The following is a 57,671-nucleotide window of genomic DNA, read 5'->3' as shown; positions in this document are numbered from 1 at the left end:
CTGATCCCGTTCGCGGCCGCCCCCTGGCAGGTCTATGGCATCGTCGCCATCCAGGTCTTTGCCTCGACGATTGCCGGCGCTTCCAGCGTCAGCCTGTTGCAGGAACTGGCCCCCGCGCCGGTCCGGGCGCGGATCATGGCGCTGCGGGCAATGACCAACGGGCCGGCGGTGGGAATGGGCGTGGCGGGTGCGGCCTTCCTGGGCGACCTGATCAATGCCGGACCGGCCAGCCTGTTCTGGGGCGGCCTGGCGATCAGCGCACCGGCCTGGGCGATCTGCATCATCTGCCTGCGGCTTGCCGAACAGCCTTTCCAGGCAACGGCGCGGGCGAATAGCGGCCAGATGCATCCGCTCGACCTGGTGGCGGGCAAGCCCGCCTGACGGCAACCAAGCGTGGATAGAAGCGATGAGCGACCAAGCCAAACCCACCCCAACGCCGGACTGGATGCAACCCGGCGCCCGCTGCACCCTGTCGATCGAACCGGCCATCACCATGCGGTCCGCCGCCTTCGACTGGGATCATGAGGTTCAGGTGGCATTGCCGGCCAGCTACCACGCCCGGCCGGACAGGCGCTATCCAGTCCTGTGGGTGACGGACGGGCCGTTCCTGCTGCACCTGACCGTGGGCCTGCTCAACACGCTGGTGGTCGGCGGACTGGCACCGGAGATGATCGTGGTCGGCGTGGGCTGCAACAGCGATGCGGGCATGGCGGAATTCGGCCGCCGGCGCGCCATCGACTTCACCCCACCCGGACGCAACATCCTGTTCGACGGCCCGGGGGGCGACTATTTCCGCGCGCTCGGCGTGCCCGAGGACGGGCAGCAGCAGAAGGCGGACCATTTCCTGGATTTCCTGGTCGATATGGTGAGGCCCGCCCTGGAGCGGACCTACCGCATGAACGGGGATCACGGGCTTCTGGGTCATTCCGGCGGTGGCATGTTCGCCAGCTATGCCCTGTTCGCCCGGCCCGGTACCTTCGGCCGCTATATCATCGGCAGCCCGTCCAGCAACGCCGTGGACCGTTCCGCCTTCCGGCTGGAGGCCGATTATGCCGCCGCCAACCGGGACCTGAAGGCCAATGTGTTTTTCGGCATGGGCGAGCGGGAGATCGGCAAGCTCAGCCTCGCCGCCTGGGGCATCGTCAGCGCACCGGTCCTGATGGCGGAGACCCTGCTGCTGCGCCAGTATCCCTCCCTCCGGCTTACCACGCGGATATTCCCCGGCAAGGACCATAGTTCCGTCATCGCGGATGTCATCGGCGAAGGCATCCGCGCGGTATGGGCCGACGCGCCGGACGGCGTGAAGGGCGGGGATGCGTGATGGACGGTATCGACACCTACCCGCCCGCAGCACAACGCCCCGAAGAAGTGTCGTTCGGCGGCGGCAACGTGCGCTATTCCGACCCATTCCGCTGGCTGGAGGAAGAGAGCGACTGCGATGTCCTGGCCTGGCAGACGGCACAGGATGAGCGAGCCCGGACCCATCTTGCCGGCCTGCCGCATTATCAGCGCTTCCTGGACAGGCTGCAGGCGGCGGAAGCATCGGATGACATGATGCTACCCCTGTTCGCCGGCGGCCATTATATCCGCCGCTTCGTCCCCGACGACCAGGACCTGGAGGTGGTGGAACTGTCCGACACACCGACCGCACCCGGCCGGCGCGTGGTCGATCTGAACCGGATGCGCACCGATGAGCCGTTGCAGATGGCGGGCTATGCCCTGTCACATGGCGGCCATCTGGCGGTCGTCGCCTATACGGCCGGCGGCCGGGAAAAGCCGATCGTGCAACTGGTCGAGGTTGCGACCGGCAAGATCCTGTCCCGGGGCCTGCCCAGCGAACGGCTGAACACCTTCACCTGGCTGCCCGACGATAGCGGCTTTTTCTATATCAGCATGGACCCGGCGGACATAAAGGCCGGGAAGATCCTCTATCGGGTGATGGTCGACCGGCCGACGCGGGCCGTGCTGGAGGATGTGAGCCCCAGCCATTTCTATGTGCGTCCGGTGGTGGCCGCCGATCGCCGCCATATCGTGCTGTTCGCCAACCATCTGGCCCCAAGGCCGGAATTCATCCTCGACACACAGGGCGACGGAGGCTGGAAGCCGTTCCTGAAGGATGTTGATGGCATCTTCCGGGGCGATATTGTCGGCGACCGCTTCTTCGCGATCACCGATGACGGGACATCCGGCGGCCGGCTGGTCGCGATCCCGCTGGCCACCCCGACGCAGCTCGACACCTGGCAGGAGGTCGTCCCGCCATCCGACGCCATCCTGGCCAATCTCCTGGTCGTGGGCGATCGCGCCGTCCTTCTCGACTTTGTCGACACCTATTCCCGCCTTCGCGTCTTCGACGGATCGGGAAAGCTGGAGGGGGAGATCGATCTGCCGGGCCGGGGACTGGTGAACCGGACGGGCAGCTTCTTTTCCTTCTTCAATGTCACCAACAGCATGGTGCGCGGGCGGGAGGGCCAGATCGACTTTCTGTTCGCCACTCCCACCACCTCGCCCATCCATTGCACGGCCAATGTGCGCACCCGCGAACTGACGCGGTTAACGGCACCGGAATGGGTGCTGGATGCGCAGGTGCTGGATTGCAGGACCGTCAGCCAGGATGGGGCGGAGATCGTCTATCACGTCGTCGCCCGGCGCGATCTCGACCTGTCGCGGCCGCAGCCGACGGTGATCACCGGCTATGGCGGCTATAATGTCGCCGTACTGCCCGGCTGGTTCGGCAGCCGGTGGGCGGCCTGGGTCGAGGCCGGCGGGGTCCTGGTGCTGGGCCATCTGCGCGGCGGGGGGGAGTTCGGCTCCCGCTGGTGGGAACAGGGCCGTCTGGCCCTCAAGCAGAATACCTTCAACGACCTGTACGCAATCGCCGAAGACCTGATCGCGCGGGCCATCACATCGCCGCGAAAGCTGGGTGTCACCGGCGGGTCGAATGGCGGGGTGATGGCCGCCGTCGCCGCGGTCCAGCGCCCGGACCTGTTCCGCGCCAGCTCCCCGGAAGCGCCGGTCACCGACCTGCTGGCCCGTGTGCGAGACCCGTTCACCATGGCCGCGACGCTGGATTACGGCGATCCGGCGGACCCGGCGATGGCCCGGCTGCTGGCCGGCTGGTCGCCCTATCAGAATGTCAAAGACAATGTCGCCTATCCGGCCATGCTGATCGATTGCGGAGCCAATGATCCGCGCTGCCCGCCCTGGCACGGGCGCAAGCTGGCGGCCCGGATGCAGCAGGGCGGCAGCGGCGACCTGCCCGTCCTGCTGCGCGTCCATGCCGGCGCCGGGCACGGCACAGTCGGCAAGGACAGCCAGACCCGGCAGTCGGCGGAGGTCCTGGCCTTTTTCGCGGAATATCTGGGGCTTGAAGCCTGAATGATGGCCGGCATGCCGCCCGGCCTCGTCCTGATCTCAAGGAGAATGACGTGATGTTCGATCGTGACGAAATCGCCCAGCTGACCCGGGCGGCGATATTCGGCCGCAAGCAGAAGGCGTCGGGGCGCGACGGGATCGTGGTGACCTCCCATCCGATCATCTCGCATGTGGCGGTCAATGTGCTGCGCGACGGCGGCAATGCCGTTGATGCCGCCCTGGCCGCATCGCTGGCGCAGACCGTGGTCGAACCGCATATGACGACGGCCTTCGGCGTGCTCAGCATGATGCATTACGACAAGGCCAGCGGCACCACACAGTATCTCAACGGATCGATGAACGCGCCGCTGGCCGGGCTGCCCGGCTTTTCGGCGGCGGACGTGCCGACCGGGCGCAGCGTGGCCGTGCCCGGCTTCTGGGCCGCCTGGGAGGCAGCGCGCACCCGTTACGCCAGCCGGTCGCGCGAGACGCTGGCCGCCCCCGCCATCGAACTGGCCCATAAGGGTTTCCCCATCTACCCGTTCCTTTACGGCCTGATGTTCGAGAAGGCGGAAAAGATCGGCCTGACGGAAGAAGGGCGCAGCATCTATTTCCGCGGCAACAGCCTGCGCGACCCCGGAGAGCTTCTGGTCAACCACGCGCTGGGCGACACGCTGGAGCGGATGGCGGCAGACGGCGTCGATTATTTCTACCGCTCCGCCTTCACGCAGAAGGTGGTCGATAGCGTGAAGCGCGCCGGCGGCGTGCTGACCATGGAGGATTTCGACCGCTATGATGTGCGCTGGATGGACCCGGCCTGGGGCCGCTACCGCGATTTCAGGATCGCAGGCTCCCCGCCACCGGACAATGGTGGCACCCATATCGTTGAAATTCTCAATCTAGTCGAACGCATCCCCCTGAAGGAATGGGGCATGCCGACCGACAGCGCCGACAGCATGTACTGGCTGGCCCGCTTCTGTCTGGAAGTGTTCGCCGATGGTGCCGCGCAGGGCGATCCCAACAGCTGGCCCCTGCCGCTGGAGACGATCCTGTCTAAGGATTATGCGGCCATGCGGTTCGAGCTGATGAGGATGCGCGAGCCCAAACGGCCCGACCCGGCGCGTGTACCCTATCCGGGGTCCAACCATCTGACCGTGGTCGACCGCGACGGCAATATCGCCACCGTGCTGCATTCGGTGATGTCCAGCGCATGGTCGAACGGGCTGATCGTGGACGGCATGAACCTGTGGGCCGGCGGGGTGCATTTCTTCCGCACCATGCCGAAGCCGGGGGATCGCGGCACCTGCTATGTCGCACCCCACATCATCTTCGACGCGGACGCCAGGCCGGTGCTGGCCGCCGGTTCGCCCAGTGTCGGCCTGATCCCGAACTGCGTGACCAACACGCTCAATATCCTGGATTTCGGCATGGATATCGAAACCTCGGTCCATTGCCCGCGCATCGGCGGCCCGACCTATGGCCCGGACAGCCTGGCGCCCGACGCCTTCACCCTGGAGGTCGATTGCGGCACCCCGGACATCCAGGCCGGCGTGCGGCAGCGGGGGCTGCGGATGGAGCTGGTCAATCCCTGGAACTACCATCATGGCAGTTACGAAGGCGTCCATATCGCCGCCGACGGGCTGGCCAGCGCCTGCGCCGACCCGCGCCGTACCGGTGTCGCCCTGGCGGTCTGACCGCCCCCGTACCGACCATCAGCTCTCCGGAGCCGACACCTTCCAAAGGAGATCGCGATGCGCGCCTCTACCGCCCTGGCCGATCTGGCAACACGCTTCTGGACCTTTCAATGCGCGGAATTCCCCACGGTTGCGATCGCCGCCGGTGTCTCCACGGAGGCCGAACAATTGCTGCGTGAGGCACCCGCCGACGCCGAACGGCGCGCCGTCTGGGCACGCGCGGCACAGGGGAAACTCGCCGCCATCGATCCGGCCCCGCTGGGCGTGCAGGACCGGGCCACGCATCGCCTGCTGAACCATGAATTCCGCCTACTCACCGAACTCGTAGACAGCGGTGCGCATCTGCGCCCCACACTCTATCCGCTGGGCCCGGAATTCACTCTGATCTATTGGGCGAATTCCACCGCACTGGCCACCACCGCCGACGCACAGCGCTATCTGAGGCGGCTGGCCGCCATTCCGACCTCGTTCGCGACGGTCCAGGAAAGCCTGGCACAGGGAGTGGCGGCCGGCATGGTCTATTCCCGACTGGTCGTTGAGCGCGCGATTGCGCAGATCCGTGGCCAGATGTCGATGAAGGTGGAGGATAATGCCTTCTTCGGCCCGCTGGCCCGGATCGCCGCCCGAGGTGGGGCGATGGCGGCCTTGGCTGCGGACGGAAAGGCGCTGGTCAAGGAGGTGGTGATCCCAGCCTTCCTCTCCTACGCTGCTTATCTGGAAAAATCGGTACTGCCACCGGCGCGCGACAGTCTGGCCTGCACCGACGATGTCGATGGCGACCGCTTCTATCGCTATCATATCGGCCAATATACGACGCTGGACATCCCGCCCGCCGATATCCATGCCATCGGCCTGACGGAGGTGGAGCGTATCCAGGGCGAGATGCTGGCCGTCGCCGGGGCCGCCGGCTTTTCCGACGATCTCGACGGTTTCCGTCAGCATCTGCAAACCGACAGCACACAGTTCGCCACCAGTGCTGAGGTGCTGCGCGAACAGATCGAGGTCCTGTCCAAGCGCATTGATGCGCGGATTCCGGAATTTTTCGGCCGCCTCCCCCGCATCAGCTATGGCGTCAGCAGTATCCCCGTGGTCGTGGCCGATAAGATGCCGCCGGCCTATGCGCAGCCCAATCCGGCCGATGGCAGTGCCGCCGGCATCCACTGGATCACCTCCCTGCCCGGCAAGTGCCCGCGCTACATGCATCTGCCGCTGGCCCTGCATGAGGCCTGGCCAGGACATCTGATGCATCTGGCACTGATCCAGGAAATGGACCAGCTTCCCGATTTCCGCCGGTTCGGTGCCCTGAAATATGCCGCCTGCCTGGAGGGCTGGGCGCTTTATTGCGAGGCGCTGGGCGAGGACATGGGCTTCTACGATACGCCGGAGAAGCGCTATGGGCGGCTGGAGATGGAGATGTGGCGCGCATTGCGCCTGGTGCTCGATACCGGCATCCATTCACGCGGCTGGGGTCGGGACCAGGCCATCGCCTATTTCCGTGAGAATATGGCCATGCCGCTGGAAACCCTGACCGCGGAGGTCGACCGCTATATCGGCATGCCGGGCCAGGCCCTGGCCTATCAGTTGGGCAACCTGAAATTCCGCGAATTGCGCGCCCGAGCGGAGGCGGCCCTGGGCCAGGATTTCCGCATCCGCGATTTCCACGACGCGCTGATGGCGGCGGGTGCGGTGACGCTGCCGGTGCTGGAACTGTTGATCGACGACTGGATCAGCGGCACAACCCTATCTGCCGTGTCTTGAGGAAAAGGAAATGGGCGATGACGAGTGACAGCCCCATCGGTGTGCCCGGACTCCCCTGGGGCGAAGCGGAGCGCGATGATTGGCGATCCCGGCAGGTGCGGCAGCGCAGCTACCGGGATGACATCGTCACGCGGATCGACGCGCTGGGCGACCGTTTCGAACGCATCGCCTATGGCCAGGTCCGGTATGCCGATGACGCCTATACGCTCCTTGCCCTGCGCAGCCGCGTGATGCACCCTAGCCTGCCGTCCCTGCTGGTGACGGGCGGTGTGCATGGGTATGAGACCAGCGGCGTCCTGGGCGCGCTGGCCTTCCTGGATCAGGTGGCCGATGCCTATGCCGACCGGGTCAACCTGCTGGTCGCCCCCTGCATCAGCCCCTGGGCCTATGAGCGCATCCATCGCTGGAACTATGATGCCGTGGATCCGAACCGGAACTTCCGCTCCGACGGTCCGGTGGAGGCGACGGCGCTGATGGCACTGACACGGTCCTTTGCCGGCGACTACCTCATGCATATCGACCTGCATGAGACGACAGATACCGACAAGACGCAGTTCGGCCCCGCCCTGAGCGCCCGCGACGGCAAGGAATTCGTGGAGGAGGAGATCCCCGACGGGTTTTATCTGGTGGCCGACAGCGCCGATCCCCAGTTGGCCTTCCAGCAGGCCATCATCGCCGAGGTCGAGAAGGTGACCCATATCGCCCCGCCGGACGCGCGGGGCGAGATCATCGGATCGCCCGTCATCGCCCGTGGCATCATCGAATATCCGCTGGCCCGGCTCGGGCTCTGCCCCTCCATCACCAAGGCGCGTTTCAAGACGACGACCGAGGTCTATCCCGACAGCCCGCGCGCCACCCCCGACAATTGCACCCTGGCGCAGGTGACGGCGATCCGCGCGGGCCTTGATTTTGCCCTGGCGCAACACGGCTGACAGACTTGCCGGGGCGTTGGCCCCGGCGAACCCCTTTCACAGCAAGACAATCTTGCTACATTGTTGAAAATACGGTGCTCGGCATGCCAGCGGACGGCGCGGCTCAGCCCCGCTCTCCTCGATAATCGCCAGGAACCGCGCCTCCTGCGCCTGCTTTTCACCACCCATCGGCAGATGGTGGTAGGCAAGCCCATGCCACTCGACCAGCTTGCGCATCGCTTCATGGTTGGAGACGACACCGACGATCTCGATCGGTAGCTGCCCGATCTCCTGCATGTGGATAAGGTCGACCAGACAATGGCCGAACCTGGAAACGGCGATCAGCACGCGCTGCCGGCGGCTCAGATCCAGTTCCCAGTCCAGCGCCAGCGCGCATGCGGTCGGGGCGATGGCACTGGCCAGCGCCTCCTGACCAAGGAGACTTTTCAGCTCGATCCGGTTGAAGAAATTACCCGTATCGGGATCGCCATAAATCTCGGCGGCGCGGATGTCGCAGCCATGCGCCGCCAGCAAGGGCGCCACCGAGGCGATGATGGCGGGCCGGTCGGGAGAGCGGACGCGCAGAACGAAATTGCTGCCCATGAGGGAAGCTCCAGTGCTTGGGTCGGCCGGCACTCCGCCTATCGATCGCAAGAGATTTGGACATGGCCGATTTCAGGCTCGCTGAGCTTGCCGACCGCTACTGGGCCTTCCAGCGGGAGGAAGTCCCGTTGCTGGCCATACAGGCGGGGCAGCCTGCCGAGGGCGATCGGCCGCTGCGGGAAGCGCCGGCCGACCATCTGCGGCGGGCCGCCTGGGCGGAGCGGGCATTACAGGAACTGGGTGCCATTGATCCGCGCCGCCTGGACGGGACGGACCGGGCCACCCACGGCTGCGGCGGCGTGAACTGGCCGCCTATGGTGAACGGGTGGCGTGCAGGATGCCGCGGCTCGCGCCGTCAAACCAGCCGTCAGCCGCCAGCTCACATCGGCCTCCAGTCCCCAGATCTCCGACTTGGGCACATTCAGTGCCCGTTCCAGCGTGCGGAACAGCGGGTCGGTCAGGACGCCAAATACCTGCTTGTCGCGGTAATCGCTGTAATAGTCGGCCAGATTGGTGCGCAGGGCACCATCCAGCAGGCGCATCTTTGTGCCCATCTCATAGGATGTCACCTCCTCCTGCCGTACAGGCAGCAACTGCCGGCTGGTATTGGCGGCGATGACAGGGAAGCCGCCGGACTTGTAGCCCCGGCTGATCGTACCGTAGAGCAGCGTATCATCCGACAGAGCCCAGTCCAGGCCCGCACGCCACGAGAGATTATCCTCCCGCAGCCTGTCATGGACCATGCCGGCCAGCGCCGTCATCGTCTCGTTGAAGGTGATGCAGCCGCCGGGCTGGATATTGGCGGGCACGCCCGCCAGGACGCCAGCCACGACCGTATTCCAGATGGGGGCCTTTGTTGTTGCCCACATCGCGGGTGCAGCCGTCAAAAGCTGATATCCTGCTGCGACCCTTGCCGCCGGAGGGCGGCGATCTGGTTACGCGGCGCGTGGGGCGCCCGACCTTCGGCCTGTACGCGGCCACCGCCTATGCCGCACGGCATCGAGAAGTTCTGAAGGCCGCCGACTGGACCCGGCTGTCATTCGTCGGGCTGGACGAAACCCGCGCGCATTTTGCGTCGGAAGGCTGGCTCCGCTCCCTTCCCGGCTGGCCGGGCGCCTGGCTGCGCTGCTCCTATGCCCTGGGCATCTATGACGGGGTGCTGGCCGGGGCGGGCCTGGGTGTCCTGGCAACCTACGCGGCGATACGGGTCCCGGATCTGGTCCCGGTGGTCGAAACCATCCCGGAACTGGCGCAGGATATCTGGCTGACCACTCACCGGGCACTGGCGGACAGCCCACGGATACGGGCGGTATCGGACAGCATTGGGCGGATCTGGTCAGGCGATCCCGCAATTTAATTGTATCCTCTATGGAGACAGACTGGCGTCAGCCGCCTTGTTTATCTCCGCAAGATAATCGCTAGATTTCAGGGCATCGCAACCCACTGAGGATGATGCCTCATCATGAAACTCTATATCGCCAACCAGACCTGTTCCCAGGCCGTGCAGATCATCGCCAACGAACTGGGACTTGATCTCGACCTCGTCCATTTCTATGTGTTCGACAGGACGACATCGGACGGCAGCGATTTCGCCGCTGTCAATCCCTTGCTCTATGTACCCGTGCTGGCACTAGAGAGTGGTGGCGACGACCGTCTGACCGAGACGATCACCATCCTGTCCTACCTCGCCGACACCCATCCGGAGGCTGGCCTCATTCCCGCAGCCGGTACGCTGGATCGCGCGAAGTTCGACCAATTGCTGACCTTCACCGCTACCGAGATCGCCCAGAAACATATTCCGCTGATGCGCAGGCTGATGACCGACGAAGGTTCGGCCTGGACGCGCAACAAGCTGATCAAGGCCTATACGGTTCTGAATGACCGCCTGGCTCAGGCGCCGTTCATCGCGGGCAATCGCTTCACTGTGTCAGACGCCTATGTCTGGACAACCATGTGGCACGAGCGCAGCGGCACTGACATCAGCCACCTGGACAATCTGGCCACCTGGAAGCAACGCATGGACGGACGTCCCGTGGTGAAGGCATTGCGCGAGGAAGCGGCGATGGCGGCCGAGCACAAGACTATTAAGACCGCATAATGAATCCCGATCATGTCAATCTTTGCTGATTGCGAAGCCTTTCCAGTATGCGCTGGGTGTGGGGGTCAAGACCCTCGATTTGAACCTGCAAGATCAAGTTATTGATTTTTTTGTGGCTCATCAAAGAATAGTGAAAAGCTCAAAAAATACAAAATCCCAGCAAGAATATGATATTTCCGGGGTTAGATAAATCCTGGATGCGGGGGGCAGGATTTGGTCGATGGTATGATAATTTATACAAGAATATATAGTACGATTATCTACTTATTATGGGCAAATGTTCTTGCCAACCTCGTGGCCGTGCGATCTTCACGTTCCTCAGCTTCGTGTCGCTCCGGTTTGACAGCTTTTCACCGGACCGGCCGATCTCGGGAGACAGGCCCGTCAGTTCATGCGTGCGGAAGCGGAGACCGTCCCCACCTTCTTGATCAGTGCGGTGGAGACCAGTTCCCCTCCCCGCTTCAGCACCGATTCAGCAATTCCCTGGCTGCGGCCAGGATCGTGTCCTGGTCCAGACCATGCAGCCGGTATCCGTCATCAACATCCGTGGACTGGCCAAAGCCGCTGATGCCCAGGGCCGCCACCGCCAGCCGCCGCACACCACCCAGCCAGGACAGGGCGCTGGGATGGCCGTCGATGATCGTGACCAGCCCGGCATCGGCCGGCACCGATGACAGCAGCCGCTCAACGGGCGATCTGGCGTCCCGCCGTCCCTCCCGCCGGGCTGTCTGCGCTGACAGCCAATCCTGGTACAAACGGTCGGCGGAGGTGACGGCCAGCAGCCCGACGGCGGGGTCATGCTCCGCCAAGGCCAGCAACGCGCCCATCGCCTCCGGCGCCACCGCCCCGGAATAGGCGATGACCAGACGGCAGCCATGGCCGGGCGGGCGCAGCCAGTAGCCACCATCGATCACGCCCTGCATCATGTCCGGGGTCATCCGGCGCTGCAACTGCTCCAGCGGCCGGGTGGACAGGCGCAGATAGACCGAGCCGCCATCCTCCCGCTGCATGTGATCGAAGCCCCAGCGCATGATCACCGCCAGCTCATCGACATAGGCAGGCTCGAAACTGGCCAGATTGGGCAGGCCCATGCCGATCAGCGGCGTGATGATCGACTGGTGCGCGCCGCCTTCCGCCGCCAGGGTGACACCCGACGGCGTCGCCACCAGCATGAAGCGCGCATCCTGGTACAGCGCGTAGTTCAGCGCATCCAGCCCGCGCTTGACGAAGGGATCGTACAGCGTGCCGACCGGCAGCAGCCGCGCGCCGAACAGATCGTGGCTGAGGCCCAGCGCTGCCAGCAGCAGGAACAGGTTGTGCTCGGCAATGCCCAGTTCAATATGCTGGCCCTTGCCGTCGCCGGCCCAGCGCTGCGCCGACACCACCTTCTGGTCGCGGAACACGTCCTGGCGGCCCAGCCGATCGAACAGGCCCCGGCGATTGACCCAGGCGCCCAGGTTGGTGGAGACGGTGACGTCCGGGCTGGTGGTGACGATGCGCGACGCCAGCGCCGTATCGGACTTCGCCAGTTCGCCCAGAATCTTGCCGAAGCCCTCCTGCGTGCTCATCCGCTCCGACAAGGGCACCTCCAGCCGGGCCGGCACGCTCAGCGCAAGGTCGGAGCGGCGGCGGTCGGCCAGGGCGGCATAGGGCACCTGCGACAGGAAGGCGCGCAGCGGGGCCTCCATCTCCTCCATCCCGGCGAACTGTTCCCATTCCCGGCCGGGCGTCACGCCGCATTCGGCGCGGAATGCCGCCACCTGCTCCGGGTTCATCAGGCCGGCATGATTGTCCTTATGTCCCTGGAACGGCAGGCCACGCCCCTTCACCGTATAGGCGATGAAGCAGGTCGGCGTTTCTCCCGCTTTGCCATGACTGGCGGCGTCGAAGGCGGCCAGCAGGCTTTCCAGGCAATGGCCGCCCAGATTGGTCATCAGCCCGGCCAGTTCCCCATCATCCAGCCCGGCGACCATGGCCAGCGCGTCGGCATCACCGGCCAGATCGCGCAGCAGCACCTCGCGCCACGCCGCCCCGCCCTTGAAGGTCAGTGCGGAGTAAAGCTGGTTGGGGCAATTGTCGATCCAATGGCGCAGGGCCGCCCCGCCGGGCCGTTCGAACGCGTCCAGCAGTTGCCGGCCATATTTCAGGATGACGACGTTCCAGCCCAGAGAGCGGAACATGCCCTCAATGGGCACCCACAACTCGTCAGAAACAGTGCTGTCCAGGCTCTGGCGGTTATAGTCGATGATCCACCAGGTATTGCGCAGATCATGCTTCCAGCCCTCCAGCATGGCCTCGAACACATTGCCCTCGTCCATCTCCGCGTCGCCGACAATGGCGACCATGCGGCCCTCCGGCTGGTCCGACAGGCCCTTCAGATGGACATAGTCCTGCACCAGCGAGGCAAACGCTGTCACCGCCACGCCCAGCCCGACGGAGCCCGTGGAGAAATCCACGTCGCGCGTATCCTTGGTGCGTGACGGATAGGATTGCGCCCCGCCCAGACTGCGGAAATCCTCCAGCTTGGCCCGCGTCTGCCGGCCCAGCAGATAATGGATGGCATGGAAGACCGGGCTGGCATGCGGCTTTACCGCCACCCGGTCCTGCGGCCGCAGCGCGGCGAAATAGAGCGCAGTCAGGATGGTGACCGAAGACGCGCACGAGGCCTGATGCCCCCCCACCTTCAACCCGTCGCGCGAGGGGCGGATATGGTTGGCGTTATGGATTATCCAGGTGCTGAGCCACAGTACCTTGCGCTCCAGCGCCCGAAGCAATTCCAGCCGGCTGGCGGGGGCAAAAAGGGGGCGGGCGCGGGTCTGCGTGATTGCCTGCGGCACGGAATGACACTCCGGTCATGTGGGGGAGGCCCTATGCATACCGCAGAACAGAGGGGTGAATCTCTGCGATCTCATCCCGAATATACCGGTGTATGAGTGAATTTCACTCCGCCAATCCCTCATATCGATCGGATTTCACCATGAGCATTCTCGACCGGACTGATCGCGCCATTCTGTCGGCGCTGCAGGAGGATGGGCGGCTGAGCGTCACCGACCTGGCGGAACGGGTGAACCTGTCGCACACACCCTGCCTGCGCCGGGTGAAGCGCCTGGAGACGCAGGGCGTCATTCGGGGCTATGCCGCCATGGTCGATCAGCAGGCGGTGGGCCTGCCGGTCAGCGTGTTCGTCAGCGTTACCCTGGAACGCCAGGCGGAGGCCGAGTTGGACCAGTTCGAAGCCGCCATCCGCGCCTGTCCGGAGGTGATGGAATGTTTCCTGATGACCGGTGGCAGCGACTTCCTGCTGCGGGTCGTGGCCGCCGACCTGCAGGCCTATGAACTGTTCCTGAAGCGGGCACTAACCCGCATTCCCGGCATCCGCGCCATCCAGTCCAGCTTCGCCCTGAAGCAGGTGGTCGGCAGGGCGGCCCTTCCCCTGGCAAATCATGACCAATAAGTCATGAATTGGACGCATCCCTCCCGGATGACGGCGTGAAAAGCGCACCCGAGTGTGCATCCAACGCGATTAGCCGCTTGACAGCGTCCCTTTGAGACAACAACATGACCAACAAGTCATAAAAAAAGCGACCGCAACAGGGAACCATCCGTCACGCCCCGGCCACGCCCCGGTGCCTGGCGATAACCGCTTCATTTAAGGGGAACGACGATGCGCCTTGGTACGCGCCAGCTCTTGCGGCTGGCCACCTCTACCCTCGCCCTGACCGCAGGCGCCAGCGGCGCGCTGGCCCAGGCCACCGCCGACAACACGCCGCTGATGCTGGAAGAAATCATCGTCAGCGCGACCAAGCGGCTGGTGTCGGCGCAATCGGTGCCGCAATCTATCACCGCCGTCAGTCAGGCGGACATTCAGGAAAGCGGTGCTCAGGATTTCGCCGCGCTGGTTGGTGGCATCGGCGGTGTTGAACTGCGCAGCGGCCAAGCCGGTTCCGGCAGCGTCGCCATCCGCGGCGTATCGGAATTGAATGTCGAAAATCTGAATGGCGGCACAGGATCGGCCACCGGCCTCTATGTCGATGAACTGCCCTTGACGGCCGGCGGCCTGTTTCCTGACCTCAACACCTTCGACCTCAACCGGGTTGAGGTGCTGAAGGGCCCGCAGGGCACGCTGTTCGGCGAGGGCTCCATGGCCGGCACCATCCGGCTGATCACCAACAAGCCGAAATCCGACGGGGTGGAGGCGGCGATCGACGGCACCCTGTCCCGGTTCCGCAATGGGGAAGGCAGCAAGATTGCTAACGGTATGCTGAACATACCGCTGGTGGAGGATGTACTGGCCCTGCGTGTGGTCGGCTTCTACAAGGATATCGGCGGCTATATCGACACCCGGCTGCTGGGCACCGGCGCCATCACCAAGGATACCAACGACGACAGGAGCAAGGGGGGCCGGGCGCTGCTGCGCTTCACCCCGACCCCGGCCCTGACCCTGGATGCCGGCGTGACGCTGAGCCGGGCCGATCGCGGCACGCGCAGCCGGGCGGCCGAAACCTATATCGCCACGCTGTCCACCATCACCGGCACCGATGATGACATGGACGCCTACAACCTGACGGCCGAATACCGGTTCGACGGCGCCACACTGGTCAGCACGACCAGCTATATCACGCGCGATGTGGCCAGCATCAGCGATCAGGCGGGCCTGGTTTCAACGGTGAATTCGGTCTTCGGCATGGTCGGCGTTCCGCTGCGCGTTGATGGCGTCTATGCCGACCAGACCTACAACACAAAGACCCTGGCCCAGGAAGTGCGCCTGGTCTCCAATGCCGGTGGTGCCTGGGACTGGACCGTCGGTGCCTTCTACAAGAAGCATGAATTCACCTATGACCTGTTCGCCGATGGCCAGCCCGCCATTCCATCCGCCATATGGATCGGTATTTCCCAGGCGCTGACGGGGGGAAAAGTAACCATTCCGGACAGCCTGACCACCCGTTCCGACGCCACCACCAAGCAGATCGCCGGCTTTGGCGAAATCTCCTATGACGTGTCGGACCGGGTCGAACTGCTGGCCGGCGCGCGGCTGTTCCGGGAAACCCGCGACAGCGCCACCGTCTATGGCGGCGTCTTCCCGCTTCTGACGGCACAGGTCCTGCCCGGTTCGGTCGCGTCGGAAGGCAAGTCCACGCTGCTTAACCCGCGCTTCACCGCCACCTATCGCTGGGACAAGGACGTCATCACCTATGCGACGGTCAGCCGTGGCTTCCGCAGCGGCGGCCAGAACGACCTGTTCTTCTTCGTGCCGGGCAGCGCCGAAAGCTACGACCCGGAAAAGCTGACCAATTACGAACTGGGCCTGAAATCCACCCTGGCCGATGGCCGCGTGATCCTGAATGCCAGCCTGTTCTACCTGGACTGGCAGAACTTGCAGGCCCTGGTCGGACAGGGGCCGGGCGGCATCGGCGAGGTGGTGGGCAATCTCGGCGACGCACACAGCCGGGGCATCGATCTGGACATCAAGGCGCTGGTCGGTGACGGGCTGGAACTCAGCCTGTCCGGCACCTTGCTGGATGCGGAAACCGACGATGTCGCCCATGTGCCGGACCCGCGCGGCGGCGCGCCGCTGGCCATCGCCGCCGGGGCGTCCATCCCCCGCACGTCGGACCTGTCGATCAGCGCCGCAGCCCTTTACCGCCGGCCGCTGACCGCCGGCCTGGACGGGGTGGCGCGGGCCGCCATCTCCCATCGCAGCAGTGCCGGCACCGACCTGGCCCGCCCGGCGGAAAAGACGCCGGGATACGAAACGGTGGATATCCGCCTGGGCGTGGAGGGGGAGAACTGGGCCGCCACCTTGTTCGTGGAGAACCTGTTCGACGTCAAGGTGCCGCTGCTGAAGGAGAACTTCGCGGATCTGGTGACGGGGGAGGATCAATATTCCCTGGGCCGTCCGCGCAACATGGGCGTCACGGTGCGCTACAGCTTCTGACGGCCGGCGTCTTGACATCACCCGACCAACCGGTCATGCCAGAGAAAACCCGCCAACAGGAGCACGGAGCCGTCTTGTCCAGCGACCGCCCCATCGACCGCCCCACTGTCACCGATCTGCGCTTCGCCCTGTTCCTCGACCGGCAATGGCAGGGGATCAAGAAGTCGCGCAGCGGCGACAAATCCCGGTTGCGGCTGGCGGCGGCCGGGGCGGGCCTGCTGGACGCCACCAGCTACCGCGACCTGAATGTCGAGGATATCTGCGCGGCGGCCGAACTGGCCAAGGGCACCTTCTACATCTACTACACCAGCAAGGATATGTTCCTGGAGGAACTGGCCCGGCAATATGTTGATTTTGAGCTGACGACATATCCGCCGACCGCCAGCGGGGGCGCCAGGGAGGGCGAACGGTTTGCCGCCGTGCGCGCCCTGGTGGGGTGGTATGAGCGTATCTTCGCCGCCAATCACGGCATCCTGCGCTGCATGGTGCAGATGGGCGGACAAAGCCCGACCATGCAGGCGCTGTGGCACCAGCGCAACCATGCCATCGTCGAACGGTCGGTACAGGGCCTGCGCGCCCGCCACGACATTCCCGATGGCGACCTGGCCCTGGTGCGGCTGGCCGTGCGCACGGCCGGCGGCATGCTGGACCAAAGCCTGTTCGCCCAGTTCTCCATCCAGGTCAGCCCCGGCTTCTCCCCCGATCTGGACCCCGAACTGGTCATCGATTTTCACGCCATTCTGCTGCATCGCGCCATCTATGGCGTCGACCCGTCGATCCGCGATGTCGGCCGCGCCAAGTCGCTTCTGGCCTCGCTGACGCTGAACTGAAGGGTGATGGCCGCCGGGGTCTGCGTCCGCCTGGCCGCGGCCCCTGGCCCTCGTCAAAAGGACTTCTACCCATGTCGCTCATCGCCTTCATCGGTACCGGCATCATGGGCGCGCCCATGGCCGCCAACCTGGCCCGCCACGGTCATGAGGTGCGCGCCTGGAACCGCACGCGCGGCAAGGCCGAAGCGCTGGCGGCCCAGGGCGTGCTGGTGGCCGGAAGTGCCGCCGAAGCCACCCAAGGGGCTGACATCGCCATCCTGATGGTCAGTACCGGGGACGTGGCCGACGCCGTGCTTTTCGGTCCCGGCGGCATCGTCGCCACCCTGTCGCCCGGCGCCATCGTCGTGGTGATGAGTTCCATTCCCGTCGATACCAGCCGCGCCCAGGCCGCCCGCCTGGCCGCCCTGGGCATCGATTACGTCGATGCGCCGGTGTCGGGCGGAGAGCGCGGGGCCATCGCCGCCACCCTGTCGATCATGGCCGGCGGCGACGGCGCGGTGATCGAAAGACTGCGCCCGATATTCGCCGCCATGGGCCGCACCACCCATGTCGGCCCCGTCGGCAGCGGGCAACTGGCCAAGCTGGCCAACCAGTTGATCGTCGGCGTCACCATCGGCGCCGTGGCGGAGGCGCTGTTGCTGGCCGAGGCGGGCGGGGCGGATGTGGTCGCGGTGCGCGACGCCCTGATCGGCGGTTTCGCCGACAGCACCATCCTGCGCCAGCATGGCGAACGCATGATCCAGGGCAATTTTGTTCCCGGCGGCCATGCCGAGGTGCAGTTGAAGGACCTGCGCACCGGCCGTGCCGTGGCCGACGCCGCCGGCATCACCCTGCCCTTCCAACGGCTGGCCGAGCGGCTTTACGCCGATATGGTGGCCGATGGCCGGCCGCTGCTCGACCATTCTGCCCTGTACCTGACGCTGAAGGACCGCATGCGCGGCTAGGGCCGACCTGTTGGCTTGAGCGCCGGATGAGACCCGCTGACCGGAACCGGTCGGCGGAAAATGGCACCCGTGCCTGGAGAACAAAAATGGTGCGTAAGATCGTGTTGCGCGGCAAGGGCCGCGCGCGAGGCCGTGCGCATGGGGAGGAACTGCGCGACCTGGTGCTGGAGCAGCAGGAACGCTGGACCCAGGCGCTTCAGGACGATATCGGCCTGTCCCCCGCCCCCTATCTGGATCGGCTGTTCGCCGAGACCAATTTCATGCCGGCAATCGAGCGCTGGACGCCCGACCTGCTGGAGGAGGTGCGGGGCATCGCCGAGGGGGCGGGCACCGATTTCCGACTGACCCTGGCCCGGCAACTCAGCGATGAGGAGCCCTGGTTCCGGCGGGAAATCTGGCTGCAATCGCGCATCGCCAAGGGGTGTTCGTCGCTGGGCGTCGATGCCGCACCGGACCGGCCGGCCCTGATCGCCCAGAACATGGACATGCCGCTGTGGCATGACGGACATCAGGTGCTGCTGCACTCCATCGATCCCGACAGCCCGGTGGAAGTGCTGAGCTATACGGTGGCGGGCAAAATCTCGCTGGCCGGGCTGAACAGCGCCGGGGTCGGCATCTGCTGCAATTCCATGAACCATCTCGACCATGATGTGAACGGCCTGCCGGAGGATTTTGTCGTGCGCGGCTTCCTGTCCCAGCCGACATTGGCGGCGGGGCTGGACTTCATGCATCGGGTGCCCCACGCCTCGCCGCAGAATTACGTGGTCGGCGGACCGGGGCACCCGGTGGTGGACCTGGAAGTATCCGCCTCCTCCATCCATCGCTATCGAACGCCGGGCACGACCGACCGGGTGCTCCATACCAACCATCCGTTGGTCAATCCTGATGACGGCCCCTGGCGCCGGCTGCGGGAACTGCTGCCGCCGGACCTGTTCGCCACCCGGTTCCGCAGCACCAGCCAGGCCCGGCTGGCGGCATTGCACCGGCTGCTGGGCCGTCCCGACCAACCGGTCACCCCGGACACGATCCGCGCTGCCTTCAGCCAGCATGACGGCCCCGTCTGCCGCCATGGCGAGGTGGAGGGAAGACGCGACGCCTTCACGCTAGGCTGCCTGATCATGGAACTGTCCGACCGTCCCAGCCTGCATGTGGCCGCCGGGCCCCCCTGTTCAACCCCGTTCCAGATATTCGGGTTCGGAGCATAGCGTGAACCGTCGAAATCAGCCGTTCCCGCCGAAATCCCGCTTGCCAACATGACCACTCGGTCATATTGTATTTCCAGCAGGTCGCCATGCCTCAACGCATCGGACAAGACCCGTATGAACAGGGCTTCACAGCCGTAACCGGCCCCTCGGACAGGTACAGGATGTCGTCTTTCGCAGGCAAGAAGTAGCCCGCGATGACGCCCCCGGCTTGCCTGAACCGACATCAAGGAGAGGATGGCCATGGACGACGCGGACAATTTCCAGGTCGTGACGACGGGCCTTCGCTTCCCCGAGGGCCCGGCATACCTGACCGATGGGTCACTGCTGGTGGTGGAAATCGCCGGACGTGCCTTGACCCGCATCGACCCCACAACGGGGCGGCAGACCGTGATCGCCGACCTGCAGGGGGGGCCCAACGGGGCCGCCATGGGGCCGGACGGCTGGTGCTATGTATGCAACAGCGGCGGCTGGCGCTATGTGACGGAGGGCGGTGTACAGCGCCCCATCGCCCAGGCTGAACAGCCAGGCTGGATCGAACGCGTGCATCTGGCCAGCGGGAGGGTCGAACGGCTTTACGACCGGGCCGGCGACCGGCCGCTGCATTCGCCCAACGATCTGGTGTTCGATCACAAGGGCGGTTTCTGGTTCACCGATCACGGCAAACGCACGGACGACCGGCTGGATATCGGCGGGGTGTTCTATGCCGCGGCCGATGGTTCCTTCATCCGTCACGCCATCGGCCGGCTGATCACCCCCAACGGCATCGGCCTGTCGCCGGACGGCCAGACGCTTTATGTGGCGGAGACGGTGACGCGGCGCCTGTGGGCGTTCGACATTACCGGCCCCGGAACCGTCGCCAGCCATCCATTCCCGTCGCCCAATGGCGGGCGGCTGGTGGCGGGCCTGCCTGACCTGAACAACCTGGACAGTCTGGCGGTGGATGCGGCGGGCAATATCAGCGTCGCCACCCTGACCCGGGGCGGCATCTGGACACTGTCGCCCGACGGCGCCGCCCGGGATTATCTGCCGCTGCCCGATGTCTATGTCACCAACCTGTGTTTCGGCGGGCCGGACCTGTCCACGGCCTATGTCACCCTGTCGGGTTCCGGCCGGCTGATCGCCCTGCCCTGGCCCCGGCCGGGCCTGCCCCTTCATCCCCATCAACGCTGAAAGCGCTGGCGAGATCATGACTCATTTCAAGCAGGACCTGCTGCAGGGCCGAAACGCGTTCGTCGCCGGCGGCACAAGCGGCATCAATCTGGAAATCGCCCGGACCCTGGCCGCATATGGCGCCAAGGTGGCGGTGCTGAGCCGCAGCCAGGACAAGGTCGATGCCGCCGTGGCGGAGATCGGGCATGACGCCATCGGCTTCGCCGCCGATGTGCGCGACTATGCCGCCGTGGAAGCCGCCGTCAAGCAGGCGGCCGCCGCGCTGGGACCGCTGGATATCGTGGTGTCGGGGGCCGCCGGCAATTTCGTGGCGCCCGCCGCCGCCATGTCGGCCAACGCCTTCAAGACGGTGATCGACATCGACCTGCTGGGCACCTTCCATGTGCTGCGCGCGGCGCATGACGTGGCGCGCAAGCCGGGAGCGTCGATGATGTCCATTTCCGCCCCGCAATCGACGGAACCCTATTGGGGCCAGGCCCATGTCAGCGCCGCCAAGGCAGGCATCGACATGCTGACGAAGTCGCTGGCCATGGAATGGGGGCCGGCCGGCATCCGCGTCAACGCCATCGTCCCCGGCCCCATCGACGATACCGAGGGCATGGCGCGCCTGGCCCCCAACCCCAAGGCGCGGGCCGTCGTGGAACGCTCGGTGGCGCTGGGCCGGTTCGGCACCAAGGCCGACATCGCCAACATGGCGCTGTTCCTGGCCTCACAGGCCGCCGCCTATGTCACCGGCAGCATCCTCTACTGCGATGGCGGCCAGGTGTTGAGCGGCGGTGCCGCCATGTCGCCGCAGGCGTTCGCCGGAAATTGATCAGGGACATTTTCGAAGCTCCCCAAGCACCAGCCCGGAGCTTTGCTGACCTATCCAGAACAGGGGGAAAAGCCGTCATGGCCAAAAAACAGGACAAGGTGATCGTCACCTGCGCCATCACCGGGGCCATGCATCTGCCCTGCATGTCGCCCTACCTGCCGATCACGCCGCAGCAGATCGAGGATGAGGCGGTCGCCGCCGCCGAGGCCGGCGCGTCAATCATCCATCTGCACGCCCGCGACCCGGAAACCGGCTTTCCGACCACCGACCCCAAAATCTATGCCCAGTTCCTGAGCAGCATCAAAAGCCGTAGCGACGCCATCATCAACATCACCACCGGCCAGCCCAGCCTGGCGCAGACGCCGGACGCCGTAATGGATGACCGGCTGCGCGCGCCGCTGGAGTTCGCGCCGGAGATCTGTTCCTACAATATGGGGCCGATGAATCCCGGCATCTGGGCCTTGCAGCAGCGGCTGGCCGGCAAGACCACCCAGGATTGGGAAGAGATGTTCATGCGCCTGTCCAAGGGCGTGACCATCGCCAACACCTATGCCAGCATGGAACGGCTGGCCAAGGAGTTGGGGGAGGATCGCGGCGTCAGGTTCGAGTTCGAGTGTTTCGATATCGGCCACCTGCACACGCTGCATTTCATCGCTCAGCAGGGTTGGGTCAAGCCGCCCTTTTTCATCCAGTCGATCTTCGGCTTCCTGGGCGGGCTGGGCGCCGATCCGGCCCATATCATCCATGCCAAGCAGACGGCCGATGCGCTGTTCGGCGATGATTATCACTGGTCGGTGCTGGTCGCCGGCAAGGACCAGATGCGCCTGGGCACGTTGGGCGCCACGCTGGGCGGCAATGTCCGGGTCGGGCTGGAAGACAGCCTGTGGGACAGCCCGCGCCAACTGGCCAAGAGCAATGCCGATCAGGTGCGCCGCATCGTGCGCATCCTGAATGACCTGTCGCTGGATGTCGCGACCCCGGACGAGGCGCGCGCCATGCTGGGCACCAAGGGCAAGGACAAGGTGAATTTCTGATGAGCGATACAAGCCAGGCCGGCGACATGCCGCATTCCGCCGCCCTTTTCGACCGGTCGCGCCGGGTGATGCCGTCGGGCTATACCCGCCACATGGTGGTGGCCAAGCCGCATCCGGCCTATGCCGCCAAGGGTGACGGCTGCAGGATCACCGATGTCGACGGCAATTCCTATATCGACTGGGTGAATAATTTTGCTTCCCAGATCCACGGCCATAACAAGCCTGAGATCGTGGACGTGATCCGCCGGCAGGTGGCGGATCTGATGGTCGCCATCCTGCCCACGGAATGGGAGGTGAAGCTGGCCGAACTGCTGTGCCAGCGCATTCCCAGCCTGGACCGGGTGCGCTTCACCAATTCCGGCACCGAGGCCAACATGATGGCGGTGAAGGCCGCCCGCGCCTTTACGGCCAAACCCCGCATCGCCAAGATGGAGGGCGGCTATCACGGCCAGTACGACCTGCTGGAAGCCAGCTTCCAGCCGCGCCCCGACCAGTGGGGGGACGCCAGTGCGCCCAGGGCCGCAGCCCATCAGGCCGGCACACCGCAAAGCCTGCTGGATGAGGTGCTGATCCTGCCGGTGAACGACATCGCCACGGCCCGCGCCCTGCTGCGTGCCCATGCCGACAGCTTGGCCGCGGTCATCCTGGACCCGTTCCGCCTGCAGGTGGGCCTTGTGGAACCAAGGCACGATTTCCTGGCCATGCTGCGGGAGGAAACGGCGCGGCTTGGCATCCTGCTGATCTTCGACGAGGTGTGGAGCCTGCGCCTGGGCTATCATGGCGCGCAGGGGTGCCTGGGCATCACGCCGGACCTGACCAGCATGGGCAAGATCATCGGCGGCGGCCTGCCCGTCGGCGCCTTCGGCGGCAGCGCTGCCGTCATGTCGGTGTTCGAGGTGGAAAAGGGCGACCCCAGGGTCAAGCATAGCGGCACCTTCACCGCCAACCCGATGTCGATGGCCGCCGGCTTCACCGCCATGGACCTGATGACCGAGGCGGAGTTCGACCGGCTGAACGGGCTGGGCGTGCGCATGCGCGACGGGCTGGAAAGGCTGCGCGTCGATCTGGGCGTCACCGGCCAGGTTCAAGGCAGCGGATCGGTCTCCGCCTTGCTGCTGACCGACAAGCCGATGGGCAATTACCGCGAACTGGTCGCCTGCATCGGCGATGGCCTGCTGGAACGCCAGGGCCTGTTGCAGAAACAGTTGCTGAAAGAGGGGCTGCTGACCATGCGCGGCGGCTATATCGGCTCCACCGCCATGGACGAGAATGATATCGACGCTACCCTGGCCGGCGTAGGCCGTGCCCTGGCGAAAATGAAAACCATGTGAGCCTCCCCCCCCCCAAAGTCGCGCCTCCCTCCCACCCTCGAAAGGCGGAGCCATCCTGTGAGAGCCCTGATCCAGCGTCGCCCCTTCCTGTGCTTCTATCTGCTGGCCATCGCCTTTCCTACGCTGCTTTTCACCTACATGGTGGGGCTGGAGGTGGTGCACCAATCCTGGTATGGGCCGCAATACAGCGTGGTGGGCAATTTCTACGCCCTGCAGGCGGAACTGCGGACCGGCTATCCGGTGCTGTTCGCCCACAAGGATTCGGTGCATCTCTACATCGTCTCCTACATCCTGATGCCCATCGCTGCGCCCTTCCTGTTCTTCCCCTTCGCGCCCACGGTGGCGGCCTGCGTGGTCACGGCCTGGGGCTGGGGCCGGCGGGCGCTGCTGGACCTGCTGCGCCTCTACCTGCCCTTCCAGGGCAGCCTGGGCTGGCAAGAGGGATTGCGCATCTATGCCATCCTGCTGCTGGGTATCATCGCCAGCTTCGCCATCACGCTGCTGTTGACCACAGCCTCCGGGCACCCCGAACAGGCGGCGACCTATGCCCACGCCCTGGGTGCCGACAGCCTGCCGCTGGTGGCCGGCGTCTGGCTGGGTGCCCTGTTCCTGAACCAGGGCGGACTGCTGGAGGAACTGGGCTGGCGCGGCTATGCCCTGCCGCTACTGATGCGGCGTTTTGGCAACCCGCTGCTGGTGTCGATCCTGCTGGGCACGGCCTGGGCGCTGTGGCACTTCCCGCGTGAGGTGCCGGGCCTGCTGACCGGTCAGCAGCATCTGCTGCCGCTGCTGGGCGACCAGCTTCTGTTCATCGCCATGTGCGCCAGCATGTCGGTGGTGGCCACCGCCTTCGTCAACCTGACCGGGGGCAGCGTCCTGCCCGCCATCATGATCCATGGCAGCCTGAACCTCTATTCAGGCATGCTGGAAACCACCCGGATCGGGGTACGCTCCAACCTGAACAGCACCAACCTGATCGTCTGGTGCATCGCCGCCGGTCTGGTGCTGCTGCTGGTCGGGCGCGATCTGGGCTGGCAGCGCCGCCTGGCCCTGAACCCGCTGCCCGTCCGCTGACACCACCATTTTCCGCAGGGAAGAAGCCGATGCTGCGTTTCAGTACATCCGTCAGCCTGATGTTCCGCGAACTGCCCCTGGCGGAGCGCTTTGCCGCCGCCGCCAGGGCCGGGTTCCAGGCCGTGGAGATCCAGGTGCTGATGGAAGGCAGGCCCGCCGACATCGCGGCGGCCGCCCATGATGCCGGCGTGAGCGTCGCCCTGGTCAATGTCGGGATGGGGGATTTCCTGGGCGGCGGCGCCGGCCTGTCCGGCGTGCCGGGCCGGGAGCAGGTGTTCCAGGAGGAGTTGCTGCAGACCCTGGAAACCGCCAGCCTGCTGGGCTGCACCCAGGTCCATATCGGCCCGTCGCGCATTCCCGAAGGGGTGGCGCGGCAAGCCTGCCTGGACCGCTATATCGCCAACGTCCAAATGGCCCTGCCCCTGGCCGAACAGGCCGGTATCCGGCTGCTGCTGGAACCGCTGAACCGGGTGGAGGGGCCTAGCGTGCTGCTGACCGACCTGGAGGAGGCGGTAGCCCTGATCGAAGGCCCGTTCGCCGGCCGGGTGGGGTTGCAATTCGACCTCTATCACATGGTGTTGAACCAGGTGGACGTGCCCGCTGCCTTCCGGCACCATTTCCATCATATCGCTCATATCCAATTCGCCGACGCGCCGGGCCGGCGGCAGCCCGGTACCGGCAGCATCGATTTTCCCGGCCTGTTCGGCATGATCGCTGACAGCCCCTATGCCGGTTGGACCGGGGCGGAATATTTCCCCGCCCAGCCCACCGCCGACACCTTCGCCTGGCTGGAAAGCTGGCACGGACGGCCGGCATGAACGCGACCGCCTTCGCCCGCGCTGTCGGCGATCTGTGCCGGGAGAATAGCCCCGGCGCCGTCTTCCGCCTGGAACGGCTGTCCGACGGGGATTTGATCCATGAACAGGCGGCCGGCCGGTTCCGCGCCGACGACCCGCGCCCGATGCGCCCCGGCGACCGGTTCCATATCGCCAGCATCGCCAAGACCATGACGGCGGCCCTGGTACTGGATCAGGCCGGCAAGGGCGGTTTCGGCCCCCGGGGGCTGGGCGCGACGCTGGGCGACCTGGATCTGTTCCCCGTCTCCGTGCTGGACGCGCTCCACCGCGACGGCGGCGCGGCGATCACGCTGGACCAGTTGCTGACCCATACTGCCGGCATCCGCGACGCCATGGTCGATGACGCCGCCCGGCTGGGCGGCCCGGCACCGGGATCGCTGATCGGCCGGCTGATGGCGCCCGGCGGCGACCCGGCCCGATCCTGGCTGCCCTTCGATCCCGAACAACCGTTCCAGGCCGATGCCGGCGTGCTGAACTGGTATCTGGGCACGAGGCTAGGGGCCGCCGCCCTGTCGGCACCGGGTGCCGCCTTCCATTACAGCGATACCGGCTATGTCATCCTGGGCCTGGCGCTGGAACGGGTGACGGGCCGGCCCCTGGGCCGGCTGCTGCGCGAGGATCTGTTCGCACCGCTGGGCATGGGGTCCAGCTATCTTGCCTATCGCGATGATCCGCCCGGCCTGGATGGCAAACGGTCGCTGGAAAGCGATCCCCATGCCGGTGGCATTCCCTGTCTGTCGGCGGGGGTCAGCCTGTCCTTCGACTGGGCTGGCGGCGGTGTCGTCTCCACCACCGCCGACCTCGCCCGGCTGGCCCGCGCCATCGCTGTCGGAAACCTCGCCCTGAGGGCGGACGGGTGGCGGCAGCCGCCGGGATTGCAGCCGCCGCGCCACGGCGTGGCGCCGGGCCTGTTCCGCTGGGTCTGGCCGGACGGGCTGTCCGGCTGGGGCCATGCCGGGGCGTGGGGGGCGAAGATGCTGGTGCTGCCGGAGGCGGACCTGATCCTGACCGCCAGCATCAATGACAGCGGCCGGGGCGATGACTGGCATTCGCCACTGCTGTCAGCCCTTCTATCCGCATAACCAGGGAAGGAAACAACCATCATGGCCGCCAACGCCGAAGCCTTCATCCAGACCATACTGGGCATGGTCAAGAACCGCGACTATGCCGGCATCCCCGATATCATCGCCCCCGGCGCCGTGCTGCACACGCCCCGCCATTTCAAGCCCATTACCGACATCCGGCATTTCGCCGCCGTGCTGCTGATGGTGCCGCAGGTGATCGAGGGATTTCATTACAGCCGCACCTGGGCGCAGGGCGACACGGCCCTGATGGAATTCAAGGGCACCATCGACGGCAAGCTGATCCACGGGCTGGATATCTTCGTGCTGGATGACGACAACCGCGCCAGCGAGCTGACCGTCTTCCTGCGCCCGACCTCGGCCCACGCCATCCTGGGCGAGGCGGAGGACAAGCTGATCCTGGCCGAGCTGGCCCGCCGCAAGGCCGGCACCCCACCCACCCAATCCGAATAAAGGACCGCGCCGATGGCATCGCCCCGCCTGGGACCCGCCACGCTTCTGGCCTATGCCGCACCGGGGCTGGTGCTGGCGCTGTTCATCTCCCCCTTCCCGTCGCTGGTGGCGGCGTTTTTCGCCAAATATACCGCGGCGACAACGGGGGGGATCGCGACAGTGCTGCTGTTCACCCGTATCCTGGATGGGGTGGTGGACCCGCCGCTGGGCTATCTGTCCGACCGCACGCACAGCCGGTTCGGCCCCCGCAAGCCCTGGATCTTCGCCGGCCTGTTCCTGACCATGGGGGCCATCTGGGCCATGTTCATGCCGCCGGAAGGGGCCGGCGACGGGCATTTCGCCCTGGCCATGGTGCTGCATGCGCTGGGCCTGTCGCTGATCGACATTCCGCTGAAGGCCTGGGCGGGGGAATTGGCCACCGACTATCAGGAACGCGCCCGCATCGCCGGATATGTGACCTTCGCCATCCTGTCCGGCGGCATGATTTTCATGCTGCTGCCGGAGGTGCTGGCGGCCCTGGGGGTGGTGGAACATTCCGCCTTCGACCTGCCGATGATGGCGATCATGGGCAAGGTCGCGCTTGTGCTGGCACCGCTGGCACTGCTGGTTACGCTGGTAATGGTGCCGCAGGGCAAGGGAGCGGCCCAGGCCGCCACCCATGGCATCGCCGAGATCTTCAACACCGTGCGCCACAATCGCCCCTTCTGGACCTTCATGTCGGCCGACGGGCTGACCCAGATCGGGTTCGGCGCCTTCTATGCCGTGTTCTTCGTGGCGCTGGACAGCTATTTCGGGTTGGGGGCGAACGTGCCCGTCATCCTGCTCACCGTCACGCTGTCCCAGCTTGCCAGCATCCCGCTGGTCTCCATGGCGGCCCGGCGCTTCGGCAAGCACCGGGTCTGGGGCGTGGCCTGGATCGCACATAGCGCCGTGCTGCCGCTGATCCTGCTGTTCGGGCCGGGGGATACGCCGCTGCTGCCATTCTGCGCGCTGTCGGCACTGCTGGCTGTCTTGCAGACGCCGCAGATGATGCTGCCCATGGCCATGGTCAGCGACATCGCGGATTTCGATACGATGCGATCGGGCCGTAACCGCCAGGGCAGCTATTACGCCTTCCGTCTGATGTGCCTGAAGGGGATGAGCGCCATTGGTGCCGCCCTGGGCTTCTATGCCCTGTCCGTGAGCGGCTTCGACCCCAAGTCCAGCATCCATGACGCCACCGCCATCACCGGCATGCTGACCGCCATGCTGGCCATTCCCGGCATCACCTTCCTGGGGGCCGGCTTGATCCTGCTGCGGTTTCCCATTGACGCGCGCCGCCACGCCATCATCCGCGCCTGGATCGACCGGCGGCAGGCCCGCGCCCTGCCCTGAACCCATCCGCGGCTTAACCACGGGACAATTAAAGATGACCGAGAACGCCCCCCCTGCGGGCGGCGAAGGGGCCCTGCTGTCCAGCCTGGATGGCGGCCTGCTGCGCCTGACCCTGAACCGCCCGGCCCAGGCCAACGCCCTGGACCTGCCCCTGGTCGACAAGCTGACGGCAGCCCTGGAAGCGGCCGGGGGCGACCGGGCGGTACGCGCCATCGTCATCACGGGCGCCGGCCACGCCTTCTGCGCCGGGGCCGACCTGGCCGCCATGGCCGGCATCATGGAAAAACCGGGCGGCATGGACCGGGTGATGGGCCGCCTGAACCATCTGATCCAGACCCTGGCCGATTGTCCCAAGCCCGTGGTGGCGCGGGTGGCCGGGGCCTGTGCCGGGGGCGGGCTGGGGCTGGCGCTGGCCTGCGATTTCGTGGTGGCGGAGGCCGACGCCACCTTCACCACCGCCTTCGCCCGCATCGGCATGGCGCTGGATTGCGGCACCAGCCATGCCCTGCCCCGGCTGGTAGGCCCCGTCCAGGCCCGCCGCCTGGCCTATCTGGCCGACCGTATCGACGGTACCGCCGCCGCCTCTCTGGGCCTGATCCTGGAAGCCGTGCCGGCCGACCGGCTGGACGCCACGGTCGATGCCCTGGCCCGGCGTCTGGCCGCCGGCCCCACCCTGGCCATCGCCGCATCCAAGTCGCTGCTGAACCAGGCCGCTACCGCGACCTTGTCCGACCAGTTGACGGCAGAGGCGGGCCATGTCGCCCGCCAGATGGCGACGGCCGATGCCCGCATCGGCGTGACCGCCTTCCTGTCCCGTTCCCAACCCGCCTTCACCGGCGAATAGCCGCGCAGCGGCCCATTTGCAGGCCGGCGCCGGGGGAACATAACCATGAAAAGGCAAGCGAGATGACCGACGCCTTGATCTTCGACGCGGTACGCACACCGCGCGGCCGTGGCCGGCAATCGACGGGGGCGCTGGCCGCCCTGTCGCCGGTGGAACTGATGGCGGGCCTGTTGCGCGGGCTGGCCGGGCGGCATGGGCTGGATACCGCCTGCGTGGATGACGTCATCCTGGGCTGTGTGGAGCCGGTGATGGACCAGTCGGCCGATATTGCCCGCACCGCATTGCTGGCCGCTGGATGGGACCAGGGCGTTGCCGGGCTGCAGATCAACCGGTTCTGTGCCAGCGGGCTGGAAGCCGTGGCCCTGGCCGCCGCCAAGGTGGCCGCCGGCCAAGCCGGGCTGGTGGTAGGCGGCGGGGTGGAGATGATGTCCCGCATCCCCATGGGTTCCAGCGGCTTCCCGCCCCTGACCGATCCCGACATCGCCATCCCCAACCGGATGATCCCGCAGGGCGTGTCGGCCGACCTGCTGGCCAGCCTGTCGGGCATCGACCGGCATGCTGCCGATGCCTATGCCGTGGAAAGCCAGCGCCGTGCCGCCCATGCCTGGGCGCAAGGGTACTTCGCCCGCTCCATCCTGCCGGTGCGCGACCGCAACGGCCTGCTGCTGCTGGACCGGGACGAGGTGATCCGCGCCGATGCCGACATGGCCGCCCTGGCCGGGCTGGAACCCAGCTTCGCCGGCATCAGCACCATGGCCGGGTTCGACGCCGTGGCCCTCCTGCGCTATCCGCAACTGGCTGGGCTGACCCATATCCACCATGCCGGCAATTCGTCGGCGATCGTCGATGGCGCGGCGGCCGTGCTGGTCGGTGACGCGACCACGGGCAAAAGCCTGGGCCTGACGCCGCGCGCCCGCATCCGCGCCTGCGTCAGCCTGGGGTCGGAACCGACGGTGATGCTGACCGGCCCGGCGCCGGCCTGCGCCCGCGCCCTGGCCCGCGCCGGCCTGTCCTGGACCGATATCGACCTGTGGGAACTGAACGAGGCGTTCGCCGCCGTCATCCTGCATTTCCTGGCCGAAACCGGGGTCGATCCGCACCGCATGAACGTCAATGGCGGGGCCATCGCCATGGGCCATCCGCTGGGCGCCACCGGCGCCATGATCCTGGGCACGCTGCTGGACGAGCTGGAGCGCACGGATGGCCATCTGGGCGTGGCCACCCTGTGTGCTGCGTCCGGCATGGGCATTGCCATGGTCATCGAACGGATCTGAAGGAAGCAATCCCATGAGCAGCAAAAGCGCCATCCGTACCGAAACCGGCAATGACGGCATCGCCATCCTGTGGTGGGACAGCCCCGGCGAACGCGCCAATGTGATGAACGAAGCCGCACTGGATGATTTCCACACCGCCATGACCGGCCTGCTGGCCGATGATGCGGTGACCGGCATCATCGTCACCGCCGCCAAGGCGGATTTCCTGTCCGGTGCCGATCTGAAGATGCTGACCCGCCTGTTCGACGCCGATGCCGCCAGCATCCAGGCCGGCGTGCGGCGGATGACCGACCTGCTGCGCGCCATGGACAAAGCGGGCAAAGGCATCGTTGCCGCCATCAACGGCCATGCGCTGGGCGGCGGGCTGGAACTGGCGCTGGCCTGCCACCACCGCATCGTTGCCGACGATCCAAGGCTGCAACTGGGCCTGCCGGAGGTGAAACTGGGCCTGATCCCCGGTTTCGGCGGCACGCAGCGGCTGGGCCGGCTGATCGGCGCCCTGGCCGCCGCCCGCCTGATCGGCGAAGGGCGCAGCCTGTCGCCAGCCGACGCGCTGGCCCAGAAGCTGGTGCATCAGGTGGTGCCAGCGGCCGATCTGCTGACGGCGGCGCGTGCCTGGCTGGCCGATCCTGGGCGGACCAGCCGCCAGCCCTGGGATGCCAAGGGCTGGCGGCTGCCCGGCGGGCCGGTGCAGAGCGCCGGCGGCGTGCAGCTTTTCTCCGGCACCGCCGCCACCGTGACCCGCACCACGCTGGGCCATTACCCGGCCCCGGCCGCCGCCCTGTCCAGCCTGTATCACGGCCTGCAATTGCCGTTCGAGCGTGGGCAGCAGGTGGAAACCACCGCCTTTGTGGCCCAGGTCAAGGGGGCGGTGGCGCCAGCCATGGTCAAGACCCTGTTCTTTGCCATGAATGACGCCAATGCCGGCCGGGCCCGCCCGCCCGGACCGGCCCCCGCCGCCATCCGCCATGTTGGCATCGTCGGCGCCGGGCTGATGGGCGCCGGTATCGGCTATGCCGCCGCCAGGGCGGGGCTGACCGTCACCCTGCTGGACCGGGACGCGGCGTCCACCCAGGCCGGCAAGGACTATTCCGCCCGGCTGGTGGAAAAGGACGTCGCCCGCGGCCGCCTGTCGCCGGAAAAGGCCGAGGTGCTGCTGGCCCGCATCCGCACCAGCCTGGATTACCAGGATTTCGCCCCCTGCGACGTGGTGGTGGAAGCGGTGTTCGAGGATCGCGCCCTGAAGCAATCGGTGCTGGCCCGGCTGGAAGCCGTGGTACGCCCCGACTGCCTGATCGCGTCCAACACCTCCACCCTGCCCATCGGCGGGCTGGCGGCCGGCATGGCGCGGCCGGGCCGGTTCCTGGGGCTGCATTTCTTTTCGCCCGTGGAAAAGATGCCGCTTGTCGAGATCATTTCCGGTGCCGAAACGACGGAGGCCGCCCTGGCCGCCGGCTTCGACGCCGTGCGCGCCCTGCGCAAGACGCCGGTGGCGGTGCGTGACGGGCGCGGCTTCTTCACCACCCGCGTCTTCGCCAGCTACATGATGGAAGGCTTGGCGCTTCTGGCCGAAGGGGTGGCACCCGCCCTGCTGGACAATGCGGGGCGGCAGGCCGGCATGCCCATGGGGCCGCTGCGGCTGGCCGACATGGTGAATATCGATCTGGCCGTGAAGATCGACGACCAGACGCGCGCCGATCTCGGCGACGCCCATATCGACCATCCCGGCATGGCGGTCGCCCGCCGCATGGTGGCCCTGGGCCGGCTGGGGGAAAAGACCAGGGCCGGCTTCTACGACCATGCCGGCCGCGACGCCGTTCTGTGGGCGGGCCTTGGCGGCGAATTCCCCCCGGCAGCGCGACAGCCCGGCATCGCCGCCGTGATCGAACGCCTGATGCACATCCAGGCGGTGGAATATCTGCGCTGCCGGGCCGAAGGCATCGTGACGCGCGGGGAGGATGCGGATATCGCCTCCATCCTGGGCTGGGGCTATCCGCCCTTCACCGGCGGCCTGGCCAGCCATGTCACCGGCCAGGGCGAGGCGCTGGTCCGCAGCCGATGCGACGCCCTGGCCGACCTTCATGGCGAACGCTACCGCCCGCCGGCGCAGCGCTCCACAATATGACCAATCGGTCATATTGACGCTTGCCTTGAACATGACCGGTGGGTCATATTTGCATCGACACCTGCTTCGGGATCACCCATGACAAATGCCCTGGACCAGGCCTGCGAGGCCCTGGCCGCCCGCTACCGGGCCGCCACGCCGCGTTCGCAAGCCCTGCATGAAGCCGCCTGCGCCGTGCTGCCCGCCGGCAATACCCGCAGCAACCTGTATTTCGCCCCCTATCCACCGACCATCGCGCGCGGAGAAGGGTCCAGGCTGTTCGATGCCGACGGCAATGCCTATGTGGATTTCCTCAATGATTACAGCGTGGCCCTGTGCGGGCACAGCCATCCGCGCCTGCTGACCGCCGCTGGCGATGTGCTGAAGGACGGCATGTCCTATGGCGGCTGCATCACGGCGGAGGTGACGCTGGGCAATGCACTGCGCCGGCGCTTCCCGCTGCTTGAACGTATCCGTTTCGCCAATTCCGGGACGGAGGCGTCGCTCTATGCCGTGCTGACCGCCCTGCAATTCACCGGCAAATCCACCATCCTGGCCTTCGACGGCGCCTATCATGGCGGGATGATGAATTACGGGCCGGGTGGCGACCGGCTGAACGTGCCGCTCGACCGGGTGATGGTGCCCTATAACGACATCGCCGCCTTCGACGCCGCCATCGCGGCCCATGGCGACCGGCTGGGCGCGGTGGTGATGGACCTGATGCTGAACAGCGCCGGCTGCATCCCCGCCGACCCGGATTTCGCCCGCCATGTCCGCGCCGTCACGGCGATGCGCGACATTCCGCTGATCATCGACGAGGTGATGACCGCCCGCCTGGGCTATGGCGGATTGCAGCAGGCCTATGGTGTGGAAGGCGATCTGGCCGCCTTTGGCAAGATCATCGGCGGTGGTTTCAGCGCCGGTGCCTTTGGTGGACGGGCGGATATGATGGCCGTCTATGACACGCGCGGAACCGGGACCAGCAGCCATGGCGGGTCGTTCAACAACAATGTCTTCTCCATGAAGGTCGGCACCGTCGCCCTGACGGAGGTACTGACCCCGGAAGTGATGCGGACGGTCAACGACCGGGGGGACGCCCTGCGCCACCGGTTGAACACCCTGTTCCAGGGTCACGACGTGCCGCTTTACATGACCGGCATTGGATCGGTCATGAATGTGCATGTCGGGCGCACACCGCTGCGTCGTGCCCCCACCCATCCGGCATCGGCCAAGGCACGGCGGCTGCTGCACCTGCATCAGCTCTGCCAGGGTTACTGGACCGCGCCGCGCGGCATGATCGCCCTGTCGATCGTCAATACCGACGCGGAGATCGACAGCTTCGTCACCGGGATGGCCGACTTCCTGGCTCTCCATGCCCCCATCCTGCGCGACCTGGAGCCGGCCTGATCATGCCCCGCCCCCTCCACCTCATTGACACCATCACCTGTCACGTCGCCGGCCACTGGGCCTTTGTCGAGGTCACCACCGACCAGGGCCTGACCGGCATCGGGGAAGCCACCTACTTCACCCACCCCACCGCCGTGGCCGCCATCGTGCCGGACCTGCTGCCCGCCTATCGCGGGCAAGACGCCTTCCGGCCGGAATACCTGTTCAACCGGGTCATCAAGAAACATTGCCTGCGCGATGCCGCCGCCATGGCGGCGTTGAGCGCCATCGACCAGGCACTGTGGGACATCAAGGGCAAGGCGCTGGGGGTGCCTGTCTGGCAATTGCTGGGCGGCAAGGTCCGCGACCGGGTACGGGCCATTCTGCTGGTGGAAGGACCCAGCCGTGACGATCTGGTCGCCAAGGCGGTGGCCGCAAGGGATGAAGGTTTCACCGCGCTGAAGATCAAGCCCTTCCTGGAGGGCTGGGGCCGGCTGGGCCATGCCCGCGCCCTGCGCGACGTGGTCGCCAACGTGGCGGCGGTGCGGGAGGCCATCGGCTGGGACATCGATCTGGCGGTGGAGGTGCACCGCAACCTGACGCCCGATCAGGCCGTGACCTTTGCCGACGCCGTGCGCCCGCTGATGCTGTATTTCATCGAGGATGCGATCCTGCCCTACAGCATCGACGCCAACAACCACATGTCCGCCGCCATGCGCAGCCCGTCCGCCACGGCGGAGCGGCAGACCAATATCTTCGAATTCCGCGAGACCAGCGACGCCCACGCCGTCTCCATCCTGCGCCCCGATATCGGGCTGGCCGGCGGCTTCACCCAATTGCGCAAGATCGCCGCCATCGCCGAAAGCCGGCATCAGCGCATCGTACCGCATAATTTCACCGCCCCGGTTTCCACCGCCGGCCATATCCAACTGGCGGCCTGCACGGTGAACTGGGACGTGCAGGGCTATGTGCGGGAGGATCGGGCGCCCTGGACTGATGTGGTCGACCGTATCAACACCCTGAAGGACGGGTTCCTGGAAATCCCCGACCGGCCCGGCATCGGCATGGCGCTGAACCGGGAATATCTGGCCGGCGCCCGCTATGTGCCCTTCGGCGACAGTGTCGGTCACACCGCGACCCTGGGCATGGATGGCGGCGTCCGCCTGCTGTGAGCGGTGTGATCCCCTTCCCCTATAGGAAAGACCAGGACATGCAGGACGATCCCCCTATCCTGTCGCTGCTGCGCCACGGCCTGCGTGACGCCGTGGTGGTGATCGTGGGCGGCACCGGCGGCATCGGCAATGCGGTGGCAGCCCAGGCGCTGGCGCTGGGTGCCCGCGTCATCCGCGGCGCCCGCACGGCACCGGCCGGGGCCGGCGAGGGCCGCGACATTACCCTGCCCGTCGACGTCACCGATGGCGCCAGCATCAAGGCCTTTGCCGCCGCCGTGACGGAGCGGGCCGGCCGGATCGACATTCTGGTCAACAGTGCCGGCCTGTCCTTCCAGCTTCCGCCCGGCCGGCCGGACCTGTTGACCGACGACATCGTGGATGCGGTCATGGACAGCAATGCCCGCGGTGCCCTGCTGGTGATGCGCGACATGGCCCCGCTGCTGCGCCGGGGCAACGATCCGGTGATCGTCAATATCTCCTCCATCGCCGCGCGCACCGGCGGGGGCAGCAACATCGCCTATGCCGGGGCCAAGGCCGCGCTGGACACCATGACCATCGGCATGGCCAAGGCCCTGGCCCCGCAGATCCGGGTGCTGAATATCGCCCCCAGCGCGCTGGAGACGGATTTCGTGCGTGACCGCAAGCCGGATTTCCTGGAAGCCACCGCCGCCGCCAGCGCCCTGAAACGGCTGGCCAGCCTGGAGGAGGTGGCCACCGCCGTGCTGGTCGCCGCCCGGTTGCTGACCGCCTCGACCGGCATTTCCATCCCCGTGGATGCCGGGCGCCATCTCTGACGCCGTTCCCGATCGTCTTTCCAAGGAGCCCCCATGGCCCCCGTGATCCTGACCTGTGCCATCACCGGCAATCTGACCCGGCCGGACCAGACCCCGCATCTGCCCATCACCCCGGCCCAGATTGCGCAATCCAGCATCGAGGCGGCGGATGCCGGGGCCGCCATCGTGCATATCCATGTCCGGCATCCCCATGATGGCAGCCCCTCCATGGAGATCGCCCATTACCGGGAGGTGGTGGCCCGCATCCGTGATGCACGGCCCGACCTGATCCTCAACCTGACCACCGGGCCGGGCGGCCGCTTCGTCCCCGATGCGGACAATCCCCGTCTGGCCGGCCCCGGCACCACCCTGCTGCCGCCGCTTGAACGGGTGGCGCATATCCTGGAATTACGGCCGGAGATCTGCACACTCGACCTCAACACCATGAATTCCGGCGATCAGGTGGTGATGAACACAAGACGCACCGTCACCGCCATGGCCGACGCCATCCTGGCGGCCGGCGTAAAGCCGGAAGTGGAACTGTTCAATCCCGGCGACGCCGTGCTGGCGGCGGAACTGCTGGAAGGCCGCATGCCCTCCCCGCCGCTCTACTCCCTGGTGACCGGTGTGAATTACGGCTTTCCGGCTACGCTGGAATCCCTGTTGCTGGGACGCAGCCAATTGCCGGCGGGCGCCATCTGGACCGGCTTCGGCATCGGCCGGCACGTCTTCCCGATGCTGGCGCAATCACTGCTGCTGGGCGGGCAGATGCGCGTCGGGCTGGAGGATGGGGTCTACCTGTCGCGCGGCATGCTGGCCCCCAGCAACGCTGCGCTGTGCAGCAAGGCCCGCCGCATCGCCGAAGATCTGGGTTTCACCCTGGCGGACACTGCCACCGCACGGCGAATGCTGGGCCTTTCCCCGTATGCCGGAACCGCCCGGCTTTAACCGTCGGTCCCTTTTGCATTGGGGTGTTGATTTGGCTCTGACTCAATCTTGATGAAATTCGGAATTCCTCTGGAGTGGATTTTCCATGGGGGTCAGCATGATTCGATCAGGTTTTCCAGATCCAATGTTCGAGGTTGTGGGCATGGTCACCCGCCTTCCGGCAGACCTCGGCAATCGGCGTCCCTTGCTCCGCCCGCTTCAGGATGAACGCTACTTGCAACTCTGTGAACTTCGACGTCTTCATGGAACTCTCCTCGTCCCGATCACGGGATCATAATTGGAAAATTCCAGCTCACACCCGTCCAAAATCGTGGAGGCATGTCACTCCCAAGCTATGCCTGACTGTCCAGTCCAAACGGGGGCCAGTTCAGCACCCTAGATTTGAATGTGCGGAGCTAACTTGTTGATTATGATAGATACCGGGCCATCGCAAAGAGCCGGCCCCAAAAGCAAAAGCCCGGTAATCTGTAGAGTTTACGGGGCTTTTACTGCGTCGGGTTGGATGCAGGGGCAGGATTTGACCGATGCCATGACAATTTTTCAGTGATTATCTGATCAAATATTTCATCACCGGGTCGGGAAGCCTGCCCCCACTCAACCTGTCACCTTCCAGCCAGTCAGAGCTTGTAGCGAACCGTCAAACCATAGGTACGCGGCTCGTTATAGACGGGAAAGTAGAAGCCCAGGCTCGACAGGTCATTCATGTCGGTCAGATAGCGCTTGTCGCCGACATTGCGCACGAACAGCGTGAAGTCGATCCCGGAACTGTGCGCCACGCCCATGTGCAAATTGACTTCGCCATGCCGGTCGCCCGCCATCGGCACCTGATTGGTGGCGCTGAAATTGACCTTGGACTGGTAGGAGAAGTCGGCCCCCACCCGGCCCGTCCAGTCCAGGCTCAAATCAGCGCTGTAGGTGGCACTGCCGCTCATCTGCAGGCGCGGAGCCTTATCAAGGGTATTGCCTTTGAAATCGCCCCGGATGGGATCGATGAAATCCGTGTAGGTGGCATGGACATAGGCGGCACCGAACGTCAGGTCCAGCCCCTGCACGGGACGGGCCTGGATTTCGATCTCGGCCCCATAGATATCGGCATCGGCATTCTGCAAACGCTGCAAGGGCACCCCACCCGCCGGGTTGGGTTCCAGGCTGAAGACCTGCAGGTTGCGGTAATCATAATAGAAGCCAGCCATGTTCAGGCGCACACGGCGATCCAGCAGGTCGGTCTTCAGACCGGACTCATAGGCGTCGATGCTTTCGTTATCCACCGCATTGAACTCGATCCCGTTGAACAGCGCGCCGGTATTGTAGCCGCCGGCCCGCACGCCACGCGAGTAGCTGGTATAGAGATTGGCATTCTCGTCCAGTTCATAGGCGAGTGCCAGGCGCCAGGTCGGCTTTTTAAGGTCGGTGACGGTGCGGCTGGGCAGGTCGATGGTCATGTTCGATGGATTGGCATCGACAAAACCGATCAGCCGGTCGCGCAGCCGCGCCCGCGGATTGGTGTCCGGATTGACCGGCCCGCCATAGGTGATGAAGCTCAGCTTCTTGCGGTCATCCGTGTAGCGCAGGCCGGCGGTCGCGGTCAGCCTGTCGGTCAGTTCATAATCGGCCTGGGCGAAGATGGCCTTGCTGCTGGTCCGCTGCGTGAACACACGCTCCAGCATCAGGACAGAGTTGGCCGGGTCGAAGAAGGGCTTTGTCCGGTCGGGGTTCAGTTCCCGCAGCACGCTGAAATTCGTCAGGCTGGACAGTTCCTCCTGCAGGTAATAGAGGCCAGCCACCCATTTGAACGGGCCCTCGCCATTGGAGGTGAAGCGCAGTTCCTGGCTGACCTGTCTTGACGTTTCCTTCCAGAGCGGCAGTTCCGCCACGGCATAGGGGGAGTAATCGACGTCGGTGTTCAGGTCGCGCTTGTTATAGACATAGGCGGTGATGGAGGTGACGTTGACATCGTCACCATCATGGATCACCGACAGCCGGTCGGCGAAATTGTCCAGGTTCTCGTAATTGTCCAGGACATTGGTGTTCAGTGCATCGACATCCTGGTTGGCGATGTAATGGGTGATGGGGTTCGCGCAAATAGTACGCGCCAGGATCTCCTCACCCGTGCAGGGACGGCCCGTGCGCGCATTGACGGTGCCCATCGACTGATGTCCGAGGGCTGAGGACCGGCTTTTGCCGCCTTCGATCTTGTTATGGATTTCAAGGTCGGGCGACGGGGTCAGCAGGAATTGCAGGCGGCCCGCATAGGTTTCGATGCCGTTGATGTCGCGGCTGTCCTGCAGGTTGGTGGCCCAGCCATCCCGCCGCTTCACCGTCAGTGAAGCCCGCGCCGCCAGGGTATCGTCGATCAGCGTGCCACCGCCCGCCGCATCGAAGAAGATCTGGTTGAACCGGCCCGCCGTGACGGAGGCGGAGAAATCCGGGGAGAAACCGGGCCGCCGCGTCGTGTAGTTGATGACACCGCCCGTGGTGTTGCGGCCGTAAAGCGTGCCCTGCGGCCCTTTCAGCACTTCCACCCGGTCCACGTCGAACACGGCGAACAGTTGGCCGACACCGGAATTCAGGAAAACATCGTCCACCGTCACCCCGACCGCACCGGACGAAGCGGCGTTATAGTCATTCACGCCCACGCCGCGCAGGAAGATTGTGGGGTTCGAAGATTGAAACAGGTTGTTGATCTGCAGGCCCGGCACCGACCTGGTCAGATCCAGACCGTTGCGCACGCCCTGCAGCTCCAGCGCCTCGCCCCCCAGGGCCGTGATGGAGATCGGCACCTCCTGGATATTCTCACCACGCTTCTGCGCCGTGACGATGATTTCATCCAGTTGCAGCCCCTGTTCCTCACCGGCGGCAACGGCCGGCGAGGCCAAGGACAGACCCAGCGCCGCCAGCAAGGCGGTGCTGCTGGCAACAGTACGATGCCGCATAGACATGTTCCCTCCCGAGACATCAATCGCTTGTGATTCTTGCGGCGAACCATTGAAAATCGCCGTCACGCCATTAATTTCAATATTTGCTTATATGTCAAATATAGAAACGACGCCTGCTGGGCTGGCTTCTACGCAACAGGCGTGAATCCGCCCACACCACACAATCAAGAGATTGATTATAAAAGGATAATAGGAGCTGTTGATCCATGTTCGACAAAATGTCGCTGATGGATCGCCAATGAACGGGGCATTTCCATACCGGGCAATTTTCGCATCGGCGGCTTTACAAGTAGCTTGAATCGTGTCAAATAACGAAACCTTATTGATATATGAAATCACTACCACCCTACTTCATGGCACGCCCAGCCCCCCGCGTCCCACCGGGCGCCAAGCTGCCGTGACCATTCACGACAGGGCGGAGGCCGCGAAATGGCCGCTGAAACGGAGACATCCCAATGCCAGATACCGTCGCGGAAGCCGTCGCTTCCGCCCTTGTGCGCCACGGCGTGGAGTTCATTTTCGGGCAGAGCAATCCCACGGCGCTGATGCTGGCGGCCGAGGATGCCGGCATCCGCCAGCTTCTGTACCGGACGGAGAATGCCGCCGGCGCCATGGCCGATGCCTATGCACGCGTTTCCAACCGGATCGGCGTGGTGGCGGCACAGAACGGCCCGGCCGCCACCCTGATGGTCGCCCCGATGGCGGAAGCGCTGAAGGCGTCCATTCCCATGCTGGTGCTGGTCCAGGAGGTTCCGGCCTCCCAGCGCGATCGCAACGCCTTCCAGGAACTGGACCATTTCGCGCTGTTCGCCGGTGTGGCGAAATGGGTGCGCCGGCTGGACGATCCCGACCGGGCCGCCGAATATATCGACCTGGCCATGATCGCCGCCAACAGCGGCCGGCCGGGTCCCGTCGTGCTGCTGCTGGCCAAGGATATGCTGTTGCTGCCGTCCAGGGGTCCCGATGTCGCGCGCCGGCAGGATCTGGGCACCTTCCCGCTGGACCGGCCGCGCCCCGACGGGCACAGCGTCGAACGGGCCGCCGAACTGCTGGCCAATGCCACGTCACCGCTGGTGATCGCGGGTGGCGGCGTCCATACGGCACAGGCGGTGGAGGCACTGGACCGGCTGATCACCATCGGCTGCCTGCCGGTGGCGACCACAAACATGGGCAAGGGTGTGGTGGATGAAACCGGTCCGCTGTCGCTGGGCGTGGCGGCGAACCTGCTGGGGCGCAACGGTCCGGCGACAGCCCACCGGGACCTGATCGCCAAGGCGGACGTGGTGCTGCTGGTTGGCACCCGGACCAACGAGAACGGCACCGACGCCTGGAGCCTGACGGCACCCGGCGCCACCTATATCCATGTCGATATTGACGGGACCGAGGTGGGCCGCAATTACGAGGCGCTGCGGCTTGTCGGTGATGCCCGGGCGGCCATCCAGGACCTGACGGCGGCCCTGCAGCGGCGGGACCTGTCCAAGCGCAGGGACAAGGCCGGTGCGTTGATCGCGGAGATCGCGGCCGCACGGCAGATCCGGGCCGACGCCATCGCACCGCAAATGCAGGCCGATACGCGGCCGATCCTGCCACAGCGGCTGATGGGGGAACTGGACCGCCTGATCGGGCCGGACGATATCGTTGTGGCCGACGCCAGCTATTCCTCCGTCTGGGTCACGGGATACCTGACCACGCGCCGCGCGGGGCAGCGTTTCCTGACGCCGCGTGGCCTGGCGGGGCTGGGCTGGGGCCTGCCATTCGCCATCGGGGCAAAGCTGGCCCGGCCCGGCGCGCGGGTCGTGGGGCTGGTCGGCGATGGCGGCTTTGCCCATGTCTGGGGCGAGTTGGAAATGGCGGTGCGCGAAGGTGTCGCCCTGACCCTGATCGTCCTGAACAATTCGCAACTGGCCATGCAACGGCATGGGGAGAATCTGGGCTTCGGGCGCAGCACCACGGGCATCCGCTTCGTGGAGGTCGATCACGCCGCCGTGGCGCGGTCGGTCGGCGCGCAGGGGCACCGGATCGACGATCCAGACGCCTTCGGCCCGGCGCTGGAACAGGCGCTGGCGTCGGATCAGGTGACGGTGCTGGAGGTGATCAGCAATGCCGATGCCTTCGCGCCGCTGCGCATCTTCGACGGTCAGGAGGCGCGACTGGAGATACCGGCCGGCCCGCATGCGGCCGCCCGCCGGCAGGGCGCCTGACACAATGCCGGAACATGGATATTCCCAGGACCTGTCGGACCTGCCGCCAAGGCTGCTGATCGATGGTCAATGGCGCGATGCGGCGGACAATCGCCGCATCGCCGTGGAGAACCCGGCGACCGGGCGGGAGATCGCACAGGTCGCCGACGCCGCCACGCCGGACGGTTTGTCCGCCCTGGACGCCGCCTGTCGTGCACAGGCCCATTGGGCGGGACAGCCGCCCAGGTACCGCGCGGACCTGCTGCACCGGGCCTGTGACCGGCTGCTGGCCGAGCGGGACCGGTTCGCGCGGGTTATCAGCCTGGAAACGGGAAAGCCACCAGGGGAGGCGCGGGCGGAGGTCGACTACGCCGCCGGTTTCCTGCGCTGGTTCGCCGAAGAGGCACTGCGCATCCATGGTCGCGAACAGCCGGCACCCGGCGGCGGCATGCGGCAGATCATCAGCCGCTGGCCGGTCGGCCCCTGCCTGCTGATCACGCCCTGGAACTTTCCGCTGGCCATGATCACCCGCAAGGTCGGGCCGGCCCTGGCCGCCGGCTGCGCAATGGTGCTGAAGCCGGCGGAACAGACGCCGCTGACAGCCATCCTGTTCTGCCGGTTGATGCAGGAGATCGGCCTGCCGCCGGGTGTGCTGAACCTGATCACCACGACCCGCGCGGAGAGCGTGGTCGGCACGCTTCTGTCGGATGGGCGGCTGCGCAAGGTCTCCTTCACGGGGTCCACACGGGTCGGCCGCCTGATCCTGGCGGGCGCTGCGGCAACCATCCTGCGCAGTTCCATGGAACTGGGTGGCAACAACCCCTTTATCCTGTTCGACGACGCCGATCTGGATCGGGCCGTGGACAGCGCCGTGCAGGCCAAGCTGCGCAATCTGGGTCAGGCCTGCACGGCGGCGAACCGCTTTCTGGTGCAGGACGGGATCGCCGCCGCCTTCACGTCGCGTCTGACCGAACGGTTCGCCGCCCTGCCGCCGGACAGTCTGGGACCGATGATCGATACCGCCGCCCGGCACAATCTTCACGGGCTGGTCCAGGAGACGGTGGCGCGGGGGGCGACGCTTGTGCTGGGGGGTGAGATACCGGCGGGCCCCGGCTATCATTATCCGCCGACAATCCTGACGCAGATCCCGCCTGACGCGCCGATCCTGCACCGGGAAATCTTTGGCCCCGTGGCCCCCATCCAGACCTTCGCGACAGAGGCGGACGCCGTCACCATGGCCAATGACAGCGATTATGGCCTGGCCGCCTATGCCTGCACCCGTGACCTTGACCGTGTGATGCGCCTTCAGGCCGGATTGCAGACGGGTATGCTGGGCATCAATACCGGCATCATCTCCGACCCGGCGGCCCCGTTCGGGGGGATCAAACAATCGGGACTGGGCCGCGAGGGCGGGGTGGAAGGCATCGATGAATATCTGACCACCCGCTACACCGCCATCGCAGCACCACCGGCGCCAAGCCATTGAACAGGAGGAACGACATGCCGCTCAGCGAGATCATGCAGCAACGACTGGAAGACTGGAAACAGGCGGCCATGCAGTTCGCCCCCCTGCTGCTGGGGCAAACGCCGGAACGGCCATTGGCGGATATTCGCGCCGACTACAATCGCGAGCTGGCCCGCAACCTGCCGCCGGCGGGCGTCACCAGCGAGGATGTGGATATGGGCGGCGTGCCTGGCATGCTGGTCACGCCGGACAATGCGCGCCGCGGCCGCGTGCTGTTCTATATCCATGGCGGCGGCTATATCAGCGGGGGACCGTCCGGCTATCTGGGCCTTGCCGGCCATTATGCGCGGCGGCTGGGCGCGCGGGTCTTCCTGCCCGATTACCGGCTGGCCCCGGACCATGCCTTTCCCGCCAGTCTGGATGATGTCGTCACCGCCTGGCGCTGGCTGGTGGAGCGGGAGGGGGGCGCGGCCAACATCGTGATCTCCGGCGATTCCGCCGGCGGCGCCATGGTCGTGTCATCCATGGTCCGGGCACGCCGTCTGGGCCTGGCCCTGCCCGTCGGCGGGGTGGCGATCTCGCCCTGGGCCAATCTGGAAATGACGGGCGCCTCCTACACCACCCGCGACGGCATCGATCCGCTGTGCAACCGGGAAATCCTGACCCTGATGGCCCGCTGCGCACTGGGCACCACGCCTGCCGGCGATCCCGACGCCTCCCCGGTCTTCGCCGATGTGCGTGGCCTGCCCCCCGTCATGATCCAGGTCGGCGAAAGCGAGGTGATGTTGAGCGATGCGTTCCAGTTGGCCGCCCACCTGACCGACCACCGGGTGCGCACAACGCTGGAGGTCTGGCCGGAGATGTTCCATGTCTGGCCGATGTTCACGGACATCCTGCCAGAGGCGCAACAAGCCCTGGACAGCGCCGCCCGGTTCCTGGACAGCCTGCTGCCATCGGCTTGAAGCAAAGGCACCCGGCCGGCATGGCGCTGGCCGGGTGTCAGTTCTTTTCGACCAGAAGTCGCGTCGCCTCGGCCGCCGACGACATCACGGCATCCAAGAAGGCGTCGCGCGATTTGTCCATGCGGAAGGTGGGGGTGACGATGCCCACCGCCCCCAGCACCGTGCCCGCCGCGTCGAAGACCGGGGCGCCGACGGCAATGATGCCGTCCTCCGTCTGCCCGTCATCGGCGGACCAGCCCCGCACCCGGATCTGCGGCAATTCCTTTTCCAGCCCTTTCACCACGGCCTTGCGCTGGCGTTCCGGCAGGGGGGTCAGGGATTCGGCCAGCATCGCCTCGCGTGCCGCCTCGTCCAGATGTGCCAACACGGCCTTGCCCGATGCACGGCGATACTCATACCCCTTCAGGCCGACATAGAGGCCCGAGACCCGCAGCTTCTGCGAGCCTTCGACCAGTACCTTCAGCACCACATTGTTCCCTTCCCGCAGGGACAGGAACGAGGTTTCCAGGGTCTGGGCCGACAGGCGGCGGACGATGTCGGACAGGGACTGTTCCGTGCTTTGCGACCGACGATAGCCACGGGCCAGTACACCGACCCCATCACCCAGTTCCAGCCCGCCATCATCGTTGCGCTCGATATAGCCACGGGCCATCAGAGTGCGCAGCAGGTGGTAACAGGTGGTGATGTTGAGCTTCAGCGCCTTCGACACGTCGCGGATGCTGGGCGGTTGCGGCGCGGCCGCGACGAACTCCAGAAAGGAGAGCGCGCGTTCGACAGTCTGGAGGGTGTAGCCGTTTTCCATGCGACCTACATAAATCAAAACACATTCGCTTGGAATGGCGTATCGGAAGCAGCCTTTCGAACGCGGCCGGCCTAGAGAATACGGGGAATATTCAGGCCGCCCGCCACCCAGATCGGTTGTCCCGTCATGTAGGGAAGCGCACCGGATGCCAGCGAAAGGACCGTGCGGCCGACATCCGCCGCCTCTCCCCAGCGGGGAATCGGCACCCGCCCGCTGGCCAGCAGACGCTTGATCGTGTCATTGCCGACACTGGCCGTCATAGGCGTGCGCATCAGGCCGGGCCGCACCTCATGCACATGGATACCGTCCGGTGCCAGACGGGAGGCGAACAGCGCCGTCATCATGGAAAGGGCCGATTTCGTCACGCAATATTGCGACCGGTCGGTGAAGACGATTTCCGCCGCCATCGAGGTGATGGTGATGATGGAACGATAGACGGGCGGATCGGCGGCACCGGATGCCAGCAGCCGGTTGGCGAAGGCCTGGGTCAGAAAGAACGTGCCGCGCAGATTGATATCGACCGACCGGTCGAAGGCAGCGGCATCCAGGTCCAGAATATCGGTCAGGGGCCGCGCGGCGATCCCGGCATTGTTGACCAGGCAATCCAGCCGCCCGAAATCCCGCTGGATGGCAGCCAGCACATCCGCATGCCGTTCGATCCGCGCGATATCCATCGGGTAATAGCGGCAGGCATCGTTGCGCAACGTGTCGGGCAGCAAGGGTTCGTCAGGCAGGTCAATGACAGCCACCCTGAAGCCGCCGCCGATCAGCGCCTCCGCGATGCCCAGCCCAAGCCCCTGCAACCCGCCCGTCACAATGGCGACGGGCCGCACGTCATTCATGTCGGACATAGTCAGTTTCCTTGAAGGAAAATCGTCACTTGATGGCGACGGGGTTCACGGGCGCGCCCGTGCCCTGGACGATCTTCAGCGGGGCCGCCACATAGAGGAAGTCGTACTGCCCATCCTCGGCACAGTCGTCCGCCAGCTTCGACAGGTTGCACAATTCGGTGAAGGCAACGCCCAGATTGCGCATCAGGGCGCCGTGCAGCGGCAGCATCACCCCGGTCACCGGATCGAGGGTCACCTCGTTCGCCATGGTGTCGGTGACCAGATTGGGGATTTCCATCTCATGGAACCAGCGCACCAGTTCCGGGGAATAGGTCAGACCCGGTTCAATGAAATCGGCGAAAAAGGCGCTGGCCCCGGCGCTGTAATAGGATTCGATGAAGCCGGTGCGGATGACGATGATGTCGCGCTTGGCGATCTCCACCTTCTGCGCGGCGGCGGCGGCCAGCAGATCCTCGTGGCTGAAGGTCTCCCCCTTGTCCAGATAGGGTTTGCCGCGCAGCCGGGCGATGTCCAGCAGAACCCCCCTGCCCGCCACCCCACGTTCGGCGATGGCCTGGACGCTGGCCTTCTGCAATCCGCCGATGGTGGTCTTGGCATCATAGCCGTTATAGAGCTGCCCGTCGTACCAGACATGGCCCAGCGCGTCATATTGCGTGGAACCCTGCAGGTAGGCGGAGATGGCATCATCGGCATAATGCTGGCCGCCGGGAAATTGCGGCCCCTTGCCCCCGATCCAGTGGCCCTCGTCGATGATCTGATACCGTTCGGCCCCCCGGCGACCGGGCCACACGGGGTCACCCTTGGGGTCGGCCATGGGCACCTGCAAGGTGAACAGCTTGCCCGACCGCACCGATGCCAGGGCCGCCAACACCTGCGGCGCACCTAAGTAATTCAGGGACCCGACCTCATCCTCCGGTCCCCATTTCCCCCAGTTTTTGGGCGCATCCTTCAGAAGCTCGCCGATTTCCGGCGTGCAGATATTGCACATGTCAACGCCCCCTCAACCGGCAGCGGCGGCCAGGGGCCGGCTGGTGATGGTCTGGATATTGGTGAATTCCAGCAGGCCGGCCATGCCATGCTCGACCCCCACGCCGGATTGCTTGTGCCCGCCGAAGGGCGCATGCGGGGAAAAGGCGAACATCTCGTTGATCCAGACGGTCCCCGTCTGCAACCGCTCCCCGATGCGGCGAGCCTGCTCCAGATCATTGGACCAAACGGACCCACCCAGTCCGGTCTCGCTGTCATTGGCGCGGCGGATCACATCGTCGATATCGTCATATTTCAGCAGCGGCAGGATGGGGCCGAACGCCTCCTCCGTCACCACCCGCGCATCCTCTGGCGGGTTGTCCACGATGGTGACGGGAATGAAATAGCCCGGACCCTCCGGCACGTCGCCCCCGATCAGGAAACGGTGCCCCTCCGCCCTGGTCTGTTCGATCAGGTTCCGGACCTTGTCGAACTGCATGCGGTTCTGCACGGGGCCCAAATCGCTGCCCTGCATCGACCCGTCGCCGATGCGGATGGTGCGGGCATAGTCCACCAGCTCCCGCGCCAGATCGTCATAGATATCGGCATGGACATAAAGGCGCTTGATGGCCACGCAGACCTGGGCGCTGTTGAAGAAGGCGCCCCAGAACAGGGCAGGCGCCACGGCCTTGGGATCGACATCGGGCAGGACGATGCCGGCATCATTGCCGCCCATTTCCAGGGTTACGCGCTTCAGGGTGCGGGCGGCACTTTCCATCACGCGCTTGCCCGTCGCCGTCGATCCGGTGAAGGATACCTTGGCGATGTCCGGGTGATCGGTGATCCACTGGCCCAGATCATTGCCGCCGGTGACGATATTGACGACGCCGGGCGGCAGGATATCCCGCAGCAATTCCCCCAGACGCAGTGTGGTCAGCGGCGTATAGGGCGAGGGCTTCAGCACCAGCGTATTGCCCGCCAGCAGGGCCGGCGCCATTTTCCAGATGGCCATCAGGATCGGTGCGTTCCAGGGCGTGATGGCGCCCACGACGCCCAGCGGCGTATGGCGGATTTCCACCCGCCGTCCCGCCTCCTGCCGCACCTCCACCGGCAGGGTGAAGGTGGAAACGGCCCGGCACCAGTCGACACAGGTCGCCACCTCCCAGTCGCAGCCCGCGCGGGGGCGGCCCTGTTCCGCCGTCAGCAGGGCCGAGAAGGCGTCCTTGTTGGCCAACAGACAGTCGCCAATCGCGGCCACCAGGGCCTGTCGTTCCGCCACGGGCCGGGCGGACCAGACGGGAAAGGCAGCCTTCGCGGCCTCCACCGCCGCATCCAACTGCGCCCGGCTGGCATCCGGAACCTGGGCGATCACCTGCTCTGTGGCCGGGTTGACCACGGGAAGGGTCTTGTCACTGACCGCCGGCTGGCCGGCAATGGTCATCGTGTAGTCGCCATCGAAGATCATTGAAATTGCTCCTATCGGGCAATCGTATCCGCAAAGAAACGGAGAGCCAGGGGAAGGACAGTGTCGGGAGCCTCCAGGATGGGGGTATGGCCCACTCCCTCCAGCACGATCTGCCGGCCATCGGGAACGCCGTCGGCCACTTCGCGCCCCCAATCGGGCGGACGGGCGATGTCGTCCGCCCCCGACAGGACCAGGGTGGGCACGGCGATGGAAGGCAGAAGGTCGACGGCACTGGTACGGTTCAGCACGCCCACCAGCGCCGGCCAGCGCGACATGGGCGTCAGTTCCAGCTTGTTGCGCCAGGGGCGCAGCATCGGCTGGGCATCGGCCTGCGCCCGCGTCGTGGCTCCGAACATGATGGACATCAGCACATCCAGGTTCTCGCCCACAAAGCCGGTGCGCCGCGCCCCCTCCAGCCAGGCGGTGAAATGCGCCAACTGATCCGGCGGCTCGGCCCGCACCGATGAACCCAGCATGGCAAGGGACGCGAACAGATCGGGGCGCCGGGCGATCATGCGCACGGCCACGTCACCGCCCATCGACGCGGCGGCAAGATGCACAGACCGCAGGCCCAGAATGTCGATCAGGGCATTCATGTCGTCGGCGCAGCAATCCATGTCCACCACGTCACCCGTATGCGGGGCGCTGCTGCCCTGCCCCCGGAAATCCGGGCGGACGAAGCGGAACCGCCCTGCCGCCGCCGGGACCAGCGCGTCGAACATCGACCCGTCCAGCCACAGCGAATGCAGGCAGAAGATCACGGGCAGATCGACCTCTCCCGTATCCTGCACCCACAGGATGGTGTCCCGCACCGGAATGCCGCGCGCCATCGCCATGTCGTTTCCTCCCTTGCCGGTTTTTAGAAATTATAGCCCAGGGTGACACCATATTCGGCCGGGCGCCCCGTGTAGCGCACGATGGTGTCGAAGGCCCGCAGGCTGTTGGTCCAATAGAAGGTGTTGGTAACGTTGCGCCCCCAGACGGACACGGTCCAGCTATCATCGTCCGCCTTCAGGCCGGCGCGCAGATCCAGCGTCGCATAGCCGTCGATCTGTGCATCCGCCTTGTCCTGCGCCGACAGTTGCGGGGACCCGTAGCTTTTGGTCTGCGCCCGCAGGCTGGCACCCAGGAAGGCGACCCGTCGGTCATCCACGGGGAATTCGTAATCCGCGCTGGTCGCCAGGGCGAATTTCGGCGCGAAAGGCAGGGTCGTGCCCGCGAACGACGCCCGCGTGGGGAACAGCAGCCCGCCGACATTATTGGCCCCGACGATCCCGTCATAGGTCTTGATCTTGGCGTCCAGCCAGGTGACGGCGGTGCGCAAAGTCAGCCCCCGGATGGGCATAGCGGTCAGGTCCAGTTCGGCGCCATAGGTGCGTGACTTCGGAATGCTGACCAACTGTTCCAGGGCGCCGAACAGCGGATCGACGGTCTTGCCGCGCGTCTGCTTGTTGGCATAGTCGTAATAGAAGGCGGCCCCGTTCAGCATGATACGATGATCCGCCACGGTCGACTTGAAGCCCAGCTCATAAGCTGTCAGCTTTTCCTGCGGCACCGGATAATATTGCTCCTGGGACGCGCCATTGGCGATGGGGAAGGCCCCGCCCTTGAACCCGCGCGAGGCGTTGGCATATAGCAGCAGACCATCCGTCGGCTTGAAATCCAGCCCCAGGCTCCACGGCACATTGTCTTCCTTCAACGTGCCGTGATAGTCGCCCGACACGCAGGTGTCCGGGTTGATGGAGATGGACTTCCCCGGCACCACGGGCGTGAAGGTCACACCCGGACAGAAGATCGGGACATAAACGGCCGGCATCACGATGTTGAAGAACCGCGTCAGGCCGGGGCTGTTGGGATCGGGTTCCACATAGCCCGGCGTGTCATAGGCGCGGTTGACGGCCGTGCGCTTGCTGTCGGAATAACGGATGCCGGCCTTCAGGGTCAGGTTGTCGGCGACATCAAATTCCAGATTGCCGAAGGCCGCCCATTGCTTGAAGACCTGCCGGCTGTCGAAGCTGTTGGCGGTAAAGCCGTCGCGCGTACCGGTCGATGCCTGCGGATAGATGGCGCCGATATTCTCGTAACTGCCCGTCCGCTGGTAATTGGCTCCGACCATCCAGCGCAGGGTCGCGCCGGCATCGGTACTGGCCAGGCGCAATTCCTGGCTGACATCATCGGCATCGGCATTATTCGACGCCTGATCAAAGGCCGGCAGATCGGTCCCGGAATAGGATGAGGCCTTGCGCTGCCGCAGGTCGCTGTACCCGGTCAGGGCCGTGAGGGTCACATCCTCGGTCAGGTCGTAATTGATGTTCAGCGCCGCCTGATAGAAGCGGTCATCGCGATAGGGGCGGTAATCGGGCGACCAGTTCGCGGCGCGCGCGTCACGCGGGGCGGCAGGCAGCGCCAGCAGCGGCAGCGCCGCCGTCACCGTGCCGCCGAAACCCGATGACCCGATGGGCGCCTGCAGGTCGGCCGGCAGAGTCTTACGCGCCAGTTGCGGCGCCTGCGGATCGGACCGGTTCAACCAGCCGTTCAGGTTCAGTTCCACCCGCAGCGCGTCCGACGCCTGCCAGTCCAGCAGCACGCGGCCGGCCGCGTCGTCCAGTTCACCCAGCTTGTCATCGCGGGTATAGCTGCGCTGCCAGGCATCACCCCGGTTCAGCTTCACCGCCACACGGCCGTTCAAATCATCCGTGATCGGCCCGCTGACAAAACTGTCCAGGCGCACCGTGTTGAAGCGGCCATATTCGGCCTTGATGCCGCCCTGCGCCTGCCGCGTGGGCTTGGCCGCAATCAGGTTGATGGCGCCGCCGGTGGCGTTGGTGCCGAACAGCGTGCCCTGCGGCCCCTTCAACACCTCCACCCGTTCCAGATCAAACGCGGTCAGGGCGGAAAAAGCCGGGATGGCCAGCGGCACCTGATCCAGATAGATGGCGACGTCGGGGGCCGAACTCAGCGAGCTTTCAAAAAAGCCGACGCCACGCAGCGTGTAGACCGGGGAGCCGCTGGGGCTGGGCGTGACGTCCAAACCGGGCACCATCTTCGCCAGATCGGTGACGGCATTCACACCCTGGCTGGCCAGCAGATCGCCATCGAAGGCCGTCACCGTCAGGCCGACATCCTGCAGGCGCTGTTCCCGCTTCTGGGCAGTGACGACAATTTCCAGCAGTTCCGGTTCATTTCCAGCCTGTTCGGCCGGCTGCTGAGCCTGCGCCAGCACCGGCAGGGCGATGCCCAGCATCGCGCCGACAGCAACAGGGCTGAACCGCCGGCGACGGCCGGCAGCCAACTGCTTCCCCTTGTTCATTACTTCCTCCAATCGCGGGCGGTCACTGCCGCCGCTTCTTGTTGCGGCCACTATCCGGGCCCTGGGCGGGTGTGTCAATATCTGTATTGTGTTCATATATTGAAATAATGAAATCTCAGGATCGCGCAACCGCCATCCCTTGATAATTTCATTATTTGCACAAAATTTCATATTTGACACATTGGCGGTTTGCCCGCATAGGAAGGGCAGCCAACCGGAACCCTGATGAAAAGGGAGATCCCCCATGCCCGACCAGCCATTCCGTACCCGGCTTCTGACACGCTCCTACTGTCCTGCCGATCGCTCCGTGCCGTTGATCGAGGAACCGGTAGGCCAGGCCTTGCTGCGGGCCGCGCGCATCCACGGCGATGGCGTGGCGCTGATCGACGGACAGGTCGACCGTGCGGCGCGGCGGCGCTGGACCTTCAATGAACTGGCCGCCGACGCGCAAAGGGTGGCCTATGCCCTGCTCCGGCATTTCGAACCGGGCCAGCATGTGGCGGTCTGGGCCGGCAACCGGCCGGAATGGGCCCTGATCGAATATGGCGCCGCTCTGGCGGGACTGGTGTTGGTCACTGTCAACCCAGCCTATCTGGCCCAGGAACTGGCTTATGTGCTGGAACAGTCGCAGGCCAGCGGCATCATCGTTCAGGACCATTATCGTGGCCGCGACCTGTGCGATCTGATCGACAGCGTGCGCCCCGCCCTGCCCCGCCTGCGCCATGTGATCACGTTATCGACCTGGGATGCCTTCCTGGCGGCCGCACCCGACGGAACCCTGCCCCCCGTGTCACCGGATGCGGTGGCGCAGATCCAGTACACCTCGGGCACGACCGGCTTTCCCAAGGGCGCCTGCCTGACCCATCGCGGGCTTGCCAATAACGGAAGGCTTTATGCACAGGCGATCGGGGCCGGGCCGGGCGACATCTGGATCAACGCCATGCCGATGTTTCACACGGCCGGTTGCGGGCTGGCCACGCTGGGTGCGCTGCAGACGGGGGGAACGCAGGTGATGGCGCCCGGCTTCGACGCGGGTCCCATGCTGGACCTGTTCGAACAGGAACGCGGCACCACCATGATCTGCGTGCCCACCATGCTGATCCGGATGCTGGAGGAACAGGCAAGGCAGCCCCGCGACCTGTCAAGCTGGCGACTGGTCACGCTGGGTGGGGCGCCGGTGCCGCCGGAACTGGTCCGCGACGCCGAAACAATCCTGGGCGTGAAGGTCGCCATCGGTTTCGGCCAGACGGAGGCATCCCCCTATCTGACACATACGGCGGTCGATGATAACTACCCCGCCTGGGTTGAAACCGTGGGCCGGCCTCTGCCGCAGACGGAGGTGAAGATCATCGACCCAGAGACGGGCGATATTGTGCCCCTTGGCGCGACTGGCGAAATCTGCGGACGGGGTTACGGCATCATGACCGGATACCATAACGCACCGGACGCAACGGCGGCGGCCATCGACGCCGACGGCTGGCTGCATACCGGTGATATCGGCAGCATGGATGGACAGGGCTATTGCCGGGTTCTGGGCCGCCTGCGCGACATGATCATCCGGGGTGGCGAGAACATCTATCCGCGCGAGGTGGAAGATGTGCTGATGACCCATCCGGCCATCCGCGACGTGGCCGTGGTCGGCCTGCCGGACCGGGATATGGGGGAAAGCGTGGCGGCCTGTGTGCTGCTGACGGCACCCGGTGCCGCCGACCCCACGGGGCTGGAGGCGTTCTGCCGCGAACGGCTGGCCGGCTACAAGGTCCCGCGCCGCTGGCACTTCATGGATGCCTTCCCGCAGACGGCTTCCGGCAAGGTGCAGAAATATGTCCTGCGCGACCTGCTGTCGAACGGGTGATGCGTGCCTTCCCCGACGCTGGATTTCTATTTCGACTTCATCTCCCCCTATGGCTGGATCGGGGCTGAGCAGGTCGGCGCCCTGGCGCGCCGCTTTGGCCGTGAGGTCCGTTGGCATCCGATCCTGCTGAAAATGACGGTGATCGAGGCCATGGGCCTGCCGCCGCCTCTGCAAACCCCGCTCAAGGGGGCATATATGCGGCACGATATCGGGCGGTCATTGCGTTACCACGGCCTGACCCTGGCCCCGAACGCCCGTTTCAGCTTTCCGCCCCTGAACGCGGCCCGTGCCGTCCTGTGGGCGAAGACATGGGCGCCGGACAGGGTGGAACCCCTGGTCCTGTCGCTTTATCGCGCACACTGGGCGCAAGCGCGGGACATCTCCGTCGCCGAAACGGTGCTGGACATCGTGGCCTCGACCGGCCTGCCCCGCGCTGCGGCCGTGGATGCTCTTCAAAGCGACGGCCTTCGCGATGCCCCCAGGGCCGTCACGGCCGACGCCATGGCCGCCGGCATCTTCGGCTCCCCCACCCTCGTCATCGACGGGGAGGCGTTCTGGGGATCGGATCGGCTCGCAATGGCGGAAGCCTGGCTGCAAACCGGCGGCTGGTGATCTTTTTCCAATTCAAGAGGTATTCATGACCCGTTCCCTGAAGGACAAGACGCTTTTCATCAGCGGCGGATCGCGCGGCATCGGCCTGTCCATCGCGTTGCGGGCCGCACGCGACGGCGCCAACATCGCTATCGCCGCCAAGACCGCCGAACCACACCCCAACCTGCCCGGCACCATCCATACCGCTGCCGACGCCATCCGCGCCGCCGGCGGCAAGGCTCTGCCCATCCTGTGCGACATCCGGGACGAGGCGCAGGTGGAACAGGCCGTGGCACAGACCGTGGCCGCATTCGGCGGCATCGATATCTGCATCAATAATGCCAGCGCCATCAAACTGACCGGCATCCTGGACACGCCCATGAAGCGTTTCGACCTGATGCATGGCGTCAATGGCCGGGGCACCTTCCTGGTGACCCAGAAATGCCTGCCGCATCTGCTGCGGTCCCAGAACCCGCATGTCCTGTCGATCTCCCCACCGCTGCATATGGAGGAACGCTGGTTCGGTCCCCATGTCGCCTACAGCATGGCCAAATATGCGATGAGCCTGGTGGTTCTGGGTGTGGCAGGGGAATATCGCGGACGGGTCGGCGTCAATGCGCTGTGGCCGCGCACGGCCATCGATACCGCCGCCATGGCGGAGTTCAAGCCCGTGGAAGATGGCCGTCCCCTGCGCTCGCCTGAGATCGTGGCCGATGCCGCCCACCTGATCCTCACCGCACCCGCGACGGAGACGACGGGGAACTTCTTTATTGATGATGAGGTCCTGCGTGCGCATGGCCGCACCGATCTGTCACCCTACGCCCCACCGGGCACGGACGATATCGACCTTCTGCCCGACTTCTTCGTGCCCAGCCTGCGGGAATTGCGGGGCTTGCCGGATGCCGACAATCCTTATCACCGGCCAAAGCTCGACTGACCCTCAGCGCACGGCTATGGCCTCGATCTCCACCAGATAGCGGGGTGAGGCCAATGCCTTGACGAAAACCAGCGTACCGGCGGGTGGCGGCGACGGCAGGGCGGGGGTAAAGGCACGCAGGAAGCCAGCCATATCCTCCTCCCGCGTCAGATAGACGGTCAGCTTGGCGACGTCTGCCATGGCCATGCCGCCGGCCGTCAGTACAGCCTCCACATTGGCCAGCGCTGCACCGGCCTGCGCCTCGATCCCGTCGGCGGCGACCCCTTCCGCATCGATGCCGACCTGCCCCGCCACATAGAGCGTGCGCATGCCGGTGGCGACCATGCCCTGACTATGAGCGGGATTGGGACGGGCACCAGGCCGGTTGACGGCTTGCAACATGATGGTCTCCGCAATTTCGAAAAGGATGAAGATCAGCCGCCCAGTTCCGCGACCATCAGGTCGATGAAGCGCCGGACGCGCGGCTCCAGGAAGCGTTTGGTTGGATAGAGGGTGACGATGGACACTTCGTCCATCTCCAGGTCGGGCAGCACCTGACTCAGGCGGCCGGCGGCCAGATGGTCGGCCACCAGGAAATCCGGCAGGAAGGCGATGCCCAGGCCGGCCAGGGCCGCATCCCGGATCGCTTCCCCGCTGTCCAGTCGCAGCCGGCTTCGCCCTTGCGCGCGCACCCAAGTGCCATCCGCGTCACGAAACCGCCAGGCCTGACGACGCGACCCGCTGCTGAAATAAAGACAGTCATGCGCGGCCAGATCGTCCAGGCATTCGGGCCGCCCCCTGGCCGCCAGATAGGTCGGGCTGGCGCACAGGATGGCCCTGTATTTGGTGATGACGCGAGAAACCAGCCGGTTATCGGCGCTGTTGAGACCGATACGGACGGCAAGGTCGAAACCATCCTCCAGCAGATCGGCAACCCTGTCGCTGAAACTCACCTCCACCTGGATATCAGGCCAGGTCCGCAGGAATTTCGCCAGCAGGGGCAGCACGATCAAACGCCCGAATGCGTCCGGAACCGTCATACGCAGCACGCCGCGCGGGGTGCCAGCGGGACTGGCAACACTGGCCTCGGCATCGTCGATGGCGGACAGAATCTGCTGCCCCCGATCATAGAGGACGCGACCTTCGTCGGTCAGGGCGAGGCTGCGCGTTGTCCGATTGAGCAGCCGGATGCCCAGCCGCCCCTCCAACCGCCCAACGGCCTTGCCGGCAGCCGACCGCGTCAGCCCCATGGAACGTCCACCCGCCACGAAGCTGCCGGCATCCACAACAGCCATGAACACCAGGATGTCGTTCATGTTTGCCCGCAGCATGCCGCCCCACAGCTTTCCAATGTACCTTTCTTTCATATAGTGAAATTTTTCATATTTTGGCAATATAAACATTGCTGGGGTGGGTGAGAAGCCGTGGCCAGATCCGGCGTCAATTCTGATCAGTGGGGAAATCCGTTCGACAAATAATCCCTTAATGTCCCCAAAGCCGCCGCCCGTTCATGGGGCGTTGTCGCGGTTTATCGAGCCAACGGGAACATCACCATGACCAACATCGTCCGCACCTTCGATCACGGCGTCTCGTGGGAAAAGGAATTCGGCGTTACCCAGGCCTATGCCGTGAACGGCACGATCCATATCTCCGGCCAGTTCTCCCATGACATGCAGGGAGAATTCGTCGGTCCCGGCGACATCCAGGCGCAGACCCGGCAGACCTTGTCGAATCTGGATCGCGTGCTGGCCGGCTATGGCGTGTCCAGATCGAACATCGCCTATATGGAAATCTATCTGACGAACCCGCAGCGCGATTTCGGCGAGTGCATCACGCTGTTCAAGGAATATCTGGGCACGCACCGGGTCGCCGGAACCTGCCTTGGCGTACCCAGCTTGGTCTTCCCCGACCAAATGATCGAAATCAGCGCCGTGGCGTACATTTAGGGCATTTTCCTATCCGTCGCGGTCATATTGACCCCAACCTGAAAAACTACGCCGATGCAGGTAGTCCATAGGAGGGCCCCCGTGCGCGGGAGGAACCCGTGGGCTCACCTGTACGGCCGCCAGGGGCGGTGATCTGGCGCCGTTCTTGAACCCCCAACTGTCATTGCCTGTTTCATCATTCCCCGGCCCGTTTCAGGATGCCCACCCGCTTCAGATAGGTGCGGATGACATTGCGGGTAACGCCCAGGATCGCGGCCGTGCGCACCTGATTGCCCTGTGCGAAGGCATGGGCTTCATGCATGATCAGGTCGATCAGCCGGTCCAGCAGCTCTGGCTCCCCGCGTTGGAACAGACGGTGGAGCAGGGGACGGATGGCGTCCAGCGGCTCCTGCGCAGCGGCCTGGGGA

50 protein-coding genes (1 of these 50 running past the window's edge) are annotated in these 57,671 nt (G+C 65.5%); 36 read left to right on the top strand and 14 right to left on the bottom strand.

Going from position 1 to position 57,671, the window contains the following annotated elements; translation table 11 throughout:
• The 6 genes in view from KBA48_RS12915 to KBA48_RS12890 are tightly spaced (at most 57 nt apart) and all read left to right on the top strand, a layout consistent with a single transcriptional unit that may run on beyond the window.
• Positions 1-381 carry the final stretch of an MFS transporter gene (locus tag KBA48_RS12915; RefSeq protein ID WP_292906920.1) on the top strand. 894 nt of this gene lie to the left of the window's left edge, so the window shows 381 of its 1,275 coding nt (coding positions 895-1,275); its start codon lies off the left edge, out of view; it ends in the stop codon at positions 379-381.
• Positions 382-406: 25 nt separating this feature from the next.
• On the top strand, positions 407-1,321 hold the full coding sequence (locus KBA48_RS12910; RefSeq protein WP_292906918.1) for an alpha/beta hydrolase-fold protein: 915 nt from the start codon (positions 407-409) through the stop codon (positions 1,319-1,321).
• Positions 1,321-3,375 (top strand): prolyl oligopeptidase family serine peptidase, encoded by a 2,055-nt coding sequence (locus tag KBA48_RS12905; RefSeq protein ID WP_292906916.1) that lies wholly within the window; start codon positions 1,321-1,323, stop codon positions 3,373-3,375. Before KBA48_RS12910 ends, KBA48_RS12905 begins: the two co-directional genes overlap by 1 nt.
• A gap of 53 nt (positions 3,376-3,428) precedes the next feature.
• A complete protein-coding gene (locus KBA48_RS12900; RefSeq protein ID WP_292906914.1) occupies positions 3,429-5,045 on the top strand; it encodes a gamma-glutamyltransferase in 1,617 nt (538 codons plus the stop codon).
• A gap of 57 nt (positions 5,046-5,102) precedes the next feature.
• A complete protein-coding gene (locus tag KBA48_RS12895; RefSeq protein ID WP_292906912.1) occupies positions 5,103-6,803 on the top strand; it encodes a DUF885 family protein in 1,701 nt (566 codons plus the stop codon).
• 17 nt (positions 6,804-6,820) lie between these two features.
• On the top strand, positions 6,821-7,735 hold the full coding sequence (locus KBA48_RS12890) for a M14 family metallocarboxypeptidase (protein ID WP_292906910.1): 915 nt from the start codon (positions 6,821-6,823) through the stop codon (positions 7,733-7,735).
• Positions 7,736-7,771: 36 nt separating this feature from the next.
• Here KBA48_RS12890 and KBA48_RS12885 read toward each other — a convergent pair whose 3' ends face one another.
• Both KBA48_RS12885 and KBA48_RS12880 read right to left on the bottom strand, forming a co-directional pair.
• Positions 7,772-8,317 carry a hypothetical protein gene (locus KBA48_RS12885; RefSeq protein ID WP_292906908.1) on the bottom strand — a complete coding sequence of 182 codons (546 nt, stop codon included), beginning with the start codon at positions 8,315-8,317 and terminating at the stop codon, positions 7,772-7,774.
• A gap of 227 nt (positions 8,318-8,544) precedes the next feature.
• A complete protein-coding gene (locus KBA48_RS12880; protein ID WP_292906906.1) occupies positions 8,545-9,147 on the bottom strand; it encodes a TonB-dependent receptor in 603 nt (200 codons plus the stop codon).
• Positions 9,148-9,173: 26 nt separating this feature from the next.
• On the opposite strand from KBA48_RS12880, the gene KBA48_RS12875 reads away from it, so the two are divergent.
• Both KBA48_RS12875 and KBA48_RS12870 read left to right on the top strand, forming a co-directional pair.
• Entirely contained in the window at positions 9,174-9,674 is a 501-nt protein-coding gene (locus KBA48_RS12875) for a LysR substrate-binding domain-containing protein (protein WP_292906904.1), read from the top strand.
• 105 nt (positions 9,675-9,779) lie between these two features.
• A complete protein-coding gene (locus KBA48_RS12870; protein ID WP_292906902.1) occupies positions 9,780-10,415 on the top strand; it encodes a glutathione S-transferase N-terminal domain-containing protein in 636 nt (211 codons plus the stop codon).
• A gap of 461 nt (positions 10,416-10,876) precedes the next feature.
• Here the strand turns inward: KBA48_RS12870 and KBA48_RS12865 are convergent, their stop codons facing one another.
• Positions 10,877-13,252, bottom strand: a complete 2,376-nt coding sequence (locus KBA48_RS12865) for a 1-deoxy-D-xylulose-5-phosphate synthase N-terminal domain-containing protein (RefSeq protein ID WP_292906900.1) — start codon at positions 13,250-13,252, stop codon at positions 10,877-10,879.
• Positions 13,253-13,392: 140 nt separating this feature from the next.
• Between KBA48_RS12865 and KBA48_RS12860 the strand changes: the two genes are divergently transcribed.
• The 21 genes from KBA48_RS12860 (at position 13,393) to KBA48_RS12760 (ending at position 37,019) form a co-directional block, all read left to right on the top strand.
• Positions 13,393-13,869: an Lrp/AsnC family transcriptional regulator gene (locus KBA48_RS12860; RefSeq protein WP_292906898.1), complete on the top strand. Its 477-nt coding sequence runs from the start codon at positions 13,393-13,395 to the stop codon at positions 13,867-13,869.
• 210 nt (positions 13,870-14,079) lie between these two features.
• Complete coding sequence (locus KBA48_RS12855) at positions 14,080-16,350, top strand: TonB-dependent receptor (RefSeq protein WP_292906896.1); 2,271 nt, start codon at positions 14,080-14,082, stop codon at positions 16,348-16,350.
• Between the two features lie 74 nt (positions 16,351-16,424).
• Positions 16,425-17,180: a TetR/AcrR family transcriptional regulator gene (locus KBA48_RS12850; protein WP_292906894.1), complete on the top strand. Its 756-nt coding sequence runs from the start codon at positions 16,425-16,427 to the stop codon at positions 17,178-17,180.
• A gap of 71 nt (positions 17,181-17,251) precedes the next feature.
• Positions 17,252-18,124, top strand: a complete 873-nt coding sequence (locus KBA48_RS12845) for an NAD(P)-dependent oxidoreductase (RefSeq protein WP_292906892.1) — start codon at positions 17,252-17,254, stop codon at positions 18,122-18,124.
• Positions 18,125-18,210: 86 nt separating this feature from the next.
• A complete protein-coding gene (locus KBA48_RS12840; protein ID WP_292906890.1) occupies positions 18,211-19,329 on the top strand; it encodes a C45 family peptidase in 1,119 nt (372 codons plus the stop codon).
• A 240-nt stretch (positions 19,330-19,569) separates the two neighbouring features.
• Positions 19,570-20,499, top strand: a complete 930-nt coding sequence (locus KBA48_RS12835; RefSeq protein ID WP_292906888.1) for an SMP-30/gluconolactonase/LRE family protein — start codon at positions 19,570-19,572, stop codon at positions 20,497-20,499.
• 16 nt (positions 20,500-20,515) lie between these two features.
• The gene (locus tag KBA48_RS12830) at positions 20,516-21,313 is read left to right on the top strand and encodes an SDR family oxidoreductase (RefSeq protein WP_292906886.1); all 798 of its coding nucleotides are present in this window, start codon (positions 20,516-20,518) and stop codon (positions 21,311-21,313) included.
• 77 nt (positions 21,314-21,390) lie between these two features.
• Positions 21,391-22,347: a 3-keto-5-aminohexanoate cleavage protein gene (locus KBA48_RS12825; RefSeq protein WP_292906884.1), complete on the top strand. Its 957-nt coding sequence runs from the start codon at positions 21,391-21,393 to the stop codon at positions 22,345-22,347.
• Positions 22,347-23,678 (top strand): aspartate aminotransferase family protein, encoded by a 1,332-nt coding sequence (locus KBA48_RS12820; RefSeq protein ID WP_292906883.1) that lies wholly within the window; start codon positions 22,347-22,349, stop codon positions 23,676-23,678. Before KBA48_RS12825 ends, KBA48_RS12820 begins: the two co-directional genes overlap by 1 nt.
• A 57-nt stretch (positions 23,679-23,735) precedes the next feature.
• A complete protein-coding gene (locus tag KBA48_RS12815) occupies positions 23,736-24,752 on the top strand; it encodes a CPBP family intramembrane glutamic endopeptidase (protein ID WP_292906882.1) in 1,017 nt (338 codons plus the stop codon).
• A gap of 29 nt (positions 24,753-24,781) precedes the next feature.
• A complete protein-coding gene (locus KBA48_RS12810; protein WP_292906881.1) occupies positions 24,782-25,570 on the top strand; it encodes a TIM barrel protein in 789 nt (262 codons plus the stop codon).
• A complete protein-coding gene (locus KBA48_RS12805) occupies positions 25,567-26,691 on the top strand; it encodes a serine hydrolase (RefSeq protein WP_292906880.1) in 1,125 nt (374 codons plus the stop codon). The genes KBA48_RS12810 and KBA48_RS12805 overlap by 4 nt, the downstream gene beginning before the upstream one ends.
• A 21-nt stretch (positions 26,692-26,712) precedes the next feature.
• Positions 26,713-27,144 carry a nuclear transport factor 2 family protein gene (locus KBA48_RS12800; RefSeq protein WP_292906878.1) on the top strand — a complete coding sequence of 144 codons (432 nt, stop codon included), beginning with the start codon at positions 26,713-26,715 and terminating at the stop codon, positions 27,142-27,144.
• 12 nt (positions 27,145-27,156) lie between these two features.
• Positions 27,157-28,518 carry an MFS transporter gene (locus KBA48_RS12795; RefSeq protein WP_292906876.1) on the top strand — a complete coding sequence of 454 codons (1,362 nt, stop codon included), beginning with the start codon at positions 27,157-27,159 and terminating at the stop codon, positions 28,516-28,518.
• 34 nt (positions 28,519-28,552) lie between these two features.
• Positions 28,553-29,362, top strand: coding sequence for an enoyl-CoA hydratase-related protein (locus tag KBA48_RS12790; RefSeq protein WP_292906874.1), 810 nt, complete (start codon positions 28,553-28,555; stop codon positions 29,360-29,362).
• Positions 29,363-29,424: 62 nt separating this feature from the next.
• Positions 29,425-30,636 (top strand): acetyl-CoA C-acetyltransferase, encoded by a 1,212-nt coding sequence (locus tag KBA48_RS12785; protein ID WP_292906872.1) that lies wholly within the window; start codon positions 29,425-29,427, stop codon positions 30,634-30,636.
• Between the two features lie 13 nt (positions 30,637-30,649).
• Positions 30,650-32,761 (top strand): 3-hydroxyacyl-CoA dehydrogenase NAD-binding domain-containing protein, encoded by a 2,112-nt coding sequence (locus tag KBA48_RS12780; protein WP_292906870.1) that lies wholly within the window; start codon positions 30,650-30,652, stop codon positions 32,759-32,761.
• A 78-nt stretch (positions 32,762-32,839) separates the two neighbouring features.
• Positions 32,840-34,147: an aminotransferase class III-fold pyridoxal phosphate-dependent enzyme gene (locus tag KBA48_RS12775; protein WP_292906868.1), complete on the top strand. Its 1,308-nt coding sequence runs from the start codon at positions 32,840-32,842 to the stop codon at positions 34,145-34,147.
• A gap of 2 nt (positions 34,148-34,149) precedes the next feature.
• Entirely contained in the window at positions 34,150-35,298 is a 1,149-nt protein-coding gene (locus tag KBA48_RS12770; protein WP_292906866.1) for a mandelate racemase/muconate lactonizing enzyme family protein, read from the top strand.
• A 38-nt stretch (positions 35,299-35,336) separates the two neighbouring features.
• A complete protein-coding gene (locus tag KBA48_RS12765) occupies positions 35,337-36,092 on the top strand; it encodes an SDR family NAD(P)-dependent oxidoreductase (protein ID WP_292906864.1) in 756 nt (251 codons plus the stop codon).
• 33 nt (positions 36,093-36,125) lie between these two features.
• Positions 36,126-37,019 (top strand): 3-keto-5-aminohexanoate cleavage protein, encoded by an 894-nt coding sequence (locus tag KBA48_RS12760; RefSeq protein ID WP_292906862.1) that lies wholly within the window; start codon positions 36,126-36,128, stop codon positions 37,017-37,019.
• A 106-nt stretch (positions 37,020-37,125) separates the two neighbouring features.
• Here KBA48_RS12760 and KBA48_RS12755 read toward each other — a convergent pair whose 3' ends face one another.
• Both KBA48_RS12755 and KBA48_RS12750 read right to left on the bottom strand, forming a co-directional pair.
• Positions 37,126-37,263: a transposase gene (locus tag KBA48_RS12755; RefSeq protein ID WP_292906859.1), complete on the bottom strand. Its 138-nt coding sequence runs from the start codon at positions 37,261-37,263 to the stop codon at positions 37,126-37,128.
• Positions 37,264-37,636: 373 nt separating this feature from the next.
• A complete protein-coding gene (locus KBA48_RS12750) occupies positions 37,637-39,958 on the bottom strand; it encodes a TonB-dependent receptor (RefSeq protein WP_292906857.1) in 2,322 nt (773 codons plus the stop codon).
• Between the two features lie 452 nt (positions 39,959-40,410).
• On the opposite strand from KBA48_RS12750, the gene KBA48_RS12745 reads away from it, so the two are divergent.
• The 3 genes from KBA48_RS12745 to KBA48_RS12735 are packed head-to-tail and all read left to right on the top strand — an operon-like array spanning position 40,411 to position 44,562.
• On the top strand, positions 40,411-42,156 hold the full coding sequence (locus tag KBA48_RS12745; RefSeq protein ID WP_292906855.1) for an acetolactate synthase catalytic subunit: 1,746 nt from the start codon (positions 40,411-40,413) through the stop codon (positions 42,154-42,156).
• Positions 42,157-42,160: 4 nt separating this feature from the next.
• Positions 42,161-43,621, top strand: coding sequence for an NAD-dependent succinate-semialdehyde dehydrogenase (locus KBA48_RS12740; RefSeq protein WP_292906853.1), 1,461 nt, complete (start codon positions 42,161-42,163; stop codon positions 43,619-43,621).
• A gap of 14 nt (positions 43,622-43,635) precedes the next feature.
• Entirely contained in the window at positions 43,636-44,562 is a 927-nt protein-coding gene (locus KBA48_RS12735) for an alpha/beta hydrolase (protein ID WP_292906851.1), read from the top strand.
• A gap of 37 nt (positions 44,563-44,599) precedes the next feature.
• Here KBA48_RS12735 and KBA48_RS12730 read toward each other — a convergent pair whose 3' ends face one another.
• From KBA48_RS12730 to KBA48_RS12705, 6 genes are all read right to left on the bottom strand, one after another.
• Positions 44,600-45,364, bottom strand: coding sequence for an IclR family transcriptional regulator (locus tag KBA48_RS12730; protein ID WP_292906849.1), 765 nt, complete (start codon positions 45,362-45,364; stop codon positions 44,600-44,602).
• Between the two features lie 71 nt (positions 45,365-45,435).
• The gene (locus tag KBA48_RS12725; protein ID WP_292906847.1) at positions 45,436-46,215 is read right to left on the bottom strand and encodes a 3-ketoacyl-ACP reductase; all 780 of its coding nucleotides are present in this window, start codon (positions 46,213-46,215) and stop codon (positions 45,436-45,438) included.
• 25 nt (positions 46,216-46,240) lie between these two features.
• A complete protein-coding gene (locus KBA48_RS12720; RefSeq protein WP_292906845.1) occupies positions 46,241-47,203 on the bottom strand; it encodes a cyclase family protein in 963 nt (320 codons plus the stop codon).
• Between the two features lie 12 nt (positions 47,204-47,215).
• A complete protein-coding gene (locus KBA48_RS12715) occupies positions 47,216-48,646 on the bottom strand; it encodes an aldehyde dehydrogenase family protein (RefSeq protein WP_292906843.1) in 1,431 nt (476 codons plus the stop codon).
• Positions 48,647-48,657: 11 nt separating this feature from the next.
• Positions 48,658-49,482, bottom strand: coding sequence for an alpha/beta fold hydrolase (locus KBA48_RS12710; protein ID WP_292906841.1), 825 nt, complete (start codon positions 49,480-49,482; stop codon positions 48,658-48,660).
• 23 nt (positions 49,483-49,505) lie between these two features.
• Positions 49,506-51,956 carry a TonB-dependent receptor gene (locus KBA48_RS12705; RefSeq protein WP_292906839.1) on the bottom strand — a complete coding sequence of 817 codons (2,451 nt, stop codon included), beginning with the start codon at positions 51,954-51,956 and terminating at the stop codon, positions 49,506-49,508.
• A 244-nt stretch (positions 51,957-52,200) separates the two neighbouring features.
• On the opposite strand from KBA48_RS12705, the gene KBA48_RS12700 reads away from it, so the two are divergent.
• Genes KBA48_RS12700 through KBA48_RS12690 form a run of 3 tightly spaced genes read left to right on the top strand, consistent with a single transcriptional unit; the run spans position 52,201 to position 55,339 of the window.
• Positions 52,201-53,811, top strand: a complete 1,611-nt coding sequence (locus KBA48_RS12700; protein WP_292906837.1) for an AMP-binding protein — start codon at positions 52,201-52,203, stop codon at positions 53,809-53,811.
• Positions 53,812-53,814: 3 nt separating this feature from the next.
• On the top strand, positions 53,815-54,423 hold the full coding sequence (locus KBA48_RS12695) for a 2-hydroxychromene-2-carboxylate isomerase (protein WP_292906835.1): 609 nt from the start codon (positions 53,815-53,817) through the stop codon (positions 54,421-54,423).
• Positions 54,424-54,448: 25 nt separating this feature from the next.
• Positions 54,449-55,339 carry an NAD(P)-dependent oxidoreductase gene (locus tag KBA48_RS12690; RefSeq protein ID WP_292906833.1) on the top strand — a complete coding sequence of 297 codons (891 nt, stop codon included), beginning with the start codon at positions 54,449-54,451 and terminating at the stop codon, positions 55,337-55,339.
• 3 nt (positions 55,340-55,342) lie between these two features.
• Here KBA48_RS12690 and KBA48_RS12685 read toward each other — a convergent pair whose 3' ends face one another.
• The gene (locus KBA48_RS12685) at positions 55,343-55,720 is read right to left on the bottom strand and encodes a RidA family protein (RefSeq protein ID WP_292906831.1); all 378 of its coding nucleotides are present in this window, start codon (positions 55,718-55,720) and stop codon (positions 55,343-55,345) included.
• Positions 55,721-55,752: 32 nt separating this feature from the next.
• Positions 55,753-56,634, bottom strand: a complete 882-nt coding sequence (locus KBA48_RS12680) for a LysR family transcriptional regulator (RefSeq protein ID WP_292906829.1) — start codon at positions 56,632-56,634, stop codon at positions 55,753-55,755.
• Between the two features lie 237 nt (positions 56,635-56,871).
• Here KBA48_RS12680 and KBA48_RS12675 point away from each other — a divergent pair, with 237 nt between their 5' ends.
• Positions 56,872-57,264, top strand: a complete 393-nt coding sequence (locus KBA48_RS12675) for a RidA family protein (RefSeq protein WP_292906827.1) — start codon at positions 56,872-56,874, stop codon at positions 57,262-57,264.
• Positions 57,265-57,439: 175 nt separating this feature from the next.
• On the opposite strand, the gene KBA48_RS12670 is transcribed toward KBA48_RS12675, so the two are convergent.
• Positions 57,440-57,671: hypothetical protein (locus KBA48_RS12670; protein ID WP_292906825.1), on the bottom strand; the 232-nt coding region annotated here is incomplete at its 5' end.

The sequence above is a fragment of the Niveispirillum sp. genome, from assembly GCF_017996735.1.
Taxonomy (GTDB): Bacteria; Pseudomonadota; Alphaproteobacteria; order Azospirillales; family Azospirillaceae; genus Niveispirillum.
The sequence above is the reverse complement of the archived record's forward strand: the minus strand, read 5'-3'. Positions and strand labels throughout refer to the sequence as shown.

What these genes read in the sequence shown, in the direction of transcription:
- KBA48_RS12730 (WP_292906849.1), bottom strand. Translation starts at nt 45,364, where the DNA reads ATGGAAAACGGCTACACCCTCCAGACTGTCGAACGCGCGCTCTCCTTT.
- KBA48_RS12905 (WP_292906916.1), top strand. Translation starts at nt 1,321, where the DNA reads ATGGACGGTATCGACACCTACCCGCCCGCAGCACAACGCCCCGAAGAA.
- KBA48_RS12820 (WP_292906883.1), top strand. Translation starts at nt 22,347, where the DNA reads ATGAGCGATACAAGCCAGGCCGGCGACATGCCGCATTCCGCCGCCCTT.
- KBA48_RS12765 (WP_292906864.1), top strand. Translation starts at nt 35,337, where the DNA reads ATGCAGGACGATCCCCCTATCCTGTCGCTGCTGCGCCACGGCCTGCGT.
- KBA48_RS12825 (WP_292906884.1), top strand. Translation starts at nt 21,391, where the DNA reads ATGGCCAAAAAACAGGACAAGGTGATCGTCACCTGCGCCATCACCGGG.
- KBA48_RS12780 (WP_292906870.1), top strand. Translation starts at nt 30,650, where the DNA reads ATGAGCAGCAAAAGCGCCATCCGTACCGAAACCGGCAATGACGGCATC.
- KBA48_RS12900 (WP_292906914.1), top strand. Translation starts at nt 3,429, where the DNA reads ATGTTCGATCGTGACGAAATCGCCCAGCTGACCCGGGCGGCGATATTC.
- KBA48_RS12795 (WP_292906876.1), top strand. Translation starts at nt 27,157, where the DNA reads ATGGCATCGCCCCGCCTGGGACCCGCCACGCTTCTGGCCTATGCCGCA.
- KBA48_RS12860 (WP_292906898.1), top strand. Translation starts at nt 13,393, where the DNA reads ATGAGCATTCTCGACCGGACTGATCGCGCCATTCTGTCGGCGCTGCAG.
- KBA48_RS12740 (WP_292906853.1), top strand. Translation starts at nt 42,161, where the DNA reads ATGCCGGAACATGGATATTCCCAGGACCTGTCGGACCTGCCGCCAAGG.
- KBA48_RS12690 (WP_292906833.1), top strand. Translation starts at nt 54,449, where the DNA reads ATGACCCGTTCCCTGAAGGACAAGACGCTTTTCATCAGCGGCGGATCG.
- KBA48_RS12685 (WP_292906831.1), bottom strand. Translation starts at nt 55,720, where the DNA reads ATGTTGCAAGCCGTCAACCGGCCTGGTGCCCGTCCCAATCCCGCTCAT.
- KBA48_RS12705 (WP_292906839.1), bottom strand. Translation starts at nt 51,956, where the DNA reads ATGAACAAGGGGAAGCAGTTGGCTGCCGGCCGTCGCCGGCGGTTCAGC.
- KBA48_RS12680 (WP_292906829.1), bottom strand. Translation starts at nt 56,634, where the DNA reads ATGAACGACATCCTGGTGTTCATGGCTGTTGTGGATGCCGGCAGCTTC.
- KBA48_RS12715 (WP_292906843.1), bottom strand. Translation starts at nt 48,646, where the DNA reads ATGATCTTCGATGGCGACTACACGATGACCATTGCCGGCCAGCCGGCG.
- KBA48_RS12840 (WP_292906890.1), top strand. Translation starts at nt 18,211, where the DNA reads ATGGTGCGTAAGATCGTGTTGCGCGGCAAGGGCCGCGCGCGAGGCCGT.
- KBA48_RS12735 (WP_292906851.1), top strand. Translation starts at nt 43,636, where the DNA reads ATGCCGCTCAGCGAGATCATGCAGCAACGACTGGAAGACTGGAAACAG.
- KBA48_RS12785 (WP_292906872.1), top strand. Translation starts at nt 29,425, where the DNA reads ATGACCGACGCCTTGATCTTCGACGCGGTACGCACACCGCGCGGCCGT.
- KBA48_RS12810 (WP_292906881.1), top strand. Translation starts at nt 24,782, where the DNA reads ATGCTGCGTTTCAGTACATCCGTCAGCCTGATGTTCCGCGAACTGCCC.
- KBA48_RS12895 (WP_292906912.1), top strand. Translation starts at nt 5,103, where the DNA reads ATGCGCGCCTCTACCGCCCTGGCCGATCTGGCAACACGCTTCTGGACC.
- KBA48_RS12800 (WP_292906878.1), top strand. Translation starts at nt 26,713, where the DNA reads ATGGCCGCCAACGCCGAAGCCTTCATCCAGACCATACTGGGCATGGTC.
- KBA48_RS12830 (WP_292906886.1), top strand. Translation starts at nt 20,516, where the DNA reads ATGACTCATTTCAAGCAGGACCTGCTGCAGGGCCGAAACGCGTTCGTC.
- KBA48_RS12745 (WP_292906855.1), top strand. Translation starts at nt 40,411, where the DNA reads ATGCCAGATACCGTCGCGGAAGCCGTCGCTTCCGCCCTTGTGCGCCAC.
- KBA48_RS12855 (WP_292906896.1), top strand. Translation starts at nt 14,080, where the DNA reads ATGCGCCTTGGTACGCGCCAGCTCTTGCGGCTGGCCACCTCTACCCTC.
- KBA48_RS12835 (WP_292906888.1), top strand. Translation starts at nt 19,570, where the DNA reads ATGGACGACGCGGACAATTTCCAGGTCGTGACGACGGGCCTTCGCTTC.
- KBA48_RS12710 (WP_292906841.1), bottom strand. Translation starts at nt 49,482, where the DNA reads ATGGCGATGGCGCGCGGCATTCCGGTGCGGGACACCATCCTGTGGGTG.
- KBA48_RS12885 (WP_292906908.1), bottom strand. Translation starts at nt 8,317, where the DNA reads ATGGGCAGCAATTTCGTTCTGCGCGTCCGCTCTCCCGACCGGCCCGCC.
- KBA48_RS12845 (WP_292906892.1), top strand. Translation starts at nt 17,252, where the DNA reads ATGTCGCTCATCGCCTTCATCGGTACCGGCATCATGGGCGCGCCCATG.
- KBA48_RS12805 (WP_292906880.1), top strand. Translation starts at nt 25,567, where the DNA reads ATGAACGCGACCGCCTTCGCCCGCGCTGTCGGCGATCTGTGCCGGGAG.
- KBA48_RS12725 (WP_292906847.1), bottom strand. Translation starts at nt 46,215, where the DNA reads ATGTCCGACATGAATGACGTGCGGCCCGTCGCCATTGTGACGGGCGGG.
- KBA48_RS12775 (WP_292906868.1), top strand. Translation starts at nt 32,840, where the DNA reads ATGACAAATGCCCTGGACCAGGCCTGCGAGGCCCTGGCCGCCCGCTAC.
- KBA48_RS12890 (WP_292906910.1), top strand. Translation starts at nt 6,821, where the DNA reads ATGACGAGTGACAGCCCCATCGGTGTGCCCGGACTCCCCTGGGGCGAA.
- KBA48_RS12675 (WP_292906827.1), top strand. Translation starts at nt 56,872, where the DNA reads ATGACCAACATCGTCCGCACCTTCGATCACGGCGTCTCGTGGGAAAAG.
- KBA48_RS12870 (WP_292906902.1), top strand. Translation starts at nt 9,780, where the DNA reads ATGAAACTCTATATCGCCAACCAGACCTGTTCCCAGGCCGTGCAGATC.
- KBA48_RS12755 (WP_292906859.1), bottom strand. Translation starts at nt 37,263, where the DNA reads ATGAAGACGTCGAAGTTCACAGAGTTGCAAGTAGCGTTCATCCTGAAG.
- KBA48_RS12720 (WP_292906845.1), bottom strand. Translation starts at nt 47,203, where the DNA reads ATGTGCAATATCTGCACGCCGGAAATCGGCGAGCTTCTGAAGGATGCG.
- KBA48_RS12770 (WP_292906866.1), top strand. Translation starts at nt 34,150, where the DNA reads ATGCCCCGCCCCCTCCACCTCATTGACACCATCACCTGTCACGTCGCC.
- KBA48_RS12700 (WP_292906837.1), top strand. Translation starts at nt 52,201, where the DNA reads ATGCCCGACCAGCCATTCCGTACCCGGCTTCTGACACGCTCCTACTGT.
- KBA48_RS12760 (WP_292906862.1), top strand. Translation starts at nt 36,126, where the DNA reads ATGGCCCCCGTGATCCTGACCTGTGCCATCACCGGCAATCTGACCCGG.
- KBA48_RS12750 (WP_292906857.1), bottom strand. Translation starts at nt 39,958, where the DNA reads ATGTCTATGCGGCATCGTACTGTTGCCAGCAGCACCGCCTTGCTGGCG.
- KBA48_RS12910 (WP_292906918.1), top strand. Translation starts at nt 407, where the DNA reads ATGAGCGACCAAGCCAAACCCACCCCAACGCCGGACTGGATGCAACCC.
- KBA48_RS12790 (WP_292906874.1), top strand. Translation starts at nt 28,553, where the DNA reads ATGACCGAGAACGCCCCCCCTGCGGGCGGCGAAGGGGCCCTGCTGTCC.